We start from the raw sequence: 57671 nt of genomic DNA, 5'->3' as shown, positions 1-57671 counted from the left end.
CATTAAACCTAGGATCATTATAAGCACCCGTAATCACCATCACCAAAGCCGTCATATTACAAACAATGATGGTATCGATAAACGGTTCGAGTAGAGAAACAATTCCCTCTCTAACAGGTTCGGTGGTTTGTGCGGCTGCGTGTGCGATCGCTGCAACGCCTTGACCTGCTGTATTAGAATAAGCGGCTCGTCGAAATCCTTGTACAATTGTTCCTATGAAACCGCCGGCCAATGCTTGCGGGTAAAAAGCTTCTGTAATAATTTTCCCAATGGCTACAGGTAACAAAGAAATGTTAGCTAAAATGACCCAAATTGAGGCTACAACATAGATACCGCACATAAAAGGAACAATAGTACCTGCAACCGCTCCAATGCTTTTAATTCCGCCTAAAATGACAATTCCCACGAGCAACACCATGATTAGACCGTAAACCCAAGCATGAGTCACAAACCAAGGGAAAACCTGCGCCACTGCTAAATAAGATTGATTGGTTTGAAACATGGTTGAACCACCACCACCGCCAATAATGGCAAGAATACAAAAAAGAATGGCTAAAACTTTGCCGAACCTAGGGTATCCTTTTTCTGCTAAACCTTGCTCAAGATAGTACATCGGTCCACCAGCGATCGTACCATCCGCCCGCAGGATACGATATTTTTGACCCAAAGTACACTCAACAAACTTTAGCGTCATGGCCAAAAAACCCGCGATCGTCATCCAAAATGCGGCACCAGGTCCACCAAGACTAATAGCGATCGCCACACCTGCAATATTCCCTAAACCAACTGTACCCGAAAGAGCCGTCGCTAAAGCTTGGAAATGAGTCACCTCGCCTGGTTCATCAGGATTATCATATTTTCCTCTTGTTACATCAATGGCGTGTTTAAAGGCTCGAAAGTTAATAAACTTCATTCGTATGGTGAAGAAAAATGAGCCAGCTATCAACCACAATACGATTAGGGGCATTCCACCGATACTAAACCCCAAAACAGCCGAAAGAGTCTGATAGATGGCTTGTAAAAGCTGATTTAATAATCCTGTTGGTTCCGTTGCCTGATTCACGGCTAGAGCAACACTCTCGATACTCGCAATGAATAGGACAATGTATAACCAAAATCGTTTCATAAGATGTTATGAGAATAATTAAAAGGACAATAAGTGCATAACATCCTACAAGAAAACGCCCAATGATTTCGTCTAAATTAAACTTTTTTATATTTATTTTATTTTTGCTCTAAAACATCATGAGTTGACTTTAAAGACAAAATCATATCTACTTGACTAATGGCTTGAGTGGGCATGGTTGAAGTAATCGCTATACCTTTAATTGAGTCTAAAACTGCCCTACTTTCAGGATTTATTAAGCTTTCGATACCATTGGATGAAGTTAAAGCTTTATGGAAAGAACGCTCAAGATCTAGATAAAAATAACCAAAGTTTTTTTCAGGTAAAGACGCGGTAATCTCTTTAAAATTTTGACTTTGGGATAATGAATTACTCGATTGAGATTGTAGAACGGTTTGAAAAGGCATGGCTACCGTCATAGCAATTGCTTGATTATCTAACCAACCATAACTTAAAAAGACTTCTTGATTAAATTTTGACTTCCATTCTGTAATATTTTTTCCATCAATATCAGTGGTGTTGACTTCCATTTGTGGCAGAAAAATGGATAATTGTTTTAATTTATCGAAGGTATTTTCGGCGGTGGCGCGATCGCTAGTTTGCAACACCAAAACTCCCCCAATTCCCAGATTACCTAATGTGGGTTGATTGGAGGCGACTAAACCTAAAGCAAATTCTTGATCCATCCAGCCAAAAACATCTTGATCAGCATTTAGATTCGCCATTTTAAAATTATCTCTAATCTGTTTAACAAGGCTTTGTATTGTAGAATCAGTATTAGATTCTTTGACTAGATTTATCCAACCTTGTTTGATTCCTTGACCATTCATAAACATTAGAGTTTCTGAAGGTAAATAAGATAAAAGTTGTGAAGATGAGGGCTGAATGTTGTTCGGTGTAGGTGTTTCAGTAGGATTTAAGTGAGCCATAGCTTGTAAATGTATGCCTGTTTCTTCCACACCCAACAAGAGAACTACTGAATTTAAAGATGTGATATTTTTTAGGGTATTAACAGGTATTTGAGAATCAGGGGGCAAGCTGGCTGCACTTTGATTGACTAGCTGATCATAGTCATCTATATAAGTTTGAATCAGAGGATTTTTTAGCGTTCCCGATTGAGATAAAAGCTCTTTAACTTGGGGTTTATTTCGATAAGAAGGTTCTCCTTTTTTGGTATTAATCGCTAGTTCAATAACACTTCGATTGTCTGAGTATAAAAGATATTTTCCCACAATAGCCGAATAAGAAAGCTCACTATTGGGCGATGTTCTTTCAATAATTGTAAATCCTTGGTATTTTGTTTCAGTAAAGGTTTGATTGGGTTGATCTTTCAATTTTTTGGCAAAATTAGCCGCTTTTAATTTATCTCTAATTCCCATAACAAACAAAATTTGGGCTTCATTTTGAACAGACGGAAGAACAGCAATTGCGATATCTTCGATCCAAGGTTGTATATCTTGAGAATAGTTAATGTCTGATGGCGATGATTGTGATGTGAATTCGTCTAAACTGTGACGTACTAGCTTTTGAGCTTCTGGTGTGCCAAAGTGGGTCAGTTTTGACCAAGTTTGAGGATCGGTGTTAATGTAAGTAGTGACGATCGCTTCATCAGGAATCACTTTAGCCGCTTCGACGGGTGTAAATTGTTCCCAAGGCAGACTAAAACTTAAAGCACTCGGAAAACCATTAAAATAAACGTATGCTCCCCCGGCGGTGGCGAGTGTGAGAAATCCAAAAATTGAAAGAAAGCCACAACCTGATTTTTGACGAGACATTGTTAGTCCTCTTTTTGATAAGGATATTAATTCGATTTGAAAAATCTGACTTCTATTTCTAGGGTAGATTAGAGTAGGTAGGATGAAAGTGATTTGGATCACTCGTAAAAGATAAAATAGTGGTTAATCCTGCTTTTTCATTACTGTGTGTCGTTTTTTTGACTTTAAACATGAGCAATCCTTATAAACTGTCTCTAGCTTTTGGTATTTTTCCTTAGATTTTTGACCAAGTTCGCATTGAGAAGATTATTCTATAAGTAATGACTGAGCAAGCACCGCAATAAAAGCAGATGACCAATCAAAAACTCGTCTTTTGCGATCGCCAATCATTAAACAGGTTAGGGGAGCTTGTGGATGGAAGAATTAGAGCGTTACTATAAAGCACTGGGGCTAGACTCTGGAGCCACTCTCGAAGAAATAAACCAAGCTTATAAAGATTTGGTGTTTATTTGGCATCCCGACAGATTGCCAAAAGATAATGAGCGTCTTTTAGAAAAAGCCACCGCTAAATTACAAGAAATTAATCACGCACGGGATCAATTGCGTTTAGTGTACCAAAAAAACGGTAAATCTCCAGAGAAAGAGCCGTCATCTCAAACGACTTCGAGTAAAGCTCAAAAAACATCCAATGCGACACAGAAGTCGTCAAATCATACGTCTAAAGAGAGATCAAATCATTCGGCTAAATCAACCCATTCTCATCAGACTTATCCGTCTTCCCCTTATCCTCGGAACCATGATTCGACTTATTCTCATCAGACTTATCCGTCTTCCCCTTATCCTCGGAACCATGATTCTTACGAAAACCACTCGGTTAAACGCCCTTATTATCGAGATTATAGTAAGGCTGACTTTCGAGGAGCCAATCTTAAAGAAAAAGATTTATCTGGAAGAAACTTAACTGAAGCGGATCTTAGTCATGCGGATCTTAGTGACAGTTTTTTGCATCAAATTAATTTAGAAAAAGCCAATCTAACAGGCGCTAATCTGTTTCGGGCTAATCTTCTTGGGGCTAATCTTAGAGGGGCTAATCTACAAGAAGCTAATTTAATTGGTGCTGATTTCAGTGGTGCTGATTTAAGAGAAGCTGATTTACGAGGCGCGAAAGTTGGCTATGGTAAAAAAATTATGGTCAAATTAACGGGAGCCTTTTTAAAAGGAGCGATTTTACCCGATGGTTCAATTCATACTTAAGGATGGGAGAAAAACTATATCGACAGAAATTCTCAATTAATTAGAGTTGTTGCAAATGAGAGCCGAGAACGTCTATCATGGTCAAGTAGGCAGCACTTTTTAAAGGGTTATCGCTTATGCCTCCATATACTGCATCGTCCCTAAAAGCTGAACTAAATTCCAGAGGGTGGCGTTTAACACCTCAACGGGAAAAAATTCTGCACGTTTTTCAAAATCTTCCCAAAGGAAATCATTTAAGTGCTGAGGAATTGCATCTCCTTCTCGAAAAACGAGGAGAAGGAATCAGTTTATCGACCATTTATCGTAGCGTTAAGTTAATGTCTCGTATGGGAATTTTGCGAGAACTCGAACTAGCAGAAGGTCATAAACACTATGAACTGAATCAACCTTATCCTCATCACCATCATCATCTAGTTTGTATTCAGTGTAATAAGACCATTGAGTTTAATAATGACTCGATTCTCAAACACAGTCTTAAACAGTCTGAAAAAGAAGGATTTCAACTGATTGATTGTCAGTTAACTGTTATGGCAATTTGTCCAGAGGCCTTACGGATGGGTTGGCCGTCCGCTTTACCGAGTAATTGGTCTTGCAGTCGTGCAATTATGTCGGGTCATGCTTCCCATATGCACTTGCTAGATGATGAAGAAGACGAATAAAAACTAAACTGATGTTTTAAGTTGCTTTCATCAAAGCCTTTTTTTTCATCAGTTGCAGAATGTTATAAAAGCCATTGGCTCGTGAGGGCGTTAAACTCACTTTTAGACCAGTATCCTCAATAAAATCGGGCGTAATTTGTATGATTTCTTGAGGGGTTAGACCGTTCAGTCCTTCAATTAAAAAAGCAACTAACCCCTTAACCAATTGTGCATCCGAGTCGCCTTTATACCACATTTTCCCATCTTTTAAATCAGCCGTAATATACACCTGAGAGACACAGCCATTCACTTTGTTATCGGGGATTTTATCTTCTTCCTCTAAGGGTTCTAGTTTTTTGGCATACCAAAGAAGTTGCTCATACTTCTGTTTTGGGTCTGTACGACGTTTGAATTTTTCAACGATGCGCTCAAGGTTTGGAGGTAAAGAAGGGGCTTGCTTCGACATTTTTTCGCTTGTGGAAAGTGGGCATGACCCACCCGACCAAAAATTGTTATGTAAATTTATCTTAACATTTCACTTAGGAATTAGTCTTCTAATAATTCTAATTCGGTGAGTTCATCGAACATGATTGGGTTAAACTGAATTAAGGAATGTAAAGAAACCAAAGATCGAATCAACGGTAAATTAGAATTGAGCGATGTTTTCATCAAGTTTTATTAAGAATAAAAACATCAATTAAACAAAACTACATTTAAATACAAATTAAACAATAATTATTTACATAAATATACAAAAAAAAATGGCTCAATTCAAAGAGATGTAAATATACTTGAACATATGATGCAAAGTTATCTTTGCTACATTCATTCTTTCATTCAACGTATTATTCATGACGACCACCTTACGTTCGCAAGATAACTATTCTTTGTGGGAGCGTTTTTGTCAGTGGATTACTAGCACCAACAACCGGATCTATGTCGGCTGGTTTGGAGTAATCTTGATCCCCACTCTCCTAGCCGCTACTATTTGCTTCATTATTGCTTTTATTGCTGCTCCTCCAGTCGATATCGACGGGATCAGAGAGCCTGTTGCTGGTTCCTTACTGACAGGAAACAACATCATCTCTGGTGCAGTTGTGCCATCTTCTAACGCTATTGGTCTACATTTTTACCCCATTTGGGAAGCAGCATCCTTAGATGAATGGCTCTACAATGGTGGCCCCTACCAGTTAGTTGTATTCCATTTCTTAATTGGGATCTTCTGTTGGATGGGTCGTCAGTGGGAGTTATCCTACCGTTTAGGAATGCGTCCCTGGATTTGTGTTGCTTACAGCGCTCCCGTTGCAGCAGCCACCTCCGTATTCCTCATCTATCCCATTGGTCAAGGCTCATTCTCTGATGGAATGCCCCTAGGAATCAGTGGAACCTTTAACTTTATGTTCGTGTTCCAAGCAGAACATAACATCTTGATGCACCCCTTCCATATGTTAGGTGTAGCGGGTGTCTTTGGTGGTTCTTTGTTCTCTGCGATGCACGGTTCTTTAGTCACTTCTTCCTTAGTTCGTGAAACCACTGAAAGTGAGTCTCTCAACTATGGTTACAAGTTCGGACAAGAAGAAGAAACCTATAACATTGTTGCTGCTCATGGCTACTTTGGTCGTTTGATCTTCCAATATGCTTCGTTCAACAACAGCCGTTCTTTACACTTCTTCCTCGGTGCTTGGCCTGTCGTTGGTATCTGGTTTACCGCAATGGGTGTCAGCACGATGGCCTTTAACCTCAATGGTTTCAACTTCAACCAGTCCGTTCTCGACTCACAAGGTCGCGTAATCGGAACTTGGGCAGATGTTTTAAACCGTGCTGGTATCGGTATGGAAGTCATGCACGAAAGAAATGCTCACAACTTCCCCTTAGATTTAGCTTCTAATGATGCGACTCCCGTTGCTCTAGTTGCTCCTTCTATTGCAGGATAAGCATTTTTTCGCTGGTAGAATAAAAGAACGCTCTCTCTTTACTTGAGGGCGTTTTTTAATGGTTTATAAGCGTTTTTGACGAATCATTAGACTAGCAACACCAACAGCAACACCAAGACCTAAAATGCTGCTCGGTTCAGGCACAGACGTTAAATCACTGAGCAATGTTGTGACAATTTGACTATAGTTGCTCGTCCGTTCTTCGATTAATCCAGGAAAATAAGTATTAATAAAAGTAAGATTATCGTATTGTGGATTGTGCCAAGTTGCGCCACCTGGAACAATTGGATTACTGGTTTGAGTATAACCATCGAGATCACCAATCTCCCAGTTAGTCGCTTCTGCTACGAGAATAGGAATAGAAGGCACTAAGGTTTCAAAAGATTCTTGATCACTACAGCATCCCGTCCCTGCTGGATATTCTTCATTTAAACCAGGATTTGTTCTCGCATCAATGCCTAAATCTGCCGCAATATCAAGCGCTTGATCTCTAACCCAACCTAAAGCAGGATCATCGGCTGCATTAAGTCCAGCATGAAAATACATATAGTCACCAAAAACAATACTATCGAAATTCAGCATAGCGATCGTATTTTCGATTTCATTTGAACTCATGTTGTTCGCATAGTAACTAGAGCCTTTTAAACCCACTTCTTCGGCACCAAAAGCAAGAAACGTCAGAGTATGTTGGGTCGGAATCATACTAAATCGTTCTGCTAGTTCTACAATTAAGCCAACACTAGAAGAATTATCGTTTGTCCCTTGTAAAGCCGAGCGATCAATGGTTGCGCTACTCGGTGCCGTATCATAGTGCGCCCCTATAATAATTTGCTTACCTGACGTGCCTGGCTTGACCGCTACCACGTTTTGTGAGCTAATTTGATTCCCCTGGCGATCTGTTGTATCAAAGGGCTGCTGGTTCACTGAATAGCCATATCCTTGAAATAATCCTTGCAGATAATCGGCTGTTACTTGCTCTTTTGCTGAACCACTCGATCGTCCGGCATGATTGAGAGAAAGTTCTGTTAAAATCTCGGTTGCTCTAACACCGTAATTACCGAAAGTCCCCGCTAGAACTTCAGTTGGGGTAAAAATGAAAGGAACTGTAACCGTTAATAATGCCCATTTTAAGGGGTTGATCGTGATAGACATTGTTGAATTCCGTCTAGGAGATGGAGCCTTTACTGTTAAATGAAGTTTAGCGAAAAAAAAATTTTTTAACTCTTAAGTTTTCCTTTAATATGTTGAGTATTCGGGCGTTTGATCCTCTTTTCTAATGACTTCTAATCTTATTACTAGACTCTTTGAACCCAGAAAATGGCCGCGTTTTGATTTGGCTGTTATTTTAACTGTAATCGCCTTATGTACTGCGATCGCCTTAATTCTCTGGCACGGTGATCCAACAAATCTACAGGTTAATCATTTTAGCTGGGCAGGGGAAAAAATCGGAGTACAAGATCGTTATTTTACTTTAGGGTTCAATCGTCCTGTTGAGCGAAAAAGTGTCGAAGAAAATTTAGTGATCGAACCGCCATTACCTGGGACAATGAGTTGGCGAGGAAATCGACTATTTTATACTTTAACAGAATTACCTTTTTATGACACTCAATACAAAGTACAGTTAGTAGGCGCGAAAGAAAGATTTAGTGAGAACAAACTTAATTTTTTTAACGGCGTTTTTTACACTCATGATCGCGTCTTTGCTTATATCGGTTTACAGGGAACTGAACGCGGTAAATTAATTCTTTGTCAATTAAAACCAGCTAAAGATAAATTCACAATCGTTAAAAAAACAGTCTTAACACCCAGTGATCTCGTTGTCACCAATTTTAGAATCTATCCTGAAGGCAATAAAATTTTATTTTCAGCTTTTGATCCCTATAGTGGAGGGTTAGAAGTTCCCAGACAGCAACTTTTTACCGTAACAACAGGAATTAACTTCAAAACAACGGAAGAAATTACCCCCAGTGGTAGAATTAAAAAACTTTTGGATGCTCAAACTTATCAAAATCTTAAATTTGATTTATCCAGTAATGGTAAAACTATTGTTGTACAACGAGTAAATTATAATAATCCAGCAGATGCGGGATTATGGATTATTCTAGAGAATGGTGAACTTAGACCGTTAGGAATACGAGGTGATGAATTTTTGATTTCTCCTAATGGTCAAAAAGTCGCTGTTTCTCAACCAGGTGGAGTTGCAATTCTTCCTTTAACCCCAGATGGAGGAGCACCGCAGTTTTTACCAGGATATGAAAAAATTTTGGATTTTAATCAAAACGGAACAGAAAAGGTCATTGTTAAAGTCAATCCTGATTATAGTCGATCGCTTTATTTGATCAATGATGCGAATGAACTCAGAGGATTATTTAGAACGACGAATTCAGTTTTAGGGTGTCAGTTTGAACCTAGACAAGAAAAAACGTTGTATTGTTTAAAAACCGATTTAGTTATTGGGGAGGATAATCGAATTAAAGAAGAACCTTATTTAACCATTGTAGACATTGCAACAGGTCAAGATCTGCCTTTATTAGCTTTACCGAATTATCAAGATGTTCAGATGAGTTTGTCTCCCGATGGCGTTGCTTTATTATTTGATCAAGTCGTGGCAGTTCCGATGAGAGAAAACAATGATTTAATGAGTAGAGAGGGACAAGCGATCGCTAATGGTCAATTGTGGATTTTATCTTTACCACAGACCGTCAATTTTAACATCACCCCAAAAATTATTTCTCAAGAACTTAATGCAGGTTTTAAACCTCGTTGGTTCCCTTAAAATTATTCAATCAATCTAATTAGGTAATTGCGGTGAAATTTGGTCAATGGCTTGGTTTTATTGTCTTTTTAGTTTCTCTTTATGTATTGTGGCAGATTCGACAATTATTGCTACTGATTTTTACATCGATTGTTTTAGTTGTTGCTTTAAATCGAATTGTTAAGAGAATTGAACGGTTTGGCATTAGAAAAAAAATAGCAATTTTGCTCACCCTATTTCTTTGTGTTGTTACTGCAATTATATTTTTTAGTTTAATTGTGCCACCGTTTATCGAACAATTTCAAAAGCTCATTGAATTAACACCTAAAGCTTGGGAACAAATCAGTAATGGACTAACAATCTTAAGACAACAGCGAACAAAATTAGAATGGTTGCCGCCTATTCCTCCTTTGGGTGATATTATTCAACAGCAATTACAGCCATTAGGTAGTCAAGTTTTTTCTAACTTTATTGCAATTTTTTCTAACTCTTTTACGATTGCTTTTCAATTTATCTTCGTGATTATTCTAACGATTATGTTTTTACTTAATCCGACTAAGTATAGACAATCTTTGATTCAATTATTCCCTTCATTTTATCGAAGACGCGCTGATGAAATAATGACACTTTCCGAAGAAGCTTTAGGAGGATGGTTAATCGGAATTGTAATTAGTTCTACTTTTGTTGGTCTTTTAAGTGGTACGGGTTTATTTTTTCTCCAAATTAATCTTGTTTTAGTCCATGCAATTATGGCAGGATTACTTAACTTTATTCCCAACATTGGCCCGACAATGAGTCTAGTTTTTCCTCTAATGATTGCTTTAATTGATTCTCCTATTAAGATTGTACCCATTATAATTTTATATTTTTTCATTCAAAATATCGAAAGTTATTTATTGACTCCTACGGTGATGGCGAAACAGGTTTCTTTACTTCCGGCTATTACCTTAATGGCACAAATTTTCTTTGCACAAATGTTTGGTATTTTAGGATTATTATTAGCTTTACCTCTCACAGTTGTTACTAAAACTTGGTTAGATGAGGTTTTATTTAAAGATATTTTAGATCAATGGCAACTAAAACCTAGTTTTTTAGCTCATCAAAAACATGAAGATCAATCATCTATCTAAATTATTTCTGGCTACTTTATTGGTCACTGTTAGTTTTCCGATTCCTTTAAAAGCACAAAATAAAACAGTACTCGAAAACATACAAGAAACAGGATTAATTCGAGTCGGTATTCGTGAAGATGCTGTGCCTTTTGGTTATCGGAATGCCGATAATAATCTTTCGGGATTATGTCTAGATTTTGTTAATCAGTTAAGAAGACAACTTCAACAGGAATTAAAAAGAAATATTTTTACCGTTAAAATATTTCAATCAACTCTTTTTAATCGTTTTGATCTTATTGAAGATCAAGTTATTGACTTAGAATGTGGCCCCAATAGCATTCAAACCGAACCCAGTCAATTTGTTTCTTTTTCTAAGCCATTTTTAGTAACAGGAATACAATTTTTAATTAGGAAAGATGATCAATTAAAGTTTAATGTTAGAGGCACACTCGAAGGAGTAACTATAGGCGTTTTACGCAATACTTCAACAGAAAAATTTATTAGAACCCGTTATCCTTTAGCCACAATTCAACAATTCCAGGGAACCACTGGAAGAGTGAGAGGAATTCAAGCTTTACAACGAGGAAGAATCGACGCTTTTGTCAGTGATGGAATTTTATTAATCGGTGAAGCGACTTTATTAGGTTTAGATTTAGAAAAAGATTATGTAATTGTTCCCACACAACCTTTAACTTGTGAATATTACGGACTAATTTTGCCGAAAAATAACCCACAATGGCAAAAGTTGGTTAATGAAACGATCGAAATCGCTCGATCGCAATTAATTATAGCCGACTGGTTCAGCATTGTTGATTCTTACATTCAAGAAACAAATGTCAATTGTCCAGACATTAATCCACAGTAACGCATCTTTTCTTTATCGTAAATTTACGGAGATTGACCAAAACTTGTTATAAAATTTACAGATAATATCCCAAAAATTACTTAGAATGATGATCAATCTAGAAAAAGGATGCGGTATGGAAAGATTCATGCACCAATTATCGGTTTTAATCATCAGCACCTCACTAGGATTATTTTTCCTCTCCACCTACTCGCTTAAATCAGATCAAGGTAATCTTAGTGAAACCTTATCGGAGAAAGCTTCTGTAATCTCGGATTTGTAACAATTATCCCTCTTCTAACTCCTAGATCGGAAATTAACACCCCCAAGCTCCTAAAAAATGTGAAAAAATGTAAAGTAAAGCATTTATAGTAGACGGTCATAGTTATGGTGTTATTCGGATTTGGTAAAAAGTCGAGTCTTCCTAAACCAGAAGAAGCGTTACCCGGACGATCGCAAACGATGGCGGTTCCAGCCACTCATTACGTGAATGGACATCCCCTAAAGCCTCCTTTTCCCGATGGGTTAGAAATGGCGATGTTTGGTTTAGGCTGTTTTTGGGGTGCAGAACGCAAATTCTGGCAGTTAGAAGGTGTATATACGACGGCTGTCGGTTATGCTGCTGGTGTTACCCCTAACCCCACATACCATGAAGTTTGTACGGGCATGACGGGTCATAATGAAGTAGTTTTAGTGGTTTATGATCCCAAAGTAATTAGTTATGAAGCACTCCTAAAAGTTTTCTGGGAAAGCCATAACCCAACTCAAGGGATGCGTCAAGGTAATGATACAGGAACCCAATATCGTTCAGGTATTTATACTTATTCCGACGAACAAAAAAAACTAGCCGAAGCGTCGCGGGATATGTATCAAAAGTCTTTAACTGCTGCTAAATTCGGCACAATTACCACAGAAATTCTGGATGCTCCTGAATTCTACTATTCTGAGGCCTATCATCAACAATATCTGGCAAAAAACCCAAATGGTTATTGTGGGTTGGGTGGCACAAACGTAGAATGTCCAATTTCTCTTAATGTTCAGTTGAATTAAGTTTTGTTGCGGTGGGGATTTCCCACCCGACATTATATATATATGTCGATTACATTTCCCCTCAATGTAGAGATCAAAGGAAAAGGTTATCCAATTCTGTGCTTACATGGTCATCCAGGTTCTAGCAATAGTTTAGCAGTATTTACGGATCATCTGTCCCAACACTATCAAACTTTAGCCCCTGATCTACGAGGATATGGCAAAAGTCGATATCAAAAACGGTTTAGGATGCAGGATCATCTAAGTGATCTCACGGCACTTTTGGATCAATATCAGATTGAGGAATGTTTATTACTGGGATGGTCTTTAGGCGGTATATTAGCCTTAGAATTGGCTTTAGCTGATCCAAAACGTTTTAAAGGTTTGATTTTAATTGCGTCTGCGGCGCGTCCAGTGGGCAATCATCCACCGATTAGATGGTATGATTTGGTATTTACGGGCATTTCTGGCTTAATTAATGCTGTAAAACCAGGTTGGAAATGGAATATCGAAACCTTTGGTAAGCGATCGCTGTTTCGTTATCTCATCCAACAACAAACCCCACAGGCTTACAATTATATCGCTTCCTACGGGACTCCCGCTTATTTACAAACCTCTCGCGCTGCTGAAAAAGCACTATTTAAAGCGTTGGGCATGGGCTACAATCGTTTAAAAGATTTAGACTCTTTAGAGATGCCCTGTTTAGTTTTAGCAGGAGAATGCGATCGTCATATTACCAGTCGCTCAAGTCAAGAAACAGCAGAGAACTTAAAAGATTGTACTTGGAAATGTTACCCCGACACAGCACATTTATTCCCTTGGGAAATTCCGGAGCAAGTTTTACAAGATATTGATCGCTGGTTAAAAAAAGTTAAATATTAGCCCGTGATTTAATTGTTTAAGGGTTTGGTTTCCAAACCCCTCCGATTTATTCTAATACCGTAAATTCGAGAACATCATGAGTACCACCGCGTAAAACCGAATCAGTTTGTTTACCTCGTAAACGTTTACCTAAAAATGATTCTAAAACGCCTTGAATTGCACCTAATGTATAAGTACAATTGCGGGGTGATCCTTGAGGTTCACCAGCCGAGCAAATGGTTTCTTTAGTATAAACTTGATAGACATCGCCGACTTGAAGAATTTTATCAATGATACATAAACGAGTCCCTTCTTTCCCGATCGCATCATTAATTTTAACTTTAATTTCTTCCATCGTCATTTGACTGGCTGCATTCTCTAAACCGAGAGATTCTATCAACTGTTTTCCTCGTTTTCTACCTGCTGCAACTAAAGCGATCATTGCTGCTTTTTCACCAAGTGCATCTTCTAAACCAACAACAATTGCTTTTGTACAAACAATACTACTAAAATCGCCTAAATCTGGCCGAAGAACTTCTTGCATAACTGCCATAATATGCTACCTTATTCTATTATTACTATAGCTTTAATGAATCTTTCCTAGATTCAGTCTTGGTTACTATATTAATGGCTTCTTTATTTTGTTGAAACTGAGTATTTACTGATTTTTTAGAAATTTTTTAATAATGTTTTTTATTTAACTTTTGTTAAAAAATATAAACTATTTTAAATAATTGAAAACCCCTCTTAAAAGAAAAGAGGGGCTAAAAGGAAGAGGTTAATTATTGCGGTTTTTTTCCTTAATTCGTTCTAAATCCGATTGATTTAGACCATTAAAGAACATGGGTAAAAACTGTTCGACAAACATTTTGGGATCTTTTTGCCAAGCTTTTTGAGCCATTTCAATACGGAATAACTGCAATTCTGGATTAAAAACCGTTTCGGGAATGTGTTTCATTAAATATTGAGTCCGTTCCCAAAGTGGCATTGTTTCAGAAATTTCCATCAGATGCTCAATACGTCGAAACTCTGCACCCATCATGATATCACTAGATTCATAGGCAGCTTGTTCTATAGCAAAATAGCGACGTTTAGCTAATTGAACTTTTTCTCTTGTTTCTGGGCTTTTTTGCGCCATTTTAGATAACCAACGATTTCCCCAACGAACATGACCTGCTTCTTCTGGGAAAATACGTTCAATGGTTTCTCTAATTTTAATATTTTCCTCGGTTTGAGGGGCTTCTTTTAAAGCTTCAATATGAGCCGCGAAAAGCTCACAGCCTCTTTTTTCGGTGGCGTTAATAGCCGCTAAAGCCGCAATAATGGTATCATCTTTATTGGCTTCAGTTGGATAAGCTTCTTGATCAAGTAGCTTTTCAAAGGCATCAATATAAGATATTCCAGTAGGCTGACCTATATCTTCGCCTAAATCAATCAATAAATCAGTCAACCACAGAGCATGACGAGATTCTTCAACGATATGATTAGATATATCTCGAATTAACTCTTTAGGTTCACCGTTGAGTCGTTCAATGAGTTCTGTTAAATCTTTACAGCTACGTTGCTCACTATAACGATAGCGGTTCAGAGTCATTATTTGCAGTTCACGCTCTTTCACGACTCGTTTCATAATATCGCGTGCGCTGAGGGTGTTTCTAAATTTGCGGGGATAAGAGACTGTCATAATGGCGTGTATGTAGTTTTGTTACACTAACTAATATTTTAACGAGGTTTTCTCTGTTCAAGCCATAAAAATATGTCCACAGGTAGAAATAAAAATAGAATAAGTGCGTCTCTAAATTATGGGTGTGCTTTTCAAGGTTTTAGGAACTTGTATACCCAATAAAGTTACTCGAACAATCATAAATAAAGATAGTGCCAACCACAGAAGATAACAACTTTGTAACTGCCATGCAATCATCGCAATGGGAACAAATCCCGCTAATGTTGCTACTAATGCCGTATTGCGTAAAATCGCCCCTTCTGCTAATCCTAGAAAGTAGCCATCTAACATAAAAGCCAAAGAACCAAAACCTAAGACCGGTAATAGCCAAGGTAAATAAGGATGAAGACATTCTAAGATTTCTGAATGATTCGTTAAAATGCCGAGTAAAGAATCAGGAAAAAGTAGACAAGCCACCGCAAAACTAATACCAATCATTAAGCTTGTTTGTGCCGATATTTGTAAAAGAGGATATAACTGTTCATACGCGCCTTTTCCTTTAAACATTCCTGCCATACTTTCGGTGGCATAAGCTAACCCATCAACCAAATAAACCGTTAAAGTAATCACTTGTAACAGCAAAGCATTTTCAGTCAGCGTCATTGTTCCCATTGCTGAACTGAGATTAGTAAACAGTGAAAAGGTTGATAAAAAAGCAAAACTTCTGATAAAAATATCACGGTTTAAAATCAGTGTTTCTTTCCAGTTAGAAGAAACCCAAATTTGACTTAAGATAGCTCGAAATTTGGACAATTCAAGTTCTTGTAAGATAAAGACGAAACCAACCAGTAACATGATATATTGACTGATTGATGTGGCAAACCCGGCACCTGTACTCGCCCAGTTCCATCGGATAATTAAAAGATAATCTAAAAATATATTTACGCCATTTCCCACCAGAGACATCCAGAAAACCTTACCACTTTGTCCTCGTCCTAAAAACCAACCCAGAAAAACAAAGTTGAGTAATGTTGCTGGTGCGCCCCAAATTCTAGCATTATAATAAGCGATTCCTGCTTCTTTGACATCGGGTGTTGCACTGAGTAAAGCAAAACCGATGTGACCCAAAGGTTGATGTAAGATTAAAAGAATAATACCGATCACAAAAGCAAGTAAAGCATTTCTTAAACCCGTTAACCACATCAAAGTTTCGTCATCGCTTCCGACGGCTTGGGCTGTAATTGCTGTCGTACTCATCCGCAAAAAACCCAAAGTACGATAGAGATAATTAAACAAAATAGTGGAAAGAGTGACACCTGCTAAATAGTGAATTTCTCCTAAATGTCCTAAAAAAGCCACACTCAAAAAACCAGACAAAGGAACTAATAAGTTAGAGAGAATATTAATAAATGCCAGTCTGTAAAAATCTGTGCGTAAGTCTTCCTTGTCGAGTGTTAGTGCGGTGATTGAACTCATATTAATTATGGATAGTCTTGCTTTCTAGTTATAAGTTTAACTAAAGGAAAATGGAATGAGAGATTTACACCAATTCCCCAAGCGATCGCAAGCATCCATCCCGCTAGGACATCACTAGGATAATGTACCCCTAAATACAAGCGTGTCCAGCCAATCCCCACAACGAAAAGCCCTCCAACAATCATAACCCATTTACACCAACGAGTCCCCCAACTGAGATTGACTAGCGCAACGAATAACATCATACTTAAGCCTGAATGTCCACTTGGAAAAGAGTAATCAGAAGGAAGAGGGAGAAAAATACTCCATAAATGAGGACGGGCGCGATGAAAGACTAATTTAGTCGTAAATACGATGAAAAATGAACCAAATACCGTAATGAGAAAATATACAAAGCGATGCCACTGTTGACGAAAGGCTAAGACTAAGGCAATAAATAAAACCGTTGGTATGATTCCTTTTAGATATCCAAACTGAGTAAAAAAAGAAGCAAAAATATCGAGTTGAGGTTTTGCTGTGTCATGAATTGCTGATAAAAGCGGCACATCAAAAGGTAAACCTTCTCCATTTTGGCTAATGGCGACAGCGAGTAACGCAAAAATTTGTAAGGGTAAACAAACGCCGATTAGAAGCAAGAAAAAAGGAAACTGATTACGATTATTAGATGAGATTTGTACTTCAGTTGTCATTGTTATGCTTGTTTTTGGGAGTGTTGATCCTCTTTTAATCTAAAAAAGCTGATTCAAAAATGCAATTAGTTTTTGTTTTCAAAACCATCAATCAATTCATTTAAAAATATTGTGTCTTAATAGGATATGGGGAGCATTTATCCTTTGAATGGCTATTTAATTACGATTGTAGGGGGATAGTTGTCACTGTATATCATGGATGACGTTAATTTACTTTGGCGCGGCTTAAAAACTATTTTAGCTAATTTTTCTCGTTAGAGGAGTTACCGTTTAACCCCTCTTTTTATTATAGAACAAAAATACTATTACATTCCCATAACCTCATAACCACCATCAACATAGATAATTTGCCCTGTAATTCCGCTAGACAAATCACTACACAAAAACGCCGCCGTGTTTCCTACTTCAATTTGTGTTACCGTCCGTTTTAAAGGGGCGACTTCTTCGACATGATGAATCATATCCAAGATACCACCCACCGCAGAAGAAGCTAAAGTTCGTATAGGCCCTGCGGAAATACCATTCACTCTAATTTTATGCGATCCCAACTCAGACGCGAGATAACGCACACTCATTTCTAACCCTGCTTTGGCTATTCCCATTAAATTGTAATTTGGAATCACTCTAACACCACCAATGTAAGTCAGAGTAACAATACTTCCCCCATCACTCATCAACGGTTTAGCTGCTTTGGCCATGCGGGTTAGTGAATATGTACTAATGTTGAGAGACTTAAGAAACACATCACGAGAAATATCGCTAAAATCACCCGTTAACCCTTCTTTATCAGCAAACGCCAAACAATGAATCAAAATGTCTAATTTGTCCCATTTTTCGGCAACAGCAGCAAAAGTAGCGTCAATTTGCTCCTCAGATTGGACATCACAGGGAACAATAAGGGAAGGGTTAAGCGGTTCAACGACTTCTCTAACTTTTTTTTCAAACCGTCCCTTTTCATCGGGTAAATAAGTTACACCAATATTCGCACCTGCTTTGTGGAGTTGCTGCGTAATTCCCCAAGCAATCGATCGCTCATTAGCGATTCCTGTGATTAAAGCATTTTTCTTTTTTAAATCTAGCATAGTTTTGACAAACAATATTTTTGTGCGCTTTGTCCCCGCGATCGTGGAATGGATAGGTATAATCAAGATACAGAAACGGGGATAAAATTATACCGATAAAGATATTGTGAGGCAAAAAGTCCCTAAAACCGCAAGACAGTTTTTTTGTTTTGTCTGATCTCAATATTGAATTTAAAGCCGAATCATGTTTTAAATTAACTATTCACTATGTTTGTAAAGTCTGATGGACGTATCCTTAATTCAAGATAAACCTTTAGCAGATGTCTTTCGTCGGATAGGTAGTGGCAATTTTCCCCCCGTAGTGGAAACTTTTGAACGGGGTAAAACGATCTTTTTCCCTGGAGATCCCGCAGAAAGAGTCTATTTTTTACTCAAAGGTGCTGTAAAATTATCCAGAGTGTACGAAGCAGGAGAAGAAATCACCGTGGCACTATTACGCGAAAATAGTGTCTTTGGGGTACTCTCTCTGATTACGGGTCAACGCTCGGATCGATTTTATCACGCGGTTGCTTTTACACCAGTTGAACTTCTTTCAGCCCCAATTGATCAAGTAGAACAAGCATTAAGAAATAATCCAGATCTGTCGATGTTAATGTTACGCGGTTTGTCATCAAGAATTTTACAAACCGAAATGATGATCGAAACTTTAGCTCATCGTGATATGGGATCTCGTTTAGTGAGTTTTCTTTTAATTCTTTGTCGAGATTTTGGCGTTCCGACACCAGAAGGGATTAGGATCGATTTAAAATTATCTCATCAAGCGATCGCAGAAGCAATTGGATCAACTAGGGTCACTGTGACTCGTTTATTAGGTGATCTTCGACAAGAAGATATGATTTCAATTCATAAGAAAAAAATCACAGTACATAATCCTGTTGCTCTTAGTCAACAATTTACCTAGCCTAAATGGTATTGATCGCCCATGACTAGCGCCTATATTCTGATCGCCTCAATTCTTATATTAGGAGGGGTGTTAGCTGCATTGGGTGATCGCCTAGGCAGTAAAATTGGTAAAAAACGGATGCGAATTTTTAATTTACGTCCTCGTCAAACGGCTACAGTCATGACGATCGCCACAGGAATTGTGATCGCTTCTTCTACTCTCGGTTTACTTTTTGGTTTGAGTAAATCTCTTCGTCAAGGTGTTTTTGAACTCGATCAAATTCTCAGTGAACGTCGTGCGGCAATTAGACAACTTGAAAGCGAACTTAAAAAAGCAAGACTAGATAAAGCTCAAATTCAAAAAGAACTTGAAGCCGCAAAAACTGAACAATCATTAGCAAAAAAACGTTTAGTTAATATTAATCGTAATTTCCAATCATCCCAGACACAACTCAAAACAGTTACCTTACAACTTTCTACCGTACAATCTGATGTTGCTACACTCGTGAAAGAACGTCAGCAACTCCAACAACAAAAAACTCAGTTAACCAGTCAAAAAGAGCAATTAGCCACACAAAAAAATCAGCTATCGACTCAATTAAATAAACTTCAAGAACAGGTGAAAACCAGAGATCAAGAAATCATCAAACGACAACAACAATTAAGGCAACAGGATCAATTACTCGCACAGCGTCAAAATCGTCTTCAATCTTTAGAAAAAGAACAAAAACAACTTCAGACAGCAATTGATCTTAAAGATGATCAAATTGGACAACTCGATCAAGCGATCGCCGAAAAAGACATCAATCTTAAACAAAGAGAAGCTAAACTACAAGAATTAGAATTACAACTCAGTTACTTTAGACGAGAAGTTGAGATTTTAGAACAATATTATCAAACCTATCAAGATCTTAGAGAGCGAAAAATTGCCATTGTTCGGGGACAAGTTTTAGCTTTTGGTGCTTTACAAGTTGTTAATCCTGGGGATGCTCAATCAATTGTTGTAGCTGTCGATCAAATCTTACAACAAGCTAATTTATCAGCCCTTCAAGCAACCCAACCGAATAACCCTAATTCTAAATTACCCATCGTTAAAATTACTAAAGCACAAGTCGAACAATTAGTGCAACAATTACAAGATGGACGTGAATATGTCGTCAGAATTCTTTCGGCTGGTAATTATGTTTTAGGAGAACAAGAAATTAGAGTTTTTGCCGATGTTGCACCTAATCAAAGAATTTTTGAAGAATCCCAAGAAATTGCCGCCGTTTCTATTGACTCACAAAATATGTCTGAAGAAGATTTACAAAATCGTTTAGATACACTTTTAGCGGCTTCACAATTTCGGGCGCGACGTGCAGGTGTTTTAGGAGATATACAAGTTGAAGATGGTCGGTTAACTTCATTGATCGGTTTTATGGAAAAAATTAATCAATCCGATGATACGATCGATGAAATTAAAACGATCGCTGTCGAAAAAACTTACACTTCTGGCCCTTTAAAATTGCGTTTGGTTGCCATTAAAGATGGGGAGATTATTTTTAGTACATGATAATTTTAGGTTTTGATCCAGGAAAAGATAAATGCGGTGTTGCTGTTGTGGGAGACAATCAACAAGTTTATCAACATCAGGTGATTGCTGCTGAGGATACTTTAAGGGTTATTCAATCTTTATGTGAACAGTTTTCAGTTCAGTTATTAGTGATGGGTAATCAAACAACTTCTAAAGCTTGGAAAGCAAAAATTGAAAATAGTATTTCTCTTCCGATTGTTTTAGTCGATGAGCGTAATAGTTCTCTAGAAGCACGCGATCGTTATTGGGTAATGTATCCTCCTCAAGGATTACAGAAATTGATTCCCCAAGGGATGCGTCTTCCACCTCGTCCGATCGATGATATTGTGGCAATTTTATTAGTAGAACGCTATTTACAATAACTACATTTATGTTCTAAGCAATCACAAAAATATCGTTATGAGTCATAGCTAGTCCAGTACTCAAAGTAGCAATTTTGATTGGATCTGCGGCACCAATTCCATCAGAATCATAAAAGAGAAAGCCTTTTGTACTGTTGTAAATAAATCGTTGATTAGCCGTTGTAGCTGCCGAACCAATAAAAAAGCGACTCGCCCCAATTGAGGAATTAGAAACAAATTGATTACCAAAACCAGCATTAGAAATCGCTATTGTATCATCAACAACGCTAAAATCGGTAATTATATCTGTCTTTTCATTAGGATTATTAAAAGTAAAGCGATCTGCACCTATTCCACCAGTAAGAGTATCATTGCCAGAGCCACCTACTAATCTATCATTACCAGATCCACCAATAAGATAATCTTTGCCAGAAGAGCCAATTAAATAATCTTTACCCGAAGAGCCATCAATAGTATCATTGCCCGCTTTGCCATTAATAGTATCATTACCAGAAGTGCCTACTAGGGAATCATCGCCAGAGGTAGGAGGCAGTTGAGTGCGAGTATCTGCTAATCTTAAAGTGACGGAATTTGCACTAGGAGAAACATCGTAATTTGTTCCATCAGCTAGAGTAAAGGTAAGATTGACAAGACCAATATCATCGTTGATTGTGTAGTTTGGATCACTCGGAGGAAGGTCAGGATCATCATAAATTGGTAAGCTAATTGTTGCTATATTTTGTTCCACTTTGAAGACAAAACCACTATTGTCGGTTAATCCTCTAACAAATCGTCCACCTGTAAAAATAGCATTAGGTGCAGGTGGTAAAATATCAAATTGTCCCAAAGAACGGGCAACCCCACTACCAATTGTGATATCAACGCCACCAGAAGGAATTGAGCCAGAAATTAGTCTGATAGTAAAAGTGGTTATCGTTCCTTCGTCCTCAATTAGAGTTGTTGGTGTTGCCTCAATGCTAAATATGGGATTAGATGAAGTGACCAACTGATCGGCTGTGAGCATGATGTTTTAATATTGATTGTAGTTTTTGATTTTTTGTTCTAAATAAGATTTTAGCTCTCTCAGTTGCAATAAGCGTCTCTAGTTGACTTTTTAGAATAATTTGTTAATTTTATATTAAATAAACTTATATTAATATAAGTTTCTGACTAGATGATAATTAATTTTTTTATATATTCGCTTCTGATTTTTTAAAGCTTGCCTAAATTCACTCTTTAGCAAAATTTTTACAGATGATTATTGTTACTTTCCAACAACTACAACAAATGAAAACTCACGCTCAATTAACTTATCCTGAAGAGTGTTGCGGGTTACTGCTCGGAAAAGTTACATCACAAGGGAGTATTTTAATGGAGGTTCGAGAGACGGAAAATAGTTGGACAGATGAGATAGGAGAAGAATTATTCACTCAGACTGGTAGTAAACAAGATCGTTTTTATATTGCACCAGAAGTTTTATTCAAAGTTCAAAAAGAAGTACGCGATCTTAACTGTTCAATTATTGGTGTCTATCATTCTCATCCCGATCATTTGGCAATTCCTTCAAAAATGGATCAAGAGATTGCATGGCCTGAATATTCTTATATAATTATTGCTCTAAACTCCGAAAAAGTTACAGATATTAACTGTTGGAAGTTAGATCAAGATCATCAATTTCAATCCGAGATAATTATTTTAACTGAAATCTCCGAACAATAAGGCATAGACATAAGCTAAAGCTTCATTAGAAATGGAACGAAAACCCGCGCTATAAGTCCACCAAAAATGAGGATCATAATCCTCAGCTAGATGAGCGATCGCACCGACTTTTAGATCAGGGGAAAGTCTTTTCTGATAAAGTAACCAACTTCGGCGAGTATGTACATCAAAGGAGTAAATATTAATCGATTTAATCTTAATCTCCGAATGAGTTAGCCAGTCTTTTACAGTTTTAGCAGCCGTAGCAGTTCGATTCGTTTTCGTTACAGGAATAGCAATCGGAATAATTTTATTTTGAGGAATACCTAAAGCGGTTAAAGTAGCTGCTGTGAGTTCAGCATAATTTTTATATTGACTTAAATAGAAACCTCTATCTAAGGGTAGTCCAGTAGTAATAATAACTTGATAATGTTCTTGGTTGTATTCTGTAACTGCGCCTTTAATCACTGAATCACTCACCCATCCTTCGATTAATAAGGCATCAGCTTTGATGGGAGATTGTACGGCTAAAAAAGAATGAATTTGCGTGACAACAATCATGGTTAGGGTTAATAAAAATAAAACCAGCAAGAACCATCCTTTTAAAGTCAGTGTCCATTGAGGTTTATATTCTAAAAGTCCCCAAAGTTTAATCATTTTAGGCATTTGTCATTTAATGTTCTGATGAAATCCCTTGACTGACTTTTTGTTGTTTTAGATAGTCGAAAACGGATTTATCGCCAATATCGGGGGGAATGGGTTGAATGACTTTTCGCATGGCAAATACGAGGAACAGTATAGACCAAATGCTCAGTAAAAGTTTTTCGGTTGTTACTGGGAGTATGCCGAATAAATGCCCTAAAAGAAGTAAAGGTACAAGTGGTGTTAAAATTTTCGTTTCGAGACGATTAAAACAAAAGGCTTCTTTAAAATAAATTCCCGTCAGTGCCGCAAAGGTAAAACCAATTCCCAGTAAACTAAAAGGATGAGTATAAATAAATTCAGCTACGGGTGTCGATGTCTTAAAAGTCAAAACGATAAAGGATATAGTACCAATACCGAGAAATAACTGTAAGAGTCGATGCAAAGGAATAAAATAAATATGAATGGTGGCTAAACTGAGTGCTAAACCACCCGAAAATACAAAAAATAGTGGTGTTAATAGCTGTAATATTTCTGGATTATTCCCGCCCCAAAACACTAAACTACTTCCTACTAAAAAACTGAGCGCGGCAATCACTAAACCACTTCGATATAAAATAACACCATTACGATCATGATCAGTAATTGTGAAATTTCCGAACTGTCCTTGATAAACTTGTGTCTCTACTTCAGCTAACATACGTTATTTTATTAAGCTAATTAACTACTTTTAGTATAGCTAATCGCCCTGAAAACCTGCGAGCAATTATTAATTATTTTCTCAATTTTTTTTATAATTAATATTAATTTAGCAAAACTCGCAAAAAAATGGTAAACTGAGATTATACTTAGGGGAGGTCTGTCCAATTGCAGGTTTTTGTCTATGGAACCCTAAAACCGGGGGAACGAAACTACCCCTATTATTGCGAGGGAAAGACGGTACAAGAAAGAGAAGCATACACTAAAGGAAAGCTATTTCATCTCTCGTTAGGTTATCCGGGGTTATTAGAGGGTGAAGGAAAAGTAAAAGGAATTTTGCTTACTTTTAGCGATAAATCAGTTTTGGAAAAGTTGGATGAATTAGAAGATTATCACCCCCTGCGATCGCCACACTTGAACGAATATCAACGAAAACAAATTCAAATTTTTAGTCTTGATGATGAATTTTTAGGTGAAGTTTGGGGGTATGTGATGACACTAGAAAAAATTCAGCAATACCGAGGAAAACCAGTCAGATCAGGATGTTGGACAGAAAAAGAGGAATATTAAACACTGGCTCTGGTGCGATTTTGTTCTAGCATGGCTTCTAAACTGGAAGAAGTCACACAACGACGCTCAGAACAATAAGCCATTTGGTTTACTCCATTCATCATTTTTACAGTCATAACTCGTATGCGAAAATCATCTGTAACAAACCAACTTCTTTCTTGACCTTGATTGCGTTCATATTCAGTATCAATGGTTAAAACCCCATTTTCATCGAAGTGATAGACACCGATAACAGGTATTCCCTCCACATAACCTTTATTGCGTAAAAACTTACCTTGTTTAGGGTCATCAAGATTGGGGACATCGACTAAAATAGCCGCATAATTCGGATTAGGTTCTTCATTATCCATATTGCTTAACCAAGAAAAACTCGCACCACCACTGACTAAAGTCGGGTCAACATTTTGTGCTTGACAAACTTCAATAACTCTGGGGTCATCTTTTTCGAGGACAGTAACCATTAAATTCGATTCTCCGGACTCATCAGAAACAGAATCAAAATGATGAACCGTTCTTGTGCTGTACCAGACTCCCTCGCTTTTGCGGAAAAAGTCCATCATCGTCATGGGTGAAATTAGCTGCATAGGTCTAGTTTAAATTAAGAAAAGTAAACAAAATTAGAGAAATGAATCAGACAAATTCTAGGATAAAGGACATTGGTTATTTTTATGGGTCTGTATCAACAAAACTTCAGATAAACGTTATGTCTACTTCCGTTCAGTCTCACAACCTTTCACCATCCGATATTTTACACGCTTACCAACAAGGTCAACGTTTATCTCAACTGAATCTACAAGGAATTGATTTAAGCGGTACAAATTTAATTGAAGTGAATTTAAGTCAAAGTAATCTGAGTCATGCCAATCTAGAAAATATCGATTTAAGAGGGGCAAACTTACAAGGGTGTAATCTGAGTCATGCCAATCTAAAAAATAGTTATTTATTTCGCTCAGATTTACAAGGATGTAATTTAGAAAATGCCCAATTAGAGGGAGCTAGATTACAATTAGCTCGTTATGATTCTAAGACCATTTGGCCAGAAAATTACGATTATAGAAATATTAATGCAGTCGGTCCGAAATCTAATCTAAATGGTGCATTTCTGAATACAGCCAATTTAAGAGGTGCTGATTTAAGAGGTGCTAATTTAAGAGGTGCTTATTTGAGTGGTGCTGATTTAACAGGGGCAAATTTAGAAAATGCGGCCTTAAGCGGAGCAAATTTACAAAGAGCAATTCTAACGGGTGCTTATTTAAGAAATGCGCGATTAATGGGTGTGGAATTACAAGGGGCTGATTTAAGAGCAGTCGATTTTACTGATGCAATTTTAGAACAAATCGAAAGTATCGCGGGTGCAGATTTTACCTTAGCAGTTGGATTAAGCGCAGAAACGAAAGCTATGTTATGTGGTTTTTCTTCCCAAGAATTAGGAACATGGAACTCTTATACTCGTGCGAATACGGCGCAAAGTTTAGGATGTTCTTGTGATGGATAATTTAAAAGTTGATAGAATAGAAATATTAGTTAAAAACTTGAATATTTTTTATAAGTTTTATGACTGTTCAACCGAGCAACCCTATCATCAGACCATCTGAGCAAGAAGTATTAACAATTAGTGAAATGAGGAAACGTTATCCTCAAGAGTGGCTACTGATTGCGGATACTGAATCAGATGATGATTTTAATATCATTAAAGGTGAATTGCTTGCTCATTCTTCTAATCGAGAAGAGATTGATCAAGCTTTGCTGAATTATTCTGATGTTAAATCACTAGCAATTGAATATACTGGCCCAATTTCTGAAGATTATGCAGTAATCCTGTGACAAATAAAAAGATTTATAAACTATCTCGCTATGGTAACTTACTAATTGTTAATGCAGCGATCGCTAATAATATTGACATCAGAAAAGTCAAGCTTTTAGTAGATACGGGATCTAGTTATACCGTATTACGTTCAAGTTTACTTCAATCTAGCTGAAATACGTTTTCTCTAAACCTCATCAACATCTTTGGAACTTTTAGACTCGTGCGAATAAGGCAGGGTTTTCTATTTAAAAATTTGGTTCAAAAAATTGAATAAAACTTTTTTTGAGTAATCCTTCTTTTAATTTTTTATCACCTGTCCATAATAAACCTTTTAATTACAGTGTTAAAGCAACATGAGGCGTATCATTTTCATCAATGTCTTGGCACAAATGACGAGCTATTTCTAAGCTATTAACCGATATTAAATCTTCTTTAAAAAGAGTTATTTTTTTGATTATAATTTTATAAGCATCAGAGATTTTATCAGAAGAAAGTCGACTATATTTAACGATTTTTTCTTTATAGTTAAAAAGTTCCACTAAAGCTTGTTCACATATAAAAAAGTGGAACTTTGAGGAAAAAAGGATGTAAACAAATTTATTATCATTATTCAGCAAAGCTGAAAAAATTATATTTGTATCGACAATAATAACGGAAAAAGCAGACATGAAAACTATCCCAAAATTCTTGTTTTTAACTTATCCCACACCGCTTGATCAATTTCATTCGCTAAAATTGCTGCTTGTTCTTCAGTCAGTTGGCTTTTTCTTCTTATACTTTCGCGCTTTAAGATAATCAAGAATATTTTCTAGAGTTGCTTGATCGACAAACTGCTTATTTAGTTTGATGATAATTTCTTCATCTTCTACTAAAACTTGGTAAAATGGCTGCTCTATCATAATTTCCTAAAATATTATGAATACTTACAAGTATAGCTCAGTTTTAAAGGCAACTCCTCCTTACTCAGCATCGGATAAATGTCCATCTTCCATATAAATAAGACGATCGGCAATATCTAAAATACGGTTATCATGAGTTACTAATAAAATTGTACAATCTTGTTCTTTTGCTAAACGTTGCATTACTTCTACAACATCTCTACCAGACTGTTTATCTAATGCTGCGGTGGGTTCATCTGCTAAAACAATTTTGGGACGACTGACTAAAGCACGTGCGATCGCTACTCTTTGTTTTTGTCCTCCAGATAAATTATCTGGATAATAATTAACCCGATCTCCTAACCCTACAGATTCAAGCATTTGTACAGCAATTTTATCTATATCTTGGGCTAAATATTCATCGTGCAATTCTAAAGACATTCGCACATTTTGTTTAGCAGTCAAAAAAGTCAATAAATTATGTGCTTGGAAAATATAACCAATTTGACGACGAACTTCTAACATTTTCCCCTTACTAATATCGCGCATTTCTTGTCCCAAAATAGAAAGACTTCCCTCTTGTATTGTGCGAAGTCCTCCCATTAAACTAAGTAGCGTTGTTTTTCCTGAACCAGATGGCCCAGTCATAATGACAATTTCGCCCGCTTGAATATCTAAATTAATATCATATAAAGCTTGTTTACGAAGATCGCCTTTACCGAAATAGTGATCAAGATGTTGAATTCTAATCACAGGTTCAGTTGATTTTTCTTTAGTTAATTGAATCGATGGTGCTAATGTAGTCATAAGAATTAATGCCAAATCAAGAGAAATTAGATTAGAAAATATCTGATGGATCAGCCGTTTGTAACTTCCGCATCGCAACAATACCAGATCCACCACACATAATAATGGTTAAAATAAGAACATTAATAGCTCGTTGTTGAGTCATTATAATTGGTAAAAGAGTGGCTGAAGAAGCTAAAGAATACAGCCCGAACGAAGCAATAAAACCAGGAATAAAGCCTAAAATAGCAAGAATTAAAGCTTCTTGCATGAGAACCCCAATCAAATAACGATCGCCGTATCCCATCGCTTTAAGAGTGGCGTATTCAGGTAAATGATCGGAAACATCTGAATAAAGAATTTGATAAACAATAACAATACCGACAATAAATCCAACCACTGTACCGAGAGTAAAAATAAAACCGATCGCAGTACTATTAGCCCAATAAGCTTTTTCTCGTTGGGCAAATTCATCCAGTGTTAAAACTAATACCTCATTTTTCGGTAACAATTGTTGTAAGTTTGCTTTAACAGTTTGTTGAGCTACATTAGGTTTAACTTTAATCAACCCAACATCAATTTGATAGGGTTGACGATCGGGAAATATGTTTAAAAATGTCGAATCACTGGTAATAACATTACCATCGGCGGCAAAAGATGCCCCTAAACTAAATACCCCAACAACCTTGACTTCTTTGTGATTAAGCTGAATTGAAACTTGATTATTTTTCTTGAATAATTCAGCAATTGGCCCATATTCAACCCGTCCCGCTTGGTCATATAAAACTTTATCTAGCATTTTTAGATCGTTTAAATGCTGATTAACCTCTGGCAATTTGAAAATAGATTGAGTTGGACTTGCACCAAAAACTAAAATCGGTCGGTCTACAGTCGTGTCGGGATTTCTCCAAGGAGCAGATCCAATATAAAGAGAATTTGCTGATTGAATTCCCTCAACTCGCATGGCTTGATATAAGCGTTCACGAGAAAAACTTTTAACCGCAAAAATGGTTTCAAACTGAGGATTAATTAGAACTAAATCAGTATCTAAAATCTCATGGGGTTTAATTGAAGCATCAAACAACGCATTTTTAAAACCCAACTGAGTAAACATCAATAAATCAGCAAAAGCAATACCCGCTAAAGCAATAGCCAAACGGCTTTTTTCTCGAGAAACCTGTAGCCAAGCAAGGGGTGTTTTTCGTAAAAATTTCGGTAACATAATATTTAAGGCACGATCGCAACTTGTACTTGAGAATTAGTTAACCTTTTCACTTTTTGACCATCTTCGGGACGTAAACGAATCCGAACTTCAATTACTTTGCGGTCTAAATTTTCTCCTGGTTGGTTACTAAAAACATCCTGCTGATCCACTTGTAAGCCGATTAGACGAACGTTTCCCCGTATTTCCCCCTCAAAAGACTCTCCAGTAATTACAGCCTCTTGTCTGGTCCGTATTTTGCTAATATCGCTTTGATAAACTTCCGCCACGACTTCCATTTGTCCTGTTTCTGCGAGATCAACCACACCGTTATCGCTTATTTGTTCACCTGGGCGAGTATGAATTTTAATGACTTGTCCAGTGAGGGGAGAACGGATATAAACTTGATTGAGTTCAGTTTGGGCTTTTTGAACTTTAGCTAGTGCGGAATTTACTTCGGCTTGGGCTGCTTGTACGTCAACTGAGCGAACTTCTGCTACTTTATTTAGAGTTGATTGTGCTTCTAAAGCTTGTTGTTTTCCAGTCCGTTCAATGCGTTCTAAATTAGTTCTTGCTTCTTTGATTTGTTGTTGTCCAGTTCGTTGAATTCGGTTTAAAGTCACTTTTGCTTCATCGAGTTGTTTACGACTGGTTTCTAAACTTAACTTTTTTGCATCAAAATTAGACGCAGAGATCGCCCCTTCTGTATAAAGCTGTTGATAACGAATAAATTCTGCATTCGCGTTACTATATTCTGCTTCTAGCTTGCCGATGGTTGCTTGTTGTGCGGCAATATCGCCTTCTAGTTGGGCTTCTAAGCGTCGTAGAGTGGCTTGTTGTGCGATCGTATCCCCTTCCGTTTGTGCTTCGGTTCGCCGTACTGTAGCCGACTGCGCCTCAATCTCACCCGTTTTTGCACCTGCTTTGACTTGAGCAAGTTTGGCTTTGGCTATCTCTACATCTTTTTGCGCTTCTGTCAAGTTATTTTGTAAGCGATCGCGGCTATCTAAAATGGCGATGACTTGACCTTTTTTGACTGAGTCTCCTTCATCGACGAATAATTGTGCCATGCGATCGGAGTCGTAATTTAAAGGGGTAGAAACGCTAATAATTTCAGTTTTTGGCTCAATTCGACCTAAAGCGGTAATTCGTGTCACTACAGGCGTTGTCACAACGGGTGGCGGGGTTTCTTTTTGCCCGACCTGAGAAACGGTGTAAATAGCTGTAAATCCGGCGAGGGTTGTTCCGGCTAGAAGTAACCCGACTAATATGGGATTGGTCGTTTTAAAGGCTTTTAATGTCATTGCTACTCCTGCTGTTTAATCATATTTTTTTTCTTCGTGGGCGGTGATCAGTTCCCCTAACAATTTCAGGTGTTCGGTTAAAGAAACATGACTATTGCCCCATAGTTTTTCGATAATTAATCCATTAATCATGGTCAAAACTAACCAAGCGATCGCAGGATCTTTGACTCCAATAACATCTATTACGGCTTGATGATATCGTTCGTCTATTCGCTCAAAAAATTGAGTTTTTTCTCCCTGTTCTTTTTCCTGTTGTTGACAATATTCGATCCACAAAAACATCTGTTTAATACAGTTGGTTTGCTGCGTCTCCATGAACTTTCCTAAAGCTTCTAACTTGGCGGTTAAAGTTTTGGCTTTTTTAATTTCGACAGTCGCTTTAACGACATCTTGTTGACACAGTTCTTCGACTAACTGCTCAAATAACGCCGCTTTGCTTGGAAAATAGTGATACAGCGTTCCTGTTGATACTCCCAATTCTTGGGCGAGTTCTCTCGTGGTTAGTGCTGCGTAACCTTTCTGGGCAAAAAGATCAAAACTTTTTTGCAGTAGTTCTTTCTTGTATTGCTCTGTATCAACGATTTTTGGCATATGTTGAACAATAGTTGTTTTATATCGAACGCTCGTTATCTTTATTTATAACATAAAGATTTGTCAAAAAATAGGGGTGTTTATACGGAAATTAAGTATGTTTAGGCGATCGCATTAGCCACCAACCCAGTACAATAAACAGTACACCACCAACGGCGAGAAAAGTCCAATTGTAAACCGCATAGTTAGGAACTTGTCGCACATAATGGATAGCGAGTAGATGATGGTCGATAATGCCTTCGATGAGATTAAACAAACCAAAACCAAAGAATAACTGTCCGATAAAAGAAGCGAGAGACGGAATTAAAATATTAGATCGTGCATCATGCCATAACAAAAAAATACCAATTAAAGTAACTAGCCAAGAAAAAGCATGGAATAGACCATCCCACGTCATATTAATATGTATAGCCTCGATGGTTGTTGGTGGAACCCAATTCGATACCATTTGATGCCATCTCAAAATAGTATGGAGTAAAATCCCATCGACAAAACTACCCATACCAACACCTAAAACAATTCCTGCGATCGACGTTTTTCTGCTTTGCGTGTCTTGATTCATCATAATAAAAATATCGAGGTTTGAGCTTTCTAACCTAGTAATAAGAAAAGGAGAAAATATAATAATTTCTCCTCTGTAACACCCATATTCAAAATCGATTATTGGTTAGGCATTGGATGGAAAAGCAGATCGGGATAAAAATAATTGATGTAAATCATCAACACTGCGATCGCAACAAGGAAAAGAGTTAGTAGTACTGGCGCAAGTGAAAGATATCGAAGTAAACCATTATTGTTCTGCATTGTCGAATCCTCATGCTGTTTAAATAATCGGCAATTGAGTTTTATTCTAAGAAACAAGATTATATTTAATATCTTTCTAATGTCATAGATTTTCCGAATAAAAAAAACAGATCTCGCCGTTGTAAACGTGCAAAATCTGATTGAAGTTTAAAATGTATCACGAAGAGCGAAAAAATCGGCTTGCTTAAGGCTTTAGCAACACTTTAACGCAATTATCAGTTTTATTTTTAAACATTTCATAGCCCTGTTTAGTTTCTTCTAAAGACAGAGTATGAGTAAAAACATTAGAAGGATCGATCTCGCCTTTCATAACGTGGTCTAATAATCGAGGCATATACTTTTGTCCGAACATTTGCCCCATACGGATCGTCAAACCCTTATTAAAAGCAGCCCCCATTGGAATTTTATCGACAAAACCAGCATAAACCCCCATCACAGCCAGAGTACCGCCTTTACGACAAGCTACGATCATTTGTCGGAGAACATGAGGGCGATCGGTTTCGAGTTTTACGGCCTGTGCTACCTTATCATACAGTCCCATCGGCCCCATACCGTGTGATTCCATGCCCACCGCATCAATACAGGCATCTGGGCCACGACCGCCAGTCATTTCATTGAGGGCTTCTCCTGCATCTATTTCTGAGAAATTGATCGTTTCTGCGCCACTTTTTTTGGCTAACTGGAGACGTTCAGGAACTTTATCAATAGCGATCACCCGTTCTGCCCCTAATAGATAGGCACTCCTGATGGCAAATTGACCAACTGGGCCACATCCCCAAACAGCAACAATATCACCTGGCTTAATATCACAGAGATCGGCAGCCATATAGCCTGTGGGAAACGCATCAGAGATCGGCAGTAACTTTTCTTCTGGTAGATCATGAGGAACTTTGAGACAGCCAAAATCAGCAAAAGGAACGCGCACATATTGAGCTTGTGATCCCGCAAGACCACCAAATAAGTGAGAATATCCAAAAATTGCGCTCGTACCATGACCAAAAAGCGGCTCTTGCATCAACCCGTTAGGATTGGAATTATCACACAATGACCACATCTGACCCTGACAAAAGAAGCAATGACCACAACCAATAATCGAAGAGACAACAACGCGATCGCCTATTTTTAATTGCTTAACTTCTTTACCAATTTCGACAACTTCTCCCATGAATTCGTGACCAATAATATCACCCGCTTTCATTGATGGAATATAGCCATCATAGATATGTAGATCGGAACCACAAATCGTTGTCGCAGTAACTTTAATGATCGCATCACGGGGGTTAAGAAGAGTTGGATCGGGTACGGTTTCTACACGTACATCATTTGCGCCATGCCAACAGACTGCCCTCATTACTTTTATCCTCAGTAATAAAATTAATTTATTACTAACGCGATCGCTGTTATCTAATTACCTGTCAACAGACAGAAAAGCCGAAACTGAAAAGGTTAACTTTTGAGTGAGCGATTAAAGTTTGTTCACTCGGTAACAGGAACCAGAATTCGTCCTTGATGACCAGCACGGTTATACTGATCTAAAGTTTGAGTTGCAATTTCTTGTCCTTGGTGAACCGTTACTAAAGCCACACAAGAGCCGCCAAAACCAGCACCCGTAAGCCTTGCGCCGAAAACGCCTGGAGTTTGTTGTAAGATAGTGACTAATTGATCCAACGCGGGTACAGAAACTTCGTAATCGTCGCGTAAACTGGCATGAGAAGCATTCATCAATTCGCCAAAGCGGAAGAGTGTGACTCCTGATAGCACTTCCAAAACGCGGTTATTTTCTGTCACCACATGACGAGCGCGTCGGCGTAATGGTTCGGGTAATGTTTCTAATTTATTTACATCTGTAATATCTCGTAATGCTTTGACCCCTAACCTTTTTGCAGCTTCCTCACATTCAGAGCGTCTTTGATTATAACCGCTACTGGCTAAAGAACGGGGAACTCCGCTATCGATCACGACAATTGCTCCACCATCGGGAAAAGGCAAAATCTGACGTTCTAGAGTACGGGTATCCAAAAACAACAAATGAGTCGTATCAGCAAGACTAGAAGCCATTTGATCCATGATGCCACATTGTACACCTGCATAATGAATCTCCGCTTGTTGGGCGAGTTGGGCAATTTCAACATCATCAATGTTGAGGTGAAGGAGTTGGCGCAACCCACGTAAGAAAGCCACTTCTAGAGCCGCACTGCTCGATAAACCTGCTTCGAGCGGTACTGTTGAATAAACATAAATATTTAACGCGGGAATCGTGTAACCATTCTGTTGTAATAATAAGATACAGCCAATTAGATAACTAGCAAACCCCCAGGGAATTGAATGAAGATCGCTCAGGCTCACATATTCGTCTAAATTCCTTGAGTAAAAATGATAATGACCATTATGACTCAATCCTAACTGTACCGTTGTTGTCTGGGGAATAGCGATCGGTAAGACGAAGCCATCATTATAGTCAGTATGTTCGCCTAATAAGTTAACTCGTCCTGGTGCGCTGGCGATCGCGTCAGGTGATTGATGAAAAAACTCTTGAAAATTCATAAAATTAACGAATTAAAGGTATGGGGCGTAATCTTCCGTTGATTTCTACGCTAGGAAAATTAGCATCAAATGTTAAATTTTCTAAGTTACCATCTTCTAAAAGAACAAATGTATCCTCAATCTTTGCCCCAGGTAAACTAGGGTTCCAAGCTACTGCCATATTGGGTTGCAGGATCTCAGTAGTTGTTGGAGTTGCCACGATTTCTCGTGCGAGATAACCCGTTATTCCTCCTTGGTGATGTTCTCGAATCGCGTTAGGGAATCCTTGTTGTTCGTAAGCTAGAGCGAGAGCATGATAGATTGTATTCAAAGATGTCTCAGACTGGCATAAATTCAAGGCTTGCGCTTCAATTTCAGCCACTTGGCGATGTCGAGCCACTTGTTCATCCTTCGTCCCCAGAGAGTCGAAGGAAACAAAACGAGTTAGATTCGCATACAAACCAAAACCCCTAGCACAAAAGACTAACATAGCTTCGCGTCCGATCGCTTCTTCCGTAGGAGTGGCGTGTCGATAAAGCGGCAATCGTCTTTCACCTGCTACTAGAGTTAAGGCAGGATGTAAACCCCGTTTCCATAAGGCTTCTGCTCCTGCCCCAGCTAACTGATATTCTGTCCAAGTGGGTTGAGCCGCTTGTAAAACTTCTGTCATCGCTTCACTAGCTTTTCGGCAAACTTGACGATATCGCTCTAATTCACTTGACAAAAATCTTAATTTGTGGTAGTACAAGGAACGGGGCAATTGAGATTCTAGGGGGAAAATGGGACGCTCGCTACAAATTTTACCGCCATGTGTCGCATCTCGCACAAAAGATTCACGACTAGCCACCGCAGCCCAAGGGTAAACAAATAGCTTGAAATTAGCGGGTAATTCCTCATCGATGAGGCGTTGTGCTTCAATTTCATCCGTCAAAACCCAGGCATCTTGGGGAGTCACTAAAACTTCAGCAATTCCCGTTTCGGCAGTGAGTAGTACACTATTAGACGCACCAGCCGTGATCCAAGCAAACCAATCAGTACCCCGTAGTCGTAGCCCTTGTAACTCATTTTCTTCGAGCATTTGGCGGACTATTGTGAGTTTATGCGAGACTTCTGCGAGGTATTGATTCATAATTTTACTGAGAAACGGCGGGTGTCATTTTCATCTGACGGGTTGGTGCGTTGGCTTGATTATTAAAGGTTTGAGGGACTTGGGCGAACTGATAGTTAGTCGCCGCACTAGCCGTATTAAAATGTTGTCGAATGATGGGTAAGCCCCCGTTAGCCACAGATATAAGGTCAGGATATTGACCAAAAGCGGCCTCTCGTTGGAAAAGGGCGGCATTTTCTAAATGAGCATTAACACCGCCTTCCGCCATGTAAGCTTGATCAAACTGTTCACCTTCAAGTTGAGACAAACGAGTCATAGCCGCTTGAAATTTGGGTGCGGGTGTAGTGGGTAGGGTTACTCCTACTTTGGGCGCGATTTGCATTAAGTTACTTTTAACTTGCTTTTGCTCTTGAATTTCTGCATTAGCAAAGGCTTTAACCTGAGCATTATTAGACTTTTTCAAGGCTAATTCACCGAGCATAATATTACCGAGTCCGCCTTGACTCGCCTCTTTCATAAACATTTGATCGATTTCATTCATTTGGGTGTTAGGGGTGCTTTGCATGGGAGTGCTTCGATTTGTTTGAGCAATGACTAAACCATCGTTAGGCTGAAAAATAGAAAAGCCCCACGTGAATAATAAACCAAGGACAAAAAGAGTAATAATCGTTAAAAGACGTTTCATCATGATTAAGTTTCCTCAATTGAATAGTAATATTTACACTTGTACAGGCTCTGAGAGATTTACAACAACCGCTTGTAACTCTTTCGCTTTTTCTTCTGGAAGGGCATCATTAACAAACATTCCAGCAGCAAGCTCGGTTCCTGCGAGATACTTTAACTTCTCACGGGTGCGGTATGGTGGATAGAACTGGGCGTGTAAATGCGCTTCAGGATGGGCATTCCCATCGGTGGGAGCTTGAAACCAAGCCATCAGATAGGGGAACGATCGCTGCCATAAGCCGTCATATTTGAGGGTGACTGTTTTTAAGGCTTTAGCGAGTGATTGACGTTGCTCCCGACTAAGCTCAATAAAACTTGGTACGGCTTGAATAGGGGCTAACCACACTTCATAAGGATAACGGGCGCAAACTGGAATAAAGGCGATCGCATATTGATCTTGATAGATAATTCGTTGCTGATCTTTTATTTCTTTTTCGATCAAATCTTCAAGTAAACCGCGTCCTTGTTCTTGATAAAATTTTTCTTGCTGCTCCAACATCCGCGCACACACGGGAGGAATCAAAGGATAAGCGTAAATTTGCCCGTGAGGGTGATGTAGCGTTACGCCAACTTCTACCCCTTTATTTTCAAAAGGTAATACATATTGAATTTGAGGGATTGAACCGAGTAGACGAGTGCGATCGCCCCAAACCTGTAACAGTAAGTCTAAATGGTCTAAAGTTAACGAACCGAGGGAGGCTTCAGGATCTTGTGTAAAAACTACAACCTCACAGGCTCCATTTGCGGGTAGTGTTTCAACAATACAGTTAGGTGGATTATTAGCCCCTTGGGTTAGTGATGGAAAACGGTTATCAAACACCGCCACATCATAATCACCTTGGGGCAATTCTGTGGGAAACTCAGGATCAGTGGTTGGGGCTAGAGGGTTGTATTGAGGGGGTGGCATAAAGGTTCGCCCCTGACGATGACTCGCATATGCTACCCATTCCCCGCGTAAAGGATGCCAGCGTAAATGAGGATTAGCTTGTACTGGCTCTTGACTCGGACTAGGGGCAGTGAGACCCTCCGCAATGGGTTGCCGACTGTACAAGGTTAGCGCTCGGCCATCCGGCTTCAGTAGCTTTTGACTGTACATTTTCTTCCAATGACCAGGATTCGCTCAGTGTAGCGTTTCCCTTGATTGGACAACCTCTCCCCAAAGTTGCATTAGCGATCATCGTAAGATCAAACTTTGGAGTGCGATCGGCATATAATAACCCGTTAGCTTCTTGGAAAGTATCGGTAAACTGCGTATAGCAGAAACCACTAAATATGTCAATACAATTAACAACTTGTAATAAAGAAGTATAGCGTTTCTCGAGTTCCGAAACCTGCCAACTTCTGGTATATCCCCAAATTTTATCGGCTTGTGGATCTAGTGGACGGCTGTAGGCGATCCCCCCAAACTCTGTAAGCATGATCGGTTGTCCATTGTGAGGGAAGTTATCCAGCGTCAGAACTCGTCCCCCTGGACGTTCGCGCTTGAATAAGTCAGATAACTTCATTTCTGAGCCGTAGCGTTGGGCTAACCGCAATGGTTCGTTATCATAGTCATGAATCGCCAAAATATCAGTATCGGTGCTTTCCCATCCATCATTTCCAATTACAGGACGAGTCGGATCGAGGGTTTTCGTCAAGTGATACATTGCCAAAACATAATTTCTGTGTGCTTCAGTCTGGATCAGGTTAGGAACGCCCCAAGATTCATTAAAGGGAACCCATGCCACAATACAAGGATGGCTCAGATCCCGTTCGATGACTTCTGTCCATTCTTGAGTCATGCGTCTAACGGCTTTTGGGGTAAAACGATAGGCGCTGGGCATTTCTTCCCAAACCAATAAACCTAAGACATCGGCCCAATATAAAAAGCGAGGATCTTCGATTTTTTGGTGTTTGCGTACCCCATTAAAGCCCATTGCTTTGACTAATTCTACATCGCGCCGTAGGGCTTCATCACTCGGAGCCGTCATCAGTGACTCAGGCCAATAACCTTGATCGAGGACTAAGCGTAAATAATAAGGACGACCATTGAGGGTAAAGCGATCGCGTTGTATTTCTACGGTTCGCATGGCGGTGTAAGATCTGACGTGATCTAGTAGTTCGCCATTATCCCAAAGTTGTATTTCAGCTTGAATGAGAGTTGGTTTTTCTGGACTCCAGAGTAACTCATTGCGATAGTCATCAATACCTGGATCAGAAAGGGCGATGCGTCGGTGAATCTCTCCGTTTAGTAAAGTGTAGCTATCATTGACCAGTACTGTCTCGCCAACGGTGAGTTTTATTTTTACTTGTAGATTATTCAGTTGTTGTCCGACAACAAACGCCTCAAACCCAATTTCCCACCGTTCCATATGCGGTGTCCAACGAATGCGATCAATATAGGTTTCACCAACCCATTCTAACCAAACCGTTTGCCAGATGCCAGAAGTGCGAGGATACCAAATACTATGAGGTTCTAATTGCCAGTCTTGTTTCCCGCGAGGTTTAGCCAGATCACTTGGATCGTCTTGCGCCCATACCGTTACTTTGGTGGTCTTGCTATTATTGAGGGCAGAGGTAATATCAAAACTGAAAGGGGTATGACCTCCCTCATGTTCACCCATATAATGACCATTTACCCACACACGAGCGCGATAATCTACCGCCCCAAAGTGTAGTAATAGTCTTCCTTCACCCGTTGGCGTATCAAATTCTCGCTCATACCAACAGTTCGGATGTAACCCAGTATCAGAGATACCACTTAAGATAGATTCCGGAGCAAAGGGAACTTCTATATTATTAGTCCAGCGAGTAACATCGTCTGGTTGTGTCCATCGCTCTTGATCATCGTAGGCAAATCGCCACAACCCGTTTAAACTGTGCCAATGCGATCGCATTAATTGTGGTCGCGGGTAAGCACTAATTTTTAATGCGTCTTTTTTTAGCTCTAGTAAGTTCATCAATATCTAACCCAAAGTAGCAAATTCAAAGTAGCAAATTCACATGACAGCTAGTCCTAATCTAGATAGATCAGCACACCAAGTTAATTATTGTTTCCTGACCGTGCTATTATGGCATATCAAACGGTCAATGTAACTACTTTTTTTTGATTTTTTTGTTAAGTAATTTGTTGAAATTGTGCATCGTTTGTAAGGTTTGTTAAGTATGATTACTTAATCAATTCTTGGGTTGATTGATGAGCTTGCTTAAGTATAAGGATTTTGAGCGTCAACACCAGCCCTTAATTGAGTCTATATATTGATTCTAAAGGATTTTAACCGACTTTGAGTAGGGTAATTTCTGAAGCTAAAAATAACGGTTTTTATCACTTTAAACTTCAATCTTTCGATAGAAGCAATAAAACTAAATAGAAATTAAGGTTAATTCATTAGCAGATATTAAAAAAAAAGACTAAACCTTAAGTGTCCAAAAAAGAAAGGTATCCATTCTGCTGAATTGTTTGATGAGACAGAACTAAAAGTGTTGCTTATAAAATAAGAATAATTAAAGGGGAATTATGGGAAAAGAAGAAGTAAAAATCAATAAGAATGGAATCACGAATGAGCAATCGGTTTCGGAAATTCAAGCCAAAATTACCAAACTAAAAGACTTATCATCGCTTAATTTATCATCACCAAACTTTTCTACATCTAGCTCAAGTCTTCAAAGAAAAGAAGGTCAAGCTTTACCCGATCTAGTCTGCATCTCCCATTTACGCTGGAATTTTGTCTATCAACGCCCCCAACATCTCCTCAGTCGTTGTGCAAATAAACAGCGAGTATTTTTCATTGAAGAACCGATTTTTAATGCAGAACCTATTAAACAATTAAAAATTAATCAAGATAAAAGCGGGGTAATTGTCGTCGTTCCACACCTCCAGTCAGGATTAGACGAAACAACGATTAATACTAATTTACGACAGCTAATCGACAATTTCTTTACAGAACAAAAAATCAGTAAGTACATTTGTTGGTACTATACTCCGATGGGGCTTGAATTTACTCGCCACCTGCAACCGGAAGTAATTATTTATGATTGCATGGATGAATTATCGGCTTTTAAAGACGCGTCACCCGTCCTAAAAACCTATGAAGCGGAACTCTTTAAACGTGCTGATCTCGTTTTTACGGGAGGACAAAGCTTGTATGAAAGCAAAGTCAAGCAACATCCTAATGTTTATGCTTTTCCCAGTAGTGTTGATGTTCCTCACTTCGCCCAAGGTAGGAGAATTCAAGAAGATCCCATCGATCAAGCATCCATCCCTCATCCTCGTTTAGGGTTTTTTGGGGTAATTGATGAACGTATGGACATCGAACTATTAACAGGAATTGCAGATGCTCGCCCTGACTGGCATTTGGTTATTATTGGGCCAGTAGTTAAAATTGACCCAGAAACTTTACCCAAACGGGATAACATTCACTATCTCGGTGGCAAAGATTATCAAGAATTACCCAAATATTTAGCGGGCTGGGATTTAGCAATGTTGCCCTTTGCGCGAAATGAATCCACTCGTTATATTAGCCCAACTAAAACACCAGAGTATCTCGCTGCTGGTAAACCCGTTATTTCTACTTCAATTCGGGATGTAGTCCGGCCTTACGGAGATTTAGGATTAGTTAGAATTGCCGACACGCCCGATGAATTCGTGGTTGTTGCCGAAAAAGCGATGCAAGAAGATACGGCAGCCCTCGGATGGTTAAATCAAGTTGATACCTTTTTAGAACAGATTTCTTGGGATAGAACGTGGTCATCGATGATGAAACTACTCGATTCTACCATTGCTACTCGTCAAGATAAGCGAATTGATCAGATCCCGACTTCACCTAACATTATTACCAGAGATTATGTTTTTGATTATTTAGTCGTTGGGGCGGGTTTTTCTGGAAGTGTGATCGCAGAACGTTTAGCAAGTCAGTCGGGCAAAAAAGTATTAATTGTCGATAAACGTAACCATATCGGCGGGAATGCTTACGATCATTATGATGAGCATGGTGTTCTTGTTCATAAATATGGGCCGCATATTTTTCATACCAACTGCCGCGAAGTCTTCGATTATCTGTCACAATTTACCCAATGGCGGAGTTATGAGCATCGTGTACTTGCGAGTGTAGACGGTCAATTGGTTCCCATTCCGATTAACCTTGATACTATTAATAAACTTTATGGCATGAATCTCAATTCCTTTGAGGTGGAGGAATTCTTTAAATCTGTTGCCGAACCGAGAGACGTAATTCGCACTTCAGAAGATGTTGTGATCAGTAAAGTTGGACAAAAACTTTATGAAAAGTTCTTTCGCAATTATACCCGCAAACAATGGGGACTCGATCCGTCTGAGTTAGATAAATCGGTGATTGCCCGTATTCCAACTCGTACTAATCGAGACGATCGCTATTTTACCGATAGTTATCAAGCAATGCCATTACACGGTTTTACGCGGATGTTCGAGAAGATGTTAAACCATCCGAATATTAAAGTAATGCTGAATACGGACTATCGAGAAATCGAAAAAGGAATCCCTTGTCGTGAGATGGTCTATACTGGCCCAGTGGATGAGTATTTCGATTATCGCTTTGGTCAGTTGCCCTATCGTTCCTTGGAATTCAAACACGAAACTCATAATACTTCTGTATTCCAAAGCGCACCAGTAGTAAACTATCCCAACGATCATTTATACACGCGCATTACTGAGTTTAAATATTTAACAGGTCAAGAACACGCTAAAACCAGCATTGTCTATGAATTTCCACAAGCGGAGGGCGATCCATACTATCCCATTCCACGCCCCGAAAACCAAGAAATTTATAAGAAATACCGCGAACTTGCAGAAGCTACACCAAAAATACATTTTGTCGGTCGGTTAGCGACTTATAAATATCTCAACATGGATCAGTGCATAGCACAAGCTTTAGCAATTTACAAGCAAATGAGCGTTAAAGTTTAATTAAATTAATATTATGGCGACTCTAATAAACTCAAAACAGCCTTTAGAAATTTGGGCGGGTGTCGAGTGTACCGTAAATCGGGTGGGTGATGAGTATTTCGACCAACTAGAACGCAACGGCCACGCTAAACGAATCGAAGATCTAGAGTTATTTGCTCTCATGGGTATAACCGCGATGCGTTACCCTGTATTATGGGAAAAAATCGCCCCTAATGGCTTAGATTCGGCTGATTGGTCTTGGGCTGATTTGCGCCTGAAACGGTTACAAGAACTCGAAATCCGTCCGATTGTGGGTTTAGTTCATCATGGAAGCGGCCCACCTTGTACCAGTTTAATTGATCCAGAGTTTCCCGAAAAATTAGCCTTATACGCGGGTGCGATCGCTAAACGTTATCCTTGGGTAATGGACTATACTCCGATTAATGAACCCCTTACAACAGCGCGGTTTAGTGGATTATATGGTCATTGGTATCCTCATGGGCGAGATAATTTAACCTTTGCTCGTGCCTTATTGGGTCAATGTCGGGGGATTATACAGGCAATGCGGGCAATTCGTCAAATTAATCCTCATGCCAAAATGATCCAAACTGAAGATTTAGGGAAAGTTTATAGTAGCCCAATTCTAAATTATCAGGCTGATTTTGAAAACGAACGCCGATGGTTGAGTTTCGATCTTCTGTGTGGGAAAGTGACACCCGATCATCCGATGTGGCACTATTTACGCTACTGTGGGATTACTGAAACTGAGTTAGCGTGGTTTTTAGAGAACTTTTGCCCTCCAGACATTATGGGCATTAATTATTATTTAACGAGCGATCGCTATTTAGATGAGCAAATCGAACAATATCCGACTCATTGTCACGGTGGAAATGGAAAACATCAATACGCTGATGTCGAAGCGGTTCGAGTTCGTGCTGAAGGCATAACGGGGCATTATACCATACTTAAGGAAGTTTGGCAACGCTATCAATTACCTCTAGCGGTGACAGAAGTTCATCTCAATTGCACTCGTGAAGAACAGTTACGCTGGTTATATGAGGCGTGGAATGATGCCCTTAAATTACAACAAGAGGGAATAGATATACGCTCAATTACCGCTTGGGCAATACTTGGGAGTTATGATTGGAATAGTCTAGTAACACGCTCTGTTGGTCACTATGAATCAGGGGTTTTTGATCTCCGTGCGCCCCAACCCAGAGCAACCGCACTCGCTCGGCTCATCCGCAACCTTACTACTGGAAATGTGCCCACTCATCCTATTTTAGATATTCCTGGTTGGTGGCATCGTTCTAAGCGCCTGTTATACTCCCAGTCTGTACCAGATCCCATTCGAGTCAGACCATCCCCTCGCCCACTACTAATTATTGGTGCAACGGGTACATTAGGTAAAGCTTTTGCCCGACTCTGTGAAACGCGAGAAATTAGTTATCGCCTACTTTCGCGTCACGAAATGGATATTACTAACCCTGCATCTGTAGAAACGGTTTTAGAACAATTTTTACCTTGGGCGGTGGTAAATGCGGCGGGATATGTGCGAGTTGATGATGCAGAACGCGAACCCGATACCTGTTTTAAGATTAATACAGAAGGGGCAGCAACATTAGCAATGGCTTGTGAGCGACATGGTGCTATTTTACTGACTTTTTCCTCAGATTTGGTCTTTGATGGTACCGGATCTATTCCTTATGTCGAAAGTGACGCAATCGCTCCAATTAACGTCTATGGACATAGTAAAGCGATCGCAGAAGAACGAGTTTTACAAGCTCATCATAACGCCCTGATCATCCGTACGAGTGCTTTTTTTGGTCCTTGGGATGAGTATAATTTTGTCACTCTGGCTTTACGTCAACTCAAAGCGGGACAACCTTTTTTAGCCGCCGAAGATGTTTTGATTTCGCCGACCTATGTCCCCGATCTCGTTCATGCTAGTCTAGATTTGTTGATTGATGGTGAGTACGGGGTTTGGCATCTAACCAACCAAGAAGCGATTACTTGGGCTGATTTAGCTAGAATGGCAGCGAAAGAAGCTAATATTAGTGTTACGCCGTTGGTTACTTTGCCGATGCGAGAAATGAATTTAATCGCGCCTCGTCCCTCTTACAGTGTTTTAGGTAGCAATAAAGGTCATTTACTGCCCTGTTTAGAAAGTGCGATGTCTCGTTATTTTAGGGATTAAATTAACCCTGATAATCGTTTCCTGAACCGTATTTCAGACGCTCAAGCCATCGATGATAATAATATTTTTGTTGGGGAGATAATTGATTTTCTAAGCCTTGAAAAGATTTAGCAACTGGATATAAACCACTATACAAAGCTAAATTAAAATAATGTAAAAGCCAATCGGCTAGAGGCATTATTCCCACATCTGGCAGCATTGGAAATACTAATTTAGGATTGACTAAGGGTAATGTTTTAGATAAAGAGGAAAATTGTACAACATCTTGTAAGAAGGGTTTTAAGACATCATCTCCTAGTTGATCCATCACTTTAAAAACGCCACTCATGAGATCATTAATTTGATTCGGTGCAATTTTTTGATTCATTTTGACCATCATGGTACGTTGAAAAAGCCAAGTAACGGATATATTAGGTTGATAGGGTTGTAAGGTAGCCAAAGATTTTTGATCTAAAGTATCAATTTTGAGGGCTTCATCAATACCAAAAGTTAATCTTTTGAGATGTCGCACCATTGCCCCAAAACCCCCAAAACTAACTGGAGATTGACTCCCGCTACTATCTCCGACGGCGAGAATTCTTGACCAAGGCATTTTTAGAGGACTTTGGCGATAGGATGGAAAAAAGCCAAATAAAAAGCGTTCAAAGTTTAATTGTCCTAGATCGACTTGTTGGTATTCGGGCAATAATCTTAGATATTCTTCCATGAGAAATTCTAAGCTGAAACGCTCCGGATGAGGATCGAGATAGGTAAATAAATAGGTTGTTCTACCATCTCTTGCGGGGAAAGCTTCCCAAAAATATTGACATTGATGCAAAATTGGTGTAAAGGTGGCGATTAAATCCCCAGTCTCATTATTAGGATATCCTTTAGCGCAACTTCCCACGACTAAACAAACTCCATCGGGTTTTACACCGTTTCTCGCTTGTTTAGCAATAGGTGAAAAATGACCCATTGCATCAATTAATAGACGAGTTTTGAGGATTTTATCCCCTGCTTGGAGTGTAACCCCATCAGGATGAACGGTTACTGAGGTAAAAGGGGTTTTCTCAAATAAAGTGCCACCAGCTTCGACAAACTTTTGTTTGAGTGTCTCTAATAAAAATACAGGATTAACCCCAATATTGAGAACATCTTTGACCCATAATTCATATCCTTGATGAAAACTAACTCTAGCAGGATTGTATTGAGTTGCGATCGCTTGTTCTAATTCTGCTTCCGATAATAACTCTAAATCTAAAAAAATCGTTAATTCTTGGCGTGAAATATTCCATTCTTGATCTCTACCTCTAAGAATACCTTTTTCAATCAGACAAATTCGCCATCCTTGACGCTGTAAAGCCGCAGCTAGTAAGATACCAAGGGTTCCACCACAAATAATCACATCATAATTCTTCTCGCCTACAGAAATGTTACTATTTTCGACAACGAGGGGAACAGAAACAACATTAGAATCATCATTGCGCTCATAAGACCAACGCTGGTCGGCGAAGCGCAGATAGTCTAAGGTTTGACCAGGAATTTGTCTTAAAAATTGTTCAGTCAAAGACATAAAAATAAACTGAATTAAATAGTGTCACTTTCTATTAATCAAACCTATACTACTAAAAGATGCGTATGCTTAAAATCGCTCATTCTTTATTCCTTTTTCGATCAATGCGACACTCTGGAATCCTACCGAAAACCAAAGGCAAAAACAAATATCAAAAGTTTCAGGTACGCCCCATCGTACCAGGTGAAAAACAAAAGCAGAATGAGCGAACGATTGGAAAGCACCGCCAGTCTATCTTTATCATGTCTCTAGTAAGTCTAGTTTTACTCGGTGGGGTGGGGAGTCGTTTAGCCTATTTACAACTGTATCAAGGCGATCTAAATCGAGAAAGAGCAGAAAATAATCGTGTCCGTATTTTACCCAAGCAACCCGTTAGAGGCAATCTTTTCGATCGCAAAGGTAAAGTTTTAGCCACCGCTCGTCTGACTCATGCTTTATACTTATGGCCAAGAGTCCAACATCAACCCGACTGGCCCGAAAATCTACAGCGTCTCTCTGATATTTTAAATATTCCTGCATCAGAAATCCAAAAACGGATTGAACAGACCGACGATAATGGTTCTACTTTGGTCAGAATTGCACGAAGTCTCACCCCTGCACAAATTACCGCTTTAGAGGAATATCGAGATCAAATTAACGGAATAGAAGTCGATGTTGAAACCTTGCGACACTACCCCAATGGGAAAAATGGGGCGCACGTTTTAGGATATACCGGAGAACTCAACGCTCTTGAATTAAAAGAACGCAAACCATTTGGTTATCGTTTGGGTGATGTCGCTGGAAAAATGGGCGTAGAAGATGCTTATGAGAAGCAACTTCGGGGAGAATGGGGCGGTATTCAGCTAGAAGTCAACGGCCAAGGGAAAGTGATGAAAATATTGGGGCAAAAAATCGCTAAACCGGGTAATGATGTCACTTTATCCCTAGATTTAGACTTACAAAAAACGGCAGAAGAAGCACTAGGAAAACGTAAAGGGGCTGTGGTAGCGATGAACCCGAATACGGGAGAAGTTTTAGCGATGGTGAGTTATCCTAGCTTTGACCCGAATGTTTTTTCGACTCCCATTACAACTAAAATTTGGCGCGAATTACAAGGAGAAGGCAACCCTTTTATTAACCGTTCCTTACAAGCTTTTCCCCCTGCATCTACTTTTAAGGTTGTCACCGATACGGCCGGTTTACAATCAGGGAAATTTCCACCAAAAACTATTTTACATACTGCTGCTTATTTGAATGTCGGTGGCACAAGATTCGGTGAATGGAATCATGCAGGTTTTGGCTCGATCGGTTATGTTAGAGCTTTAGCCATGAGTAGTAATACCTTTCATGGTCAAATTGGACGAGGTGTAGGTGGTCCTGCTTTGATAAAATGGGCGCGTGACTACGGTTTTGGTAGTAAAACAGGTATCGAACTTGCCGAAGAAACCCCAGGACTCATTGTCGATGCAGAATGGAAACGGAAGAACTTTAATTGGGACTGGACGGATGGCGACACCGTAAATATGTCCATCGGTCAAGGTTTTACCCTCGCTACACCTTTACAAGTTGTAAGGATGTTTTCTGCCATAGCAAATGGCGGTTATTTAGTCAAGCCTCACTTAACAAAAGATAATGGGGATTCTCAAAAATGGCGAAAACCTCTCAACCTCAAGCCAGAAACCATTAAAACCATACGGGCTGGGTTGCGGGCTGTGGTTTCTGAAGGGACTGCTAGAAGATTAGATGTTCCTTATCTACCACCCATTGCAGGTAAAAGCGGTACAGCCGAAGCCCCTCCGGGTAAATCTCATACTTGGTTTGGTGGGTTTGCCCCCTTTGATAAACCCGAAATTGCTGTGTTAGCTTTCGTCGAACACTCTGGAGGGGGTGGGGGTTCTACTGCTGGTCCGATTGTTTTACAAGTACTGGAAACTTATTATAAAGCTGGGCCAAGATACGAAAAGAAAGAAGACGGAAAAACTCCAACAACGAATAAACCGACGACAACAGTACAGCCGCGCAATCGATAAATTTAGGATAAACTGGTCATCACTCGACCAAAACTCCATAATTTTTTGTAATAGGCTTGACTAATTGGGTCTTTTGTGCTATTTAGTTCATCAATGCCGATCGCATTTCGTCCCATTTCTTTTCCTGAACTGTGGATATAGTGGTTATATCCTAAATAGAGTGCCACATGATTAACCCGTTCTATCCCAAAAAAAATAAGATCACCAGCTAGTAATTCATCTCTCGATATTCTTTGAGTAAATGCTTCTTGTTGATAGGAGTCTCGCGGTAGCCAAATTCCCGAATGAGCAAACGCTGATTGTATGAGTCCCGAACAATCATAGTTTGGCCCAATTGTACCACCCCAAAGATAATAATTAGGAATATTATTAGCGGCTTTGGTAAATGCAATGATATTAGGGAGATGATTTTCAATTTCTCTTCGAGAAAAAGCGATCGCTTGATAGACTGTAGTAGCGGGTTCTAATGCGTTAATTTGTGCAAAAGATAACCAAGCACAGTAACCATCTTCGCATAATTGGACTTGTACCGCGTTTTCTGTGATTGTATCGGCTAAAATCTTAAGATGTCGTCCCTTTGCTGCTTGTGTTGCTAGTTCTTGACACACAGAAGAATTATATAAATCTAAGTTAGTTTTACAGCAATACTCGCCGTTAGTCGATGGAGGGAATTGGATCGGTAAGACCATATAATTTTGAGGTAAGCCATTCTTGTTCAATTTATCATGTCCTTTTTCCGCCCCGACGATCAACTGACCCAAATTGGGACTACTATTTTAGAAGCAACTTGGAAAGAATTCCCTACATTAGATCCTCAACAAATAGCTTTAACTTGGGTTGTGTATGATGCTCCCGTCATTGTAAATACAGGTGGTGCCATTTCCTCTGAGGAATTTTGGAAATATGGAGTAAGAGGGTTTGGTTATCGGGGTGATGAGCGTATTTATCCCGCTAGTCTGGTGAAATTATTTTATCTTGTTGCGATTCAAGAATGGTTAGAAAGTTCGATGGTTCCTGAAACACCCGAATTATTGCGATCGATGCGAGATATGATCGTAGACTCTAGTAATGATGCTACCAGTTATATTGTAGATGTTTTAAGCGGTACAACGAGCGGGCCAGAATTACCGCCCGGTCCTTTTGAAACTTGGGCATATCAGCGTAATATTGTCAACCGTTATTATAAATCTTTAGGTTGGGCAGAATTAGACGCGATTAATATTAATCAAAAACCTTGGGGAGATGGGCCATACGGACGAGAAAGAATGTTTTTAGGCGAGTTGATGGATCAACGTAATATGCTCACCTCGAATGCAGTTGCAAGATTACTGCATACTATTGTCGGGGGTATTGCCGTTTCATCAGTGCGATCGCAACAAATGATGTCATTATTAAAACGTAGTTTAGCACCAGATGAATTAGCCAATAACACGAATGAGGAAAATCAAGTTACTGGCTTTTTAGGCGAAGGATTACCCGAAAACGCTCAACTTTGGTCAAAAGCAGGATGGACAAGCCAAGTTCGTCATGATGCTGCTTATATTGAAATTCCCGAATATTCTCCCTATCTTTTAGTCGTTTTGACTGAAGGAAAAGCCAATAGTCAAAATAAAGCCATTTTGCCCTTTATTTCTCGTAATTTGGTCGAACAAATGGGAAAAATTTAAGGAATGGCTTTAAGTCAAACTTCTAAAAAGAAAAAGTTGTTCTCAATACTCCTACTCCAGTGGTTGAATTGTCAGAATCACCCTCTGGATTAAAAATCACAAAACCACCTGGTGTAACACTAATATTATCAGTCACCTTGAAATTATAGTAAGCCTCGATTTGATAGGGAGTAGCGAGAGAATCAATATTAGAGGTTCGGCGTGTTGCCCCGTTACCTGCTGTCGTGCGATATTGCGGTTGTCCGAATAATAAACCTGCTGTATTGCCTTTTTTGAGGGCATCGGGAAAATACAAGCCCGCCATCCAACTAGAGAGATGGGTATAAGCTGATCCTCCTGAACCTGCTTGATCTACAAAAAAGTAAGATCCGTAAGTCGTGAAGTGGGCAAATGAACTAAAACGCCAAGTTAATGTCGCACCAACAGCATTAATATTAACAGGAGTCGTTAGGGGTAAACCTCCTAATACTCCAGTAGATGATCCCGCTAAACCTGTAGCCAGAATATTAATCTGGTGATAGCTAAAAGAATAATTTAGACCAATATCTAGACTGCTGGTCGGTTTCAAGGTTAACTGTGTCGCGGCGATATAACTCCCGTTGAATAAACCTGCACCCAGAGGCGTTCCGGGAAAACCTTCATTGTTAGGTAATGCAGCATTAACAGAAGCATAGAGGGCCCGAAAGTCAACTTTAGGATCGGGAGTGAAAATAAAACCCGCCGCCGTTGCGAGACCCGTTTGGGAAGTTCCCCCAGAGACTCTGAGTACTGGGTTGACCGCACCAAAACGAGAAACAGCACCTTGTCCTTCACTGGCAAAAGGTACGATCGTAGGAAAAGCATCGGTTGTTTCTGCCAAGGGAGCGACAAATACTTTGAAGTTATTAGCGACTGGAAAGAGATATAACAATTTATAGAGACAAACACTATTGTTACCACATCCTTGAGATAATGTCTGTGGATTAAACCCCGGGAATTGCGGCTCATAACTGAGTTTTGTCATCGAATCGCTCAGGATTGAACTATCATTAGGAAATAGCACCTCACCAATACTAGAACCACCCCCTGCACGAGAGTTGAAATTATAAGCTTGTAAACCTGTAATTAGTGCATCTTGTCCAGTGAAGCTAGTTACTAAATTGAGCCGTACTCGATTATTAAAAACAATCTGGGCATCGTCTGTATCGGGTTCGCCCCCCGTTGCTCCTGCTATTGAAAAGATAACTTCTCCACTGAGTTTAGTCGTTGTAGAAAATTGGTGATCTTCCAAGAAAGCCACTCGCTGCTCTAAATTATCGACTCGCGTCCCTAAAACGGCGAGTTCTGTTTCAAATTCTTGGGCTAAACGTTTCAGTTTGTCGATGTCTTCTTTTAAAAGACTAACGCCTTCTTGGATCAATCGTTCTATTGTATTAAGACACGCATTTAACCCCGCCGCAAATTCCCAACGGCTTAAAGCACGATTTCCGCGAAAGGTGCGATCGGGATAACCAACGATACAGCCATAGCGTTCTACAAGGCTTCTGAGGGCTTCGTATGCCCAGTCATTAGGCGATATGTCCCGCAGTTCAGAAACTGAGGTAATTTGAGCCATCGATTGTTTAGAGGGGATGACTTCAGAGGCGATCGCACTCTCAGTTACCCAACCTAACGTAGTAGCTAGAAAGGATAAGACAATTTTTTCACCGATAGAAACGAGTTGTAATTTATTCACGATTACTCCTTACACCAAACGCTAATTGTTCTTTGATAAAAATCAATTTAAAGTATTGATTTAAACCCTAATTTATCAAAATGCTTTAAATTATTCTTGTTTATATTATAAAGAGTATTGTTATTATTTACGCTCATTAATATATGATAAATATTGATAATTTTAATTATTAAAAATCTATATTAGCGATTCTTTTAAATTAAACAAAAAATAGACCATTGTTGGGCTATCATTGAGCATATTGATTAACAAAAATTATGCCAAGGTTAAAAAAATTTTTTGATTTTACTTAAAGACTTATTCTTTTTTTGCCATTATTGTTACTTAAACGGCTTAATTCCTTGTGATAGAATTCCTAAAATTAAATGGCTAATGGTTCAAAAAGACCGTCAGCCAGAGAGGATTATATGGATTTAGGATTTGTTTGTCAATGTAATGCGATTAATTGCACCTACAATCACGAACAGCAATGCAATGCGGGCGCAATTAAAGTTACTTTTGAAAATGGGTTAGCTGAGTGCTATACATATACACAAAAGAAGAGAAAAGTCAAGCAGGTCGGAATAGAAGTCGGCGAAGTTTCTCAGTGCGATGTGATTGACTGCACTTATAATCATGGACAGAAGTGCATGGCCGAAACAATCATCGTCATAACCCTTGATGATGTAGCAAGATGTGTCACTTACAGCCTTTAGAAAAACCAGCCATAAGAATGTAGACCTTTACCCAATAAATTTACACCGAGATAACACACCCAAACCACCACGAAACCACTAGCCGCGAGTATTGCAGGTTTGCGCCCTTGCCATCCTCTAGTGATGCGAGAATGGAGATAAGCGGCAAAAACTAACCAAGTAATAAACGCCCAAGTTTCTTTAGGGTCCCAACTCCAATAAGATCCCCATGCTTCATTTGCCCAAACTGCACCCGCAATAATACCAATGGTGAGCAAAGGAAAACCTAAACCAATAATGCGATAACTGATATTATCCAACGTATCAGCAATACTTAAGCGTTGTGGCGAAAGTGTATTGATAGTAGTCGTTGTATTAACCGCAGTCATCACCGCCGTATTTCCACCTACATTTTTAGCGTTTAAGGTTGTATTAGTAGGTTGACTAGAAGAAAGAGAATTTTTTAGACGATAGCCACCTGTACCGACGGAACTCCCGCGTAACTCAATTTCTTGTCCCCGTGTTACCACTAGAAAAGCGATCGCTAATAAAGATCCCACCATCAAAGCCGCATAACTAATCATCATGACACTAACGTGCATCATGAGCCAGTTTGATTTTAATGCAGGAACTAAGGGCGCAGAAGCTTGCATATCTTTGGGCAAAGTCAAAGCAGCAAAAGCCGTAATAGCCATCGCTACAGGTGTTGTGACGACACCCACTAAACGACTCTGACTCATCCATTCTGCGATTAAATGAGCCACCGTAACACCCCAAGCTAGGAAGAAAAGAGACTCATAAAGGTTGCTGATAGGGAAATATCCTGCTTCTAACCAACGAGCGCCGAGTAATGCAGCAATGCAGAGACTAGCAATACTAACGCCTGCGGTTCCAAGCATTTGAAGATAGGCAATACGTGGAAAGGCTGCACCTCCCCAATAAACTAGCATGGTGATAAACAGAATTAAAAATGAGGCGTTGTCGAGATAATTTTGTAATGTAATTAAATTCATAGGACTAGAGTTACATCAGTTACATGAGCTACGGTTCATGAAAGGCTTACTCATACTATCCTATATGTTTTTCGGGCTTCTTTTTGTGTTTGGTGGCGATCGCTTTTTTTAGGTTTTATTTCTAAACCCTCATATAATTTTGATTAAAATGTATGAATTTGGTCTCTAAACCCTCATAAAATCTATAACAATGCTCAAATCTTATCCGCTTATTTCTCTATCATTTGCTTTTTTCTTATTACTAAGCAATTCTTCAAATGCTTTGTCTCAAGACAATTTAACCTCATTAAATAAAATAACCTTTGATCTTTCGGGAATTTCTGCTGATGGGTTAGTCGGATCTTCAAATAACTTAAGATCAATTGATTATGAGTTTTGTATTCCTCGTGATGAGCAATTTTTATCAGAAATTATCGCTATAGATCCTATTATTCAATATTATCCTCATAGTCGAGGAAGAATCGGCTGTAACAACAATGAGTATCTTTGTATTGGGAATACTCATAATCCTAAATGGAAGGAAATTTTACAGGCAATTGCTAAATTAGATTATGTGAAAAAAATTGCTCAGACTGACTGGGAGTAAAAATCTAATAATAAATTAAATAGGGTTTGGCAACCAAACCCCTACATCAAATCTAATGTTTAATTAAATAGAGCGCAAGCCACCGAACCTCTACATCATTAAATATTAATTAAACACCTGCACCAACTTTATTACCTTCTTTCATGGGAGAGGAACCATCGGGTTGAAGAGTTTGTCCTTCAATAAAAGAACGAAGCATCCAAGCTATCTGCTCATGTTGTTCCATCAAACCTGTCAAGAAATCTGCTGTCCCTTGATCATGAAATTCTTCATCACAAGCATCGATATGCTCCCGTAAATTGCGGATAACTTGTTCATGATCATCAACTAATTGACTAACCATTTCTGTCGCTGTAGGTAATACACCTGGTGTTTCTTTAATAGAAGCAAGCTTAAGAAAACCATCAGCAGTACCGACAGGATAGCCGCCTAATGTTCTAATTCTTTCGGCGATACTATCAATATTTTCTGTTAGAGCGTTATAGTGTTCTTCCCAAAGTTTGTGAAGTGTTAAAAACTGTGGCCCGACTACATCCCAATGAAATTTTTTAGTTTTAATGAGCAGTAAATAAGCGTCCGCTACATCACGATTTAATAAATCAATGACACCTTGTCTTTGCTCTGGAGTAAGTCCTATATTAATTTTACGCATTGTTCTACATTTTTTATTGCTACTTCACTTATCAGTTAAGCAATCTTAACAACTGGTTTACATCAATCTAAAGTTAGGGAAAAATCATATAAAGACTCTACCCAATTAGAGAGAAAATTAACTTTTAATACCGCTTCATTTTAGCCAGCGATATTGATAAGATTGATCTTGAGCGCCCCAAACTTGTTGACCATTTGCATCAAACCCACGATCCCAAGTTTCCATCCCAGATGAGTTTAGAATAACCGTATTTGTAATTTTTACCGCCCCTCTTACATTTGCGGGACATCCTTGTGCTGGTGTTTCTCCTTTATATCCGTCTGCAATAGGTTTTAGGAATACACTACAACCCGCTTCAGCAAGATCATTCAGTTTTAATTGTCTTGTATTTTCTGGTTTTTGACAAAATCCGATAAAAGTTTCTGGCTGTTTAATTTTATAAGATTTTGATTCTATGGTATTGGGTTCTGTAGCTGGTTTAATATTTAAAATACGTTGACGATAAGGTTCATCAAGTGATTCATTTAAAGCTTGTTCTTGATAAAGATAAACCGATTTTGGCTCATCTATTACAGTAACAGTACAAGTCGTCATCCGTACACTCGATTTTTTTGGATTTGCTGCGGCTTGTGCGCTAGTATCCATTATTCCAACCAGATGAGATACGACTGATTGTACATGAGATTCTACTGGCAGGTTTTGAGCAAATACAGGGCTAATTGAATTTAAAAAGACTAAGGGAAGAGTTAAAGATTTAGCCAGAATTTTGTTATTCATCGAATCATGATCTATCTCTATCAAATAATTATTTTATCCTAAATCCATAGAAATTGTATGGGTTTGATACAGTAAACAGTAATCAATAAAAAAAACTTTCATACCTCAAACTGTAGGGGTTTGGTCTTTTTACCCATATTTCGTCATTTTCGCCACAACATAAAATAATTGAATTTTTTCTACCTCTTTCATTAGAGAGATGATGAGACGGTCATAAACTTTTAACCTACAACTATATAGTTAAGGTTAATGGCTGATGAATGTCACCTCCATAGTGCCAAAAAACGCATTAGGTTCAATTTTAATTTTCCTGTGTGTGCTGATCTTTGTCGGTTTTCTGGGTTATTTTCTGGAACTTTCCCTACCAACAAGAGCGCCTAAACTAGATAATACTTATACTCCTTTTACCCAAACGACACCCCAAGAAATCGGCTCCTATGATGTGTTGGGTTACACTATTAATAAAGCCGAAGCTGACAAACTGTTGCAAACCGAGTCAGGGGCTGTAAAACTTGCGCCAGAGAATGGGGCTATTTCCATCACAGAAAATTTAATTAACTTAGGTCGTGATAGTTTTTATCGTGAAACCTTTGGTAATGAATATTTTTTTACGGATATACTAGGTGCTATTGATGGCCCGATTAATTTGGTGAGTATGGGTAAAGCGATCGCCGCCCTTAAAGGTAAACCAACAACCAATCTACAAATCACCCTTGACAAAGATGTTACCGTTGGCGGACGCTATTTTAAAGCAGGAACCGTCCTCAATACAGGTTTGGACGTGAGCGCTGGTTCTCTAATACCGTTGGGAATGCAGGTTCACAAAAAAGGTGCTAAGGTGCGAGTCGGTCTCACTTGTGCGGTTTGTCATGCCACTCTAGATAAAGATGGACGCATCATCGAGGGCGCACCCAATATCGATATTAATACAGGTTTACTACAAGCCTTGGCCACCAATTCCGCCGCGATGTTTCGTCAGACTGGAGTGAACCCAACTCTTATTCCTTCCGGGGAACATACTTATATTAATACCTCTGGAGAAAAAGCTCGTTTACCAGACCCAAAAGCTTTAGAAGATGCGGTTGATGCCCAGTTACTAGCGTGGCCACCGGGTAACTTTGATTCATCAGGCGACAATAAAAATAATCCCTCTCAAATACCATCATCTTACACCTTCGATGCTTGGCCTTACGGTTGGAGTGGTTTTGCTTCGGTAGGTTGGTTTCATGGGCTGACATCGCTTAATAACAACGTTCATGCGACTAACTCCGACCCAACAAACGCTTCTAATGCGGCTAAATATCTACTAGGTATTGACAAAGAAACCTATTTAGGCGTACCTCTGCAAAATGCGGCTAACCCGAAATTTCGTTTACCAGAAGGGGCGAAACCTTCGGTATTCTTTGAAAAAAACGACCCCACTCCAGGTCGAGTCGGCATCAACGAAGTGGTTAAAATGCCTGGATTTCCCAAAGGTTCAATATTTATTCTTGATGGGTTGATGGCAAGTTCTCCAGGATTTCCAGTGGGAGCGCAAATCAACGGAATGTCAGCCTATCAAAATACTCTTGCTCCTCCACCTGTCAAGACGCAAGATATCCCATCTCTACAACGGGGTGCGGCTGTATTTGAAAAAGCCAATTGTAATGAATGTCATAGCGGGCGATATTTTACCAATCATGATGTTATTCGGGCCCAAGAGGTGAAAACTCAACCTTCACGAGCATCCGCCCTCGCTAAGTTTCCTCAAATCTTTATCGCGCCCGAAACCTATCCAAGTAATATTTATGTACCACTTCCCACCGATCCACCAGTGGTCTCCGTTCCTCTGGATATTACTCCAAAAGATGTACGAGATTTAGCATACGCTATTAGTGATCCAGCAGGGGGCTATAAAGTACCAAGCTTGATCGGGCTGTATTTGACTGATCCATATCTACATGATGGGGGTGTGGCGGCAAGTTCACAAGCATTGAAACAAGAGTCTGATGGTTTTTATACGATCGCAAATCAAGAAGAAATAGGATTAGCGGGTACATTGATGCGTAACATTACACCAGATCCAGAAGCGAGTCTGCGGGTATTAGTTGATCGAAATCTTCGACAAACAGCAGTTACAGTCAACCGAGAAAATCCCGATTTACAGGCCACAAACGTCGATGGTAGCGGACATGAATACTGGGTTGATCTACAGGCTAATTTTACACCCCAAGAGCAATCAGATTTGATTCACTTTTTGCTCTCTCTTGATGACGAACCAGCAGTATTGCCATCAGTAGCGACAACATTTCAATAGCTTTCTAACCTCTTTTTTGGTGTTATTCATACTTTACGGTTGAAATTAGATATGGAAGATTATGATGTAGTGATTATTGGTGCAGGACATAACGGACTGGTGTGTGCTGCTTATTTACTCAAAGCGGGATATAAGGTCTTGTTACTCGAAAGGCGAAGTATTCCAGGGGGAGCAGCAACAACAGAAGAATTGATGCCCGAAGCGGCTCCAGGCTTTATGTTTAGTCCCTGTGCGATCGATCATGTATTTATCCATTTAGGGCCTGTTATTCAAGATTTGGAACTAACTAAATACGGGTTAAAATATCTTTTCTGTGATCCCGTTGTG

Annotated in this window: 59 protein-coding genes (2 of these 59 cut by a window edge); 25 read left to right on the top strand and 34 right to left on the bottom strand. The window is 39.1% G+C overall.

Annotation, left to right across the window (positions count from 1 at the left end):
• On the bottom strand, positions 1–1126 hold the 5' portion of the coding sequence (locus tag C7H19_RS11305; protein WP_106456986.1) for an alanine/glycine:cation symporter family protein. Its footprint begins 380 nt before the window's first position; the window shows 1126 of its 1506 coding nt (coding positions 1–1126); the start codon lies at positions 1124–1126; its stop codon lies off the left edge, out of view.
• Between the two features lie 98 nt (positions 1127–1224).
• Entirely contained in the window at positions 1225–2901 is a 1677-nt protein-coding gene (locus tag C7H19_RS11300) for a DUF3352 domain-containing protein (RefSeq protein WP_106456985.1), read from the bottom strand.
• A gap of 354 nt (positions 2902–3255) precedes the next feature.
• Between C7H19_RS11300 and C7H19_RS11295 the strand changes: the two genes are divergently transcribed.
• Positions 3256–4095, top strand: coding sequence for a pentapeptide repeat-containing protein (locus tag C7H19_RS11295; protein ID WP_106456984.1), 840 nt, complete (start codon positions 3256–3258; stop codon positions 4093–4095).
• A gap of 116 nt (positions 4096–4211) precedes the next feature.
• Positions 4212–4754 carry a ferric uptake regulation protein gene (locus C7H19_RS11290; RefSeq protein WP_106456983.1) on the top strand — a complete coding sequence of 181 codons (543 nt, stop codon included), beginning with the start codon at positions 4212–4214 and terminating at the stop codon, positions 4752–4754.
• Between the two features lie 16 nt (positions 4755–4770).
• Here C7H19_RS11290 and C7H19_RS11285 read toward each other — a convergent pair whose 3' ends face one another.
• Positions 4771–5199, bottom strand: a complete 429-nt coding sequence (locus C7H19_RS11285) for a SufE family protein (protein ID WP_106456982.1) — start codon at positions 5197–5199, stop codon at positions 4771–4773.
• 80 nt (positions 5200–5279) lie between these two features.
• The gene (locus C7H19_RS27030; protein ID WP_281261723.1) at positions 5280–5402 is read right to left on the bottom strand and encodes a hypothetical protein; all 123 of its coding nucleotides are present in this window, start codon (positions 5400–5402) and stop codon (positions 5280–5282) included.
• 182 nt (positions 5403–5584) lie between these two features.
• Here C7H19_RS27030 and psbA point away from each other — a divergent pair, with 182 nt between their 5' ends.
• Entirely contained in the window at positions 5585–6667 is a 1083-nt protein-coding gene (psbA, locus tag C7H19_RS11280; protein WP_106456981.1) for a photosystem II q(b) protein, read from the top strand.
• A gap of 63 nt (positions 6668–6730) precedes the next feature.
• Here psbA and C7H19_RS11275 read toward each other — a convergent pair whose 3' ends face one another.
• Positions 6731–7819, bottom strand: a complete 1089-nt coding sequence (locus tag C7H19_RS11275; RefSeq protein ID WP_106456980.1) for a PEP-CTERM sorting domain-containing protein — start codon at positions 7817–7819, stop codon at positions 6731–6733.
• Between the two features lie 124 nt (positions 7820–7943).
• Between C7H19_RS11275 and C7H19_RS11270 the strand changes: the two genes are divergently transcribed.
• The 6 genes from C7H19_RS11270 (at position 7944) to C7H19_RS11250 (ending at position 13289) form a co-directional block, all read left to right on the top strand.
• Positions 7944–9443, top strand: coding sequence for a hypothetical protein (locus C7H19_RS11270; RefSeq protein WP_106456979.1), 1500 nt, complete (start codon positions 7944–7946; stop codon positions 9441–9443).
• A 32-nt stretch (positions 9444–9475) separates the two neighbouring features.
• Positions 9476–10552, top strand: a complete 1077-nt coding sequence (locus C7H19_RS11265) for an AI-2E family transporter (RefSeq protein WP_106456978.1) — start codon at positions 9476–9478, stop codon at positions 10550–10552.
• Positions 10530–11399, top strand: coding sequence for an amino acid ABC transporter substrate-binding protein (locus C7H19_RS11260; RefSeq protein ID WP_106456977.1), 870 nt, complete (start codon positions 10530–10532; stop codon positions 11397–11399). Before C7H19_RS11265 ends, C7H19_RS11260 begins: the two co-directional genes overlap by 23 nt.
• A gap of 85 nt (positions 11400–11484) precedes the next feature.
• A complete protein-coding gene (locus C7H19_RS25650) occupies positions 11485–11661 on the top strand; it encodes a hypothetical protein (protein WP_181280586.1) in 177 nt (58 codons plus the stop codon).
• A 104-nt stretch (positions 11662–11765) separates the two neighbouring features.
• The gene (gene msrA, locus C7H19_RS11255) at positions 11766–12428 is read left to right on the top strand and encodes a peptide-methionine (S)-S-oxide reductase MsrA (protein WP_106456976.1); all 663 of its coding nucleotides are present in this window, start codon (positions 11766–11768) and stop codon (positions 12426–12428) included.
• A gap of 48 nt (positions 12429–12476) precedes the next feature.
• Positions 12477–13289, top strand: a complete 813-nt coding sequence (locus tag C7H19_RS11250; RefSeq protein WP_219907634.1) for an alpha/beta fold hydrolase — start codon at positions 12477–12479, stop codon at positions 13287–13289.
• A 46-nt stretch (positions 13290–13335) separates the two neighbouring features.
• Here C7H19_RS11250 and C7H19_RS11245 read toward each other — a convergent pair whose 3' ends face one another.
• The 5 genes from C7H19_RS11245 to fabI all read right to left on the bottom strand — a co-directional run bounded on the left by C7H19_RS11245 (position 13336) and on the right by fabI (position 18178).
• Entirely contained in the window at positions 13336–13821 is a 486-nt protein-coding gene (locus tag C7H19_RS11245) for a hypothetical protein (protein WP_106456974.1), read from the bottom strand.
• Positions 13822–14046: 225 nt separating this feature from the next.
• Positions 14047–14952 (bottom strand): ferritin-like domain-containing protein, encoded by a 906-nt coding sequence (locus C7H19_RS11240; RefSeq protein ID WP_106456973.1) that lies wholly within the window; start codon positions 14950–14952, stop codon positions 14047–14049.
• 111 nt (positions 14953–15063) lie between these two features.
• The gene (gene gntT / locus C7H19_RS11235; protein ID WP_106456972.1) at positions 15064–16407 is read right to left on the bottom strand and encodes a guanitoxin biosynthesis MATE family efflux transporter GntT; all 1344 of its coding nucleotides are present in this window, start codon (positions 16405–16407) and stop codon (positions 15064–15066) included.
• A 5-nt stretch (positions 16408–16412) separates the two neighbouring features.
• The gene (locus tag C7H19_RS11230; RefSeq protein ID WP_106456971.1) at positions 16413–17096 is read right to left on the bottom strand and encodes a phosphatase PAP2 family protein; all 684 of its coding nucleotides are present in this window, start codon (positions 17094–17096) and stop codon (positions 16413–16415) included.
• Between the two features lie 305 nt (positions 17097–17401).
• Positions 17402–18178, bottom strand: coding sequence for an enoyl-ACP reductase FabI (gene fabI, locus C7H19_RS11225; protein WP_106456970.1), 777 nt, complete (start codon positions 18176–18178; stop codon positions 17402–17404).
• A gap of 223 nt (positions 18179–18401) precedes the next feature.
• Between fabI and ntcA the strand changes: the two genes are divergently transcribed.
• Genes ntcA through C7H19_RS11210 form a run of 3 tightly spaced genes read left to right on the top strand, consistent with a single transcriptional unit; the run spans position 18402 to position 20995 of the window.
• Complete coding sequence (gene ntcA / locus C7H19_RS11220) at positions 18402–19079, top strand: global nitrogen regulator NtcA (RefSeq protein ID WP_106456969.1); 678 nt, start codon at positions 18402–18404, stop codon at positions 19077–19079.
• 21 nt (positions 19080–19100) lie between these two features.
• Entirely contained in the window at positions 19101–20612 is a 1512-nt protein-coding gene (locus C7H19_RS11215) for a DUF3084 domain-containing protein (RefSeq protein WP_106456968.1), read from the top strand.
• Positions 20609–20995 (top strand): pre-16S rRNA-processing nuclease YqgF, encoded by a 387-nt coding sequence (locus C7H19_RS11210; protein ID WP_106456967.1) that lies wholly within the window; start codon positions 20609–20611, stop codon positions 20993–20995. Before C7H19_RS11215 ends, C7H19_RS11210 begins: the two co-directional genes overlap by 4 nt.
• A 13-nt stretch (positions 20996–21008) precedes the next feature.
• Here the strand turns inward: C7H19_RS11210 and C7H19_RS11205 are convergent, their stop codons facing one another.
• Positions 21009–21998 carry a calcium-binding protein gene (locus C7H19_RS11205; protein ID WP_106456966.1) on the bottom strand — a complete coding sequence of 330 codons (990 nt, stop codon included), beginning with the start codon at positions 21996–21998 and terminating at the stop codon, positions 21009–21011.
• 230 nt (positions 21999–22228) lie between these two features.
• Between C7H19_RS11205 and C7H19_RS11200 the strand changes: the two genes are divergently transcribed.
• Positions 22229–22693 carry a M67 family metallopeptidase gene (locus tag C7H19_RS11200; protein WP_106456965.1) on the top strand — a complete coding sequence of 155 codons (465 nt, stop codon included), beginning with the start codon at positions 22229–22231 and terminating at the stop codon, positions 22691–22693.
• On the opposite strand, the gene C7H19_RS11195 is transcribed toward C7H19_RS11200, so the two are convergent.
• Complete coding sequence (locus C7H19_RS11195; RefSeq protein ID WP_245927461.1) at positions 22670–23329, bottom strand: ElyC/SanA/YdcF family protein; 660 nt, start codon at positions 23327–23329, stop codon at positions 22670–22672. The two genes, C7H19_RS11200 and C7H19_RS11195, sit on opposite strands and share 24 nt — an antisense overlap.
• A gap of 16 nt (positions 23330–23345) precedes the next feature.
• On the bottom strand, positions 23346–24014 hold the full coding sequence (locus C7H19_RS11190) for a DUF2301 domain-containing membrane protein (protein WP_106456963.1): 669 nt from the start codon (positions 24012–24014) through the stop codon (positions 23346–23348).
• Between the two features lie 167 nt (positions 24015–24181).
• Between C7H19_RS11190 and C7H19_RS11185 the strand changes: the two genes are divergently transcribed.
• Positions 24182–24583: a gamma-glutamylcyclotransferase family protein gene (locus C7H19_RS11185; protein WP_106456962.1), complete on the top strand. Its 402-nt coding sequence runs from the start codon at positions 24182–24184 to the stop codon at positions 24581–24583.
• On the opposite strand, the gene C7H19_RS11180 is transcribed toward C7H19_RS11185, so the two are convergent.
• A complete protein-coding gene (locus tag C7H19_RS11180) occupies positions 24580–25167 on the bottom strand; it encodes a phycobiliprotein lyase (protein WP_106456961.1) in 588 nt (195 codons plus the stop codon). The genes C7H19_RS11185 and C7H19_RS11180 overlap by 4 nt on opposite strands.
• Positions 25168–25286: 119 nt before the next feature.
• Here C7H19_RS11180 and C7H19_RS11175 point away from each other — a divergent pair, with 119 nt between their 5' ends.
• Genes C7H19_RS11175 through C7H19_RS25645 form a run of 3 tightly spaced genes read left to right on the top strand, consistent with a single transcriptional unit; the run spans position 25287 to position 26562 of the window.
• Entirely contained in the window at positions 25287–26078 is a 792-nt protein-coding gene (locus C7H19_RS11175) for a pentapeptide repeat-containing protein (protein ID WP_106456960.1), read from the top strand.
• Between the two features lie 59 nt (positions 26079–26137).
• The gene (locus tag C7H19_RS11170) at positions 26138–26407 is read left to right on the top strand and encodes a hypothetical protein (protein ID WP_106456959.1); all 270 of its coding nucleotides are present in this window, start codon (positions 26138–26140) and stop codon (positions 26405–26407) included.
• Positions 26404–26562: a hypothetical protein gene (locus C7H19_RS25645; protein WP_181280585.1), complete on the top strand. Its 159-nt coding sequence runs from the start codon at positions 26404–26406 to the stop codon at positions 26560–26562. The genes C7H19_RS11170 and C7H19_RS25645 overlap by 4 nt, the downstream gene beginning before the upstream one ends.
• Positions 26563–26725: 163 nt before the next feature.
• Here C7H19_RS25645 and C7H19_RS11165 read toward each other — a convergent pair whose 3' ends face one another.
• From C7H19_RS11165 to C7H19_RS11105, 14 genes are all read right to left on the bottom strand, one after another.
• Positions 26726–27058, bottom strand: coding sequence for a PIN domain-containing protein (locus C7H19_RS11165; protein ID WP_245927459.1), 333 nt, complete (start codon positions 27056–27058; stop codon positions 26726–26728).
• Positions 27059–27139: 81 nt separating this feature from the next.
• Positions 27140–27289, bottom strand: coding sequence for a hypothetical protein (locus C7H19_RS25640; protein WP_181280584.1), 150 nt, complete (start codon positions 27287–27289; stop codon positions 27140–27142).
• A gap of 60 nt (positions 27290–27349) precedes the next feature.
• Positions 27350–28075, bottom strand: a complete 726-nt coding sequence (locus tag C7H19_RS11160; RefSeq protein WP_106456958.1) for a DevA family ABC transporter ATP-binding protein — start codon at positions 28073–28075, stop codon at positions 27350–27352.
• A gap of 31 nt (positions 28076–28106) precedes the next feature.
• Positions 28107–29276 (bottom strand): ABC transporter permease DevC, encoded by a 1170-nt coding sequence (gene devC, locus C7H19_RS11155; RefSeq protein ID WP_106456957.1) that lies wholly within the window; start codon positions 29274–29276, stop codon positions 28107–28109.
• A gap of 5 nt (positions 29277–29281) precedes the next feature.
• The gene (locus C7H19_RS11150) at positions 29282–30559 is read right to left on the bottom strand and encodes an ABC exporter membrane fusion protein (protein ID WP_106456956.1); all 1278 of its coding nucleotides are present in this window, start codon (positions 30557–30559) and stop codon (positions 29282–29284) included.
• 15 nt (positions 30560–30574) lie between these two features.
• Complete coding sequence (locus C7H19_RS11145; protein ID WP_106456955.1) at positions 30575–31150, bottom strand: TetR/AcrR family transcriptional regulator; 576 nt, start codon at positions 31148–31150, stop codon at positions 30575–30577.
• 91 nt (positions 31151–31241) lie between these two features.
• A complete protein-coding gene (locus tag C7H19_RS11140) occupies positions 31242–31715 on the bottom strand; it encodes a DUF2243 domain-containing protein (RefSeq protein ID WP_106456954.1) in 474 nt (157 codons plus the stop codon).
• A gap of 95 nt (positions 31716–31810) precedes the next feature.
• Positions 31811–31954: a Photosystem I reaction center subunit IX gene (locus C7H19_RS11135; protein WP_106456953.1), complete on the bottom strand. Its 144-nt coding sequence runs from the start codon at positions 31952–31954 to the stop codon at positions 31811–31813.
• 184 nt (positions 31955–32138) lie between these two features.
• A complete protein-coding gene (locus tag C7H19_RS11130) occupies positions 32139–33305 on the bottom strand; it encodes a zinc-dependent alcohol dehydrogenase (protein ID WP_106456952.1) in 1167 nt (388 codons plus the stop codon).
• Positions 33306–33430: 125 nt separating this feature from the next.
• On the bottom strand, positions 33431–34498 hold the full coding sequence (gene galK, locus C7H19_RS11125; RefSeq protein ID WP_106456951.1) for a galactokinase: 1068 nt from the start codon (positions 34496–34498) through the stop codon (positions 33431–33433).
• A gap of 4 nt (positions 34499–34502) precedes the next feature.
• Positions 34503–35606 (bottom strand): M24 family metallopeptidase, encoded by a 1104-nt coding sequence (locus C7H19_RS11120; protein WP_106456950.1) that lies wholly within the window; start codon positions 35604–35606, stop codon positions 34503–34505.
• A 4-nt stretch (positions 35607–35610) separates the two neighbouring features.
• Positions 35611–36273: a DUF4142 domain-containing protein gene (locus C7H19_RS11115; protein ID WP_245927456.1), complete on the bottom strand. Its 663-nt coding sequence runs from the start codon at positions 36271–36273 to the stop codon at positions 35611–35613.
• A gap of 30 nt (positions 36274–36303) precedes the next feature.
• Positions 36304–37359 (bottom strand): galactose-1-phosphate uridylyltransferase, encoded by a 1056-nt coding sequence (galT, locus tag C7H19_RS11110; protein ID WP_245927454.1) that lies wholly within the window; start codon positions 37357–37359, stop codon positions 36304–36306.
• Positions 37316–39247: a glycoside hydrolase family 2 protein gene (locus tag C7H19_RS11105; protein WP_106456948.1), complete on the bottom strand. Its 1932-nt coding sequence runs from the start codon at positions 39245–39247 to the stop codon at positions 37316–37318. The genes galT and C7H19_RS11105 overlap by 44 nt, the downstream gene beginning before the upstream one ends.
• A gap of 557 nt (positions 39248–39804) precedes the next feature.
• Between C7H19_RS11105 and glf the strand changes: the two genes are divergently transcribed.
• Positions 39805–42228, top strand: a complete 2424-nt coding sequence (gene glf / locus C7H19_RS11100) for a UDP-galactopyranose mutase (RefSeq protein ID WP_106456947.1) — start codon at positions 39805–39807, stop codon at positions 42226–42228.
• Positions 42229–42241: 13 nt separating this feature from the next.
• Entirely contained in the window at positions 42242–44404 is a 2163-nt protein-coding gene (locus tag C7H19_RS11095) for a family 1 glycosylhydrolase (RefSeq protein ID WP_106456946.1), read from the top strand.
• Position 44405: 1 nt separating this feature from the next.
• Here the strand turns inward: C7H19_RS11095 and C7H19_RS11090 are convergent, their stop codons facing one another.
• Complete coding sequence (locus tag C7H19_RS11090; protein ID WP_106456945.1) at positions 44406–45956, bottom strand: FAD-dependent oxidoreductase; 1551 nt, start codon at positions 45954–45956, stop codon at positions 44406–44408.
• A gap of 104 nt (positions 45957–46060) precedes the next feature.
• Between C7H19_RS11090 and mrdA the strand changes: the two genes are divergently transcribed.
• Positions 46061–47965 carry a penicillin-binding protein 2 gene (mrdA, locus tag C7H19_RS11085; protein ID WP_106457017.1) on the top strand — a complete coding sequence of 635 codons (1905 nt, stop codon included), beginning with the start codon at positions 46061–46063 and terminating at the stop codon, positions 47963–47965.
• 2 nt (positions 47966–47967) lie between these two features.
• Here mrdA and C7H19_RS11080 read toward each other — a convergent pair whose 3' ends face one another.
• Positions 47968–48654 carry a C40 family peptidase gene (locus C7H19_RS11080; RefSeq protein WP_106456944.1) on the bottom strand — a complete coding sequence of 229 codons (687 nt, stop codon included), beginning with the start codon at positions 48652–48654 and terminating at the stop codon, positions 47968–47970.
• 36 nt (positions 48655–48690) lie between these two features.
• Here C7H19_RS11080 and C7H19_RS11075 point away from each other — a divergent pair, with 36 nt between their 5' ends.
• A complete protein-coding gene (locus tag C7H19_RS11075) occupies positions 48691–49632 on the top strand; it encodes a serine hydrolase (RefSeq protein WP_106456943.1) in 942 nt (313 codons plus the stop codon).
• 22 nt (positions 49633–49654) lie between these two features.
• On the opposite strand, the gene C7H19_RS11070 is transcribed toward C7H19_RS11075, so the two are convergent.
• Positions 49655–51259, bottom strand: a complete 1605-nt coding sequence (locus C7H19_RS11070; RefSeq protein ID WP_425428896.1) for an iron uptake porin — start codon at positions 51257–51259, stop codon at positions 49655–49657.
• Between the two features lie 452 nt (positions 51260–51711).
• Here C7H19_RS11070 and C7H19_RS11065 point away from each other — a divergent pair, with 452 nt between their 5' ends.
• Entirely contained in the window at positions 51712–52041 is a 330-nt protein-coding gene (locus tag C7H19_RS11065) for a DUF1540 domain-containing protein (protein ID WP_106457015.1), read from the top strand.
• Here C7H19_RS11065 and ccsB read toward each other — a convergent pair.
• Positions 52038–53033, bottom strand: a complete 996-nt coding sequence (ccsB, locus tag C7H19_RS11060; RefSeq protein WP_106456942.1) for a c-type cytochrome biogenesis protein CcsB — start codon at positions 53031–53033, stop codon at positions 52038–52040. The genes C7H19_RS11065 and ccsB overlap by 4 nt on opposite strands.
• A 190-nt stretch (positions 53034–53223) precedes the next feature.
• Here ccsB and C7H19_RS11055 point away from each other — a divergent pair, with 190 nt between their 5' ends.
• Positions 53224–53619, top strand: a complete 396-nt coding sequence (locus tag C7H19_RS11055) for a hypothetical protein (RefSeq protein ID WP_106456941.1) — start codon at positions 53224–53226, stop codon at positions 53617–53619.
• Positions 53620–53728: 109 nt separating this feature from the next.
• Here the strand turns inward: C7H19_RS11055 and C7H19_RS11050 are convergent, their stop codons facing one another.
• Complete coding sequence (locus tag C7H19_RS11050) at positions 53729–54271, bottom strand: Dps family protein (RefSeq protein ID WP_106456940.1); 543 nt, start codon at positions 54269–54271, stop codon at positions 53729–53731.
• A 135-nt stretch (positions 54272–54406) separates the two neighbouring features.
• Positions 54407–55048: a chromophore lyase CpcT/CpeT gene (locus C7H19_RS11045; protein WP_106456939.1), complete on the bottom strand. Its 642-nt coding sequence runs from the start codon at positions 55046–55048 to the stop codon at positions 54407–54409.
• 256 nt (positions 55049–55304) lie between these two features.
• Between C7H19_RS11045 and C7H19_RS11040 the strand changes: the two genes are divergently transcribed.
• Positions 55305–57344 carry a hypothetical protein gene (locus C7H19_RS11040; RefSeq protein WP_106456938.1) on the top strand — a complete coding sequence of 680 codons (2040 nt, stop codon included), beginning with the start codon at positions 55305–55307 and terminating at the stop codon, positions 57342–57344.
• 51 nt (positions 57345–57395) lie between these two features.
• Positions 57396–57671: the start of a beta-carotene ketolase CrtO gene (crtO, locus tag C7H19_RS11035; protein WP_106456937.1), read on the top strand. The gene runs 1419 nt beyond the window's last position; only the first 276 of its 1695 coding nucleotides appear in the window; its start codon is at positions 57396–57398; the stop codon falls past the right edge of the window.

Origin of the sequence: Aphanothece hegewaldii CCALA 016, from assembly GCF_003007785.1 — a bacterium.
Classification (GTDB): Bacteria; Cyanobacteriota; Cyanobacteriia; order Cyanobacteriales; family Microcystaceae; genus Chroococcus; species Chroococcus hegewaldii.
Note: the sequence above shows the minus strand (reverse complement) of the source record. Positions and strands in the feature narration are given on the sequence as shown.

Bases quoted from the DNA above. Each gene is read 5' to 3' on its own strand.
- C7H19_RS11300 (WP_106456985.1), bottom strand. From the start codon at position 2,901: ATGTCTCGTCAAAAATCAGGTTGTGGCTTTCTTTCAATTTTTGGATTT.
- C7H19_RS11295 (WP_106456984.1), top strand. From the start codon at position 3,256: ATGGAAGAATTAGAGCGTTACTATAAAGCACTGGGGCTAGACTCTGGA.
- C7H19_RS11290 (WP_106456983.1), top strand. From the start codon at position 4,212: ATGCCTCCATATACTGCATCGTCCCTAAAAGCTGAACTAAATTCCAGA.
- C7H19_RS11285 (WP_106456982.1), bottom strand. From the start codon at position 5,199: ATGTCGAAGCAAGCCCCTTCTTTACCTCCAAACCTTGAGCGCATCGTT.
- C7H19_RS27030 (WP_281261723.1), bottom strand. From the start codon at position 5,402: ATGAAAACATCGCTCAATTCTAATTTACCGTTGATTCGATCTTTGGTT.
- psbA (WP_106456981.1), top strand. From the start codon at position 5,585: ATGACGACCACCTTACGTTCGCAAGATAACTATTCTTTGTGGGAGCGT.
- C7H19_RS11275 (WP_106456980.1), bottom strand. From the start codon at position 7,819: ATGTCTATCACGATCAACCCCTTAAAATGGGCATTATTAACGGTTACA.
- C7H19_RS11270 (WP_106456979.1), top strand. From the start codon at position 7,944: ATGACTTCTAATCTTATTACTAGACTCTTTGAACCCAGAAAATGGCCG.
- C7H19_RS11260 (WP_106456977.1), top strand. From the start codon at position 10,530: ATGAAGATCAATCATCTATCTAAATTATTTCTGGCTACTTTATTGGTC.
- C7H19_RS25650 (WP_181280586.1), top strand. From the start codon at position 11,485: ATGATGATCAATCTAGAAAAAGGATGCGGTATGGAAAGATTCATGCAC.
- msrA (WP_106456976.1), top strand. From the start codon at position 11,766: ATGGTGTTATTCGGATTTGGTAAAAAGTCGAGTCTTCCTAAACCAGAA.
- C7H19_RS11245 (WP_106456974.1), bottom strand. From the start codon at position 13,821: ATGGCAGTTATGCAAGAAGTTCTTCGGCCAGATTTAGGCGATTTTAGT.
- C7H19_RS11240 (WP_106456973.1), bottom strand. From the start codon at position 14,952: ATGACAGTCTCTTATCCCCGCAAATTTAGAAACACCCTCAGCGCACGC.
- gntT (WP_106456972.1), bottom strand. From the start codon at position 16,407: ATGAGTTCAATCACCGCACTAACACTCGACAAGGAAGACTTACGCACA.
- C7H19_RS11230 (WP_106456971.1), bottom strand. From the start codon at position 17,096: ATGACAACTGAAGTACAAATCTCATCTAATAATCGTAATCAGTTTCCT.
- fabI (WP_106456970.1), bottom strand. From the start codon at position 18,178: ATGCTAGATTTAAAAAAGAAAAATGCTTTAATCACAGGAATCGCTAAT.
- ntcA (WP_106456969.1), top strand. From the start codon at position 18,402: ATGGACGTATCCTTAATTCAAGATAAACCTTTAGCAGATGTCTTTCGT.
- C7H19_RS11215 (WP_106456968.1), top strand. From the start codon at position 19,101: ATGACTAGCGCCTATATTCTGATCGCCTCAATTCTTATATTAGGAGGG.
- C7H19_RS11210 (WP_106456967.1), top strand. From the start codon at position 20,609: ATGATAATTTTAGGTTTTGATCCAGGAAAAGATAAATGCGGTGTTGCT.
- C7H19_RS11205 (WP_106456966.1), bottom strand. From the start codon at position 21,998: ATGCTCACAGCCGATCAGTTGGTCACTTCATCTAATCCCATATTTAGC.
- C7H19_RS11200 (WP_106456965.1), top strand. From the start codon at position 22,229: ATGATTATTGTTACTTTCCAACAACTACAACAAATGAAAACTCACGCT.
- C7H19_RS11195 (WP_245927461.1), bottom strand. From the start codon at position 23,329: ATGATTAAACTTTGGGGACTTTTAGAATATAAACCTCAATGGACACTG.
- C7H19_RS11190 (WP_106456963.1), bottom strand. From the start codon at position 24,014: ATGTTAGCTGAAGTAGAGACACAAGTTTATCAAGGACAGTTCGGAAAT.
- C7H19_RS11180 (WP_106456961.1), bottom strand. From the start codon at position 25,167: ATGCAGCTAATTTCACCCATGACGATGATGGACTTTTTCCGCAAAAGC.
- C7H19_RS11175 (WP_106456960.1), top strand. From the start codon at position 25,287: ATGTCTACTTCCGTTCAGTCTCACAACCTTTCACCATCCGATATTTTA.
- C7H19_RS11170 (WP_106456959.1), top strand. From the start codon at position 26,138: ATGACTGTTCAACCGAGCAACCCTATCATCAGACCATCTGAGCAAGAA.
- C7H19_RS11165 (WP_245927459.1), bottom strand. From the start codon at position 27,058: ATGTCTGCTTTTTCCGTTATTATTGTCGATACAAATATAATTTTTTCA.
- C7H19_RS25640 (WP_181280584.1), bottom strand. From the start codon at position 27,289: ATGATAGAGCAGCCATTTTACCAAGTTTTAGTAGAAGATGAAGAAATT.
- C7H19_RS11160 (WP_106456958.1), bottom strand. From the start codon at position 28,075: ATGACTACATTAGCACCATCGATTCAATTAACTAAAGAAAAATCAACT.
- devC (WP_106456957.1), bottom strand. From the start codon at position 29,276: ATGTTACCGAAATTTTTACGAAAAACACCCCTTGCTTGGCTACAGGTT.
- C7H19_RS11150 (WP_106456956.1), bottom strand. From the start codon at position 30,559: ATGACATTAAAAGCCTTTAAAACGACCAATCCCATATTAGTCGGGTTA.
- C7H19_RS11145 (WP_106456955.1), bottom strand. From the start codon at position 31,150: ATGCCAAAAATCGTTGATACAGAGCAATACAAGAAAGAACTACTGCAA.
- C7H19_RS11140 (WP_106456954.1), bottom strand. From the start codon at position 31,715: ATGATGAATCAAGACACGCAAAGCAGAAAAACGTCGATCGCAGGAATT.
- C7H19_RS11135 (WP_106456953.1), bottom strand. From the start codon at position 31,954: ATGCAGAACAATAATGGTTTACTTCGATATCTTTCACTTGCGCCAGTA.
- C7H19_RS11130 (WP_106456952.1), bottom strand. From the start codon at position 33,305: ATGAGGGCAGTCTGTTGGCATGGCGCAAATGATGTACGTGTAGAAACC.
- galK (WP_106456951.1), bottom strand. From the start codon at position 34,498: ATGAATTTTCAAGAGTTTTTTCATCAATCACCTGACGCGATCGCCAGC.
- C7H19_RS11120 (WP_106456950.1), bottom strand. From the start codon at position 35,606: ATGAATCAATACCTCGCAGAAGTCTCGCATAAACTCACAATAGTCCGC.
- C7H19_RS11115 (WP_245927456.1), bottom strand. From the start codon at position 36,273: ATGATGAAACGTCTTTTAACGATTATTACTCTTTTTGTCCTTGGTTTA.
- C7H19_RS11105 (WP_106456948.1), bottom strand. From the start codon at position 39,247: ATGAACTTACTAGAGCTAAAAAAAGACGCATTAAAAATTAGTGCTTAC.
- glf (WP_106456947.1), top strand. From the start codon at position 39,805: ATGGGAAAAGAAGAAGTAAAAATCAATAAGAATGGAATCACGAATGAG.
- C7H19_RS11095 (WP_106456946.1), top strand. From the start codon at position 42,242: ATGGCGACTCTAATAAACTCAAAACAGCCTTTAGAAATTTGGGCGGGT.
- C7H19_RS11090 (WP_106456945.1), bottom strand. From the start codon at position 45,956: ATGTCTTTGACTGAACAATTTTTAAGACAAATTCCTGGTCAAACCTTA.
- mrdA (WP_106457017.1), top strand. From the start codon at position 46,061: ATGCGACACTCTGGAATCCTACCGAAAACCAAAGGCAAAAACAAATAT.
- C7H19_RS11080 (WP_106456944.1), bottom strand. From the start codon at position 48,654: ATGGTCTTACCGATCCAATTCCCTCCATCGACTAACGGCGAGTATTGC.
- C7H19_RS11075 (WP_106456943.1), top strand. From the start codon at position 48,691: ATGTCCTTTTTCCGCCCCGACGATCAACTGACCCAAATTGGGACTACT.
- C7H19_RS11065 (WP_106457015.1), top strand. From the start codon at position 51,712: ATGGCTAATGGTTCAAAAAGACCGTCAGCCAGAGAGGATTATATGGAT.
- ccsB (WP_106456942.1), bottom strand. From the start codon at position 53,033: ATGAATTTAATTACATTACAAAATTATCTCGACAACGCCTCATTTTTA.
- C7H19_RS11055 (WP_106456941.1), top strand. From the start codon at position 53,224: ATGCTCAAATCTTATCCGCTTATTTCTCTATCATTTGCTTTTTTCTTA.
- C7H19_RS11050 (WP_106456940.1), bottom strand. From the start codon at position 54,271: ATGCGTAAAATTAATATAGGACTTACTCCAGAGCAAAGACAAGGTGTC.
- C7H19_RS11045 (WP_106456939.1), bottom strand. From the start codon at position 55,048: ATGAATAACAAAATTCTGGCTAAATCTTTAACTCTTCCCTTAGTCTTT.
- C7H19_RS11040 (WP_106456938.1), top strand. From the start codon at position 55,305: ATGAATGTCACCTCCATAGTGCCAAAAAACGCATTAGGTTCAATTTTA.